Raw genomic sequence first — 56,873 nt, 5'->3', positions numbered from 1 at the left:
TCGTCTCGTTCGGGGTACTCATGGCGCTGAAGGTCGAAGAGCTGAAACCGGCGACTTCGAGGTTCACCCGGTTGATCAAGCGGGGGTAACGATTCCGGTACGGATGGCGACGACTCCCGCGTCGTATTCTGGGTAACCTTGGAGCGGGGAGCTAACGGGAGAGTGCGGGTGGACACGAGGCGGAGCGAACAGGCGGGGGGTGCGAACCACGTGGGCAAGGCCCAGGTCGGATCGCTGGCCCCCGGGCGTGTGGTCGGCGACGGCCGCTACCGCCTCCTCGCGCAGTTCGGCGTGGACGAGCGCGGTGACGCGCACCTTTGGCGTGCCCGTGACGGGCAGCTGAAGCGGGACGTCGCGCTGACCCTGCTGGTCGGCGACCCGGCCGACCCGGAAGCCGCGCGGCTCGCGCGGCGCACCCTCGAACGCGCGACCCACGCGTCCAAGTTCGGCCACGGCGGGGTCGCCCGCGTGCTCGACGTGCTCGCCCTCGGCAGCGGCATCACCTCCAGCGAAGGCCTGCTCGGTGTCGTCGTCGCGGAGTGGACCAAGGGCAGCGACCTGGTCGACCTCGTCGCGCAGCGGCCGGTGGCCCCGGCCGCGGCCGCGCGGATGGTGCAGGCGCTGGCCGAAGCCGTCGAACAGGCCCACCAGAACGGGCTCGTCCTCGGGCTCGACCACCCCCAGCGGCTGCGGCTGACACCGAACGGCGCGCTGAAGCTCGCGTTCCCCGGCCCGCTGCCGGAGGCGACGCTGCGCGACGACGTCAAGGCGCTCGGCGCGGTCCTCTACCTGCTGCTCACCGGCCGCTGGGCGCTGCCCGGCGGGCCGCCCGCGATCCAGCCGGCCCCGACCACGCCGCAGGGGCGCATCGTCCCGCCGCGCCAGCTCATCCCCACGGTGCCCGCCGACCTCTCGTCGCTGGCCGTCCGCACGATCGAGGACGGCGGCAACGGCGGCATCCGCACCAGCGCGGCCATCCTCCGGATGCTCGACCAGGTGGCCGAGGAAGAGGAGCGCACGCAGCTGATCAAGGCCGTCGGCGGGGAGGCCGCCGAAGCCGAAGGCACGGTCTGGACGACGAAGAAGCCGGTCAAGGACGTCGCACGGCGGCGCAAGCTCGCGCTCGGCGTCACCGTGCTGGTGGTCGCGACGGTCGTCATCCTCGCCTGGGGCGGGCTGATGCTGATCAACGTCTTCCAGGGCGACTCGAAGGCGAGCGGCCCGACGATCAACGTCGCGGCGCCGCCGGCCTCGAGCCAGCCGGCCGGGCAGCCGCCCGCGACGAGCCAGCCGGCCCCGCCGCCGTCGCCGGCCGTGGGGGCCGCGGTGAAGCCGCAGGCCGTCGCGGTCTACAACCCCGAGGGCAAGGGCGACAACACCGCGCGGGCGAAGTACGCCACCGACGACAAGCCCGAGACGCAGTGGCGGACCGAGCAGTACAAGCAGCAGTTCCCCGCCATCAAGCCGGGCGTCGGGCTCGTCGTCACCTTCAAGGACCCCATCACCCTCAGCCAGGTGAAGGTCGAGGGCGGCACGCCGGGCACCAAGGTCGAGATCCGCTCGGCGACCGAGAAGAACCCGGACTTCGCCGACACGAAGGTGGTCGGCAACGGCGACCTGAAGGACGGCGAGACGACGATCGCGCTGGCCCAGCCGGCGCAGGGTGAGTACTTCATCGTCTGGATCACCGCACTGGGTGGCGACGACGGGAAGTTCCAGACGGAAATCGCCGACCTGGCCTTCCTGCCTGCGGGGTGACGCGCCCGACAGGGTCAGTAGGCTCTTGCGGGTGACAGCTGCAGCTCCCACGGATGCGGATCTGATAGCGGCTCACGCCGCGGGGGACCCCCATGCGTTCAGCGAACTCGTCCAGCGACATCGCGACCGCATGTGGGCGGTCGCCCTGCGCACGGTCCGCGATCCGGAAGAGGCCGCGGACGCGTTGCAGGACGCGTTCATCTCGGCCTTCCGCGCCGCCGACAAGTTCCGCGCGGAGTCGCAGGTCACGACGTGGCTGCACCGGATCGTGGTGAACGCCTGCCTCGACCGGATCCGCCGCCGGCAGGCGCGCCCGACCGTGCCGCTGCCGGAAACCGGCTTCAACGAGCCCGCCACCCCGCGCGACTCGATGGCCGAGCGCGAGACCAGCCTGCTGGTGCGCGAGGCGCTCGACCAGCTGCCGGAAGACCAGCGCGCGCCGATCGTGCTCGTCGACGTCGAGGGCTACTCCGTCGCCGAGACCGCGAAGATGCTCGGCATCGCCGAAGGCACCGTGAAGAGCCGGTGCGCCCGGGGCCGCGGAAAACTCGCGAAGGTTCTCGGACACCTGCGGAACCCCGATGCGATTGCGAACGTCCCAACTCACGAAAGCAAACGGGCCGGGCGCCAGCCGGGTAGCGGGGAGGGACGATGACGGACGAAAGCCGGGGGATCGGGGGGACCGTCGGTCCGCCCTGGTCTGTCGACGTGCTCGCCGACCTCCACGCCGGCGTCCTGGACGACGCCCGGGCGGCGGAGCTGTGGCCGCTGGTCGACGCCGATCCCGAAGCGCGCGCCATCCTGGACGCCCTCGACGCCACGCAGGCCGACCTGGCCTCGCTCGCCGACGCGCCCGCCCCGCCGATGCCCGCCGAGTTCGCGGCCCGGCTGGACGCGGCACTGGCCGCCGAAGCAGCCGCCAAGTTTCCCGGGCAGCGCACGGCGCCGGCACCGCAGCAGGCCGGGAGCGGGGACGCCCAGGTGGTGGACCTCGCGGCGGCCCGGCGGCGCCGGAACAAGCGGCTCGGCTGGGCCGCCGGCGTCCTGACCGCGGCCGCGGCGGCGGTCGTCGCCGTGACGATCGCGATCCCGGGTACGTCGCAGCAGCCCGGCACCCCGAACGTCGCGGCCCCGCCGCCGTCCGGCCCGTCGGTCGGCAACGACGGCAGCGGCGCCCAGGCCCTGATCGGCAAGGCGGTCGGCGTCCGCGACTTCGGCCCGTTGCGGACCGAGGACAAGCTGGACGCGTGCATCGCGGCCGCCGGGCTCGACCCCAAGGTGCGCCCGGAGGGCATCCGCCCGGTGAACGTCGGCGGCAAGGCCGGCGTCATGATCATCCTGACCACCGGCAAGCTCGCCCAGTTCCGGCTCGTGGCCTTCGGCGCGGACTGCGGACCGGGCCATCCGGCCGTGCTGTTCGACAAGGTCGTCGGGGAGAAGTAGCGGCTGTCACCCCGGGAACACCGGCACCTACGATCGTGTTGAGCCTGGTACACGGGTCACTACGAGCGGAGGTCACGGGTGGCTGCCGAGGAAATCAGGAACCTGATCATCGTCGGGTCGGGTCCTGCCGGATACACCGCTGCCGTTTACGCGGCACGGGCCCAGCTGGAACCGCTGGTGTTCGAGGGCACGCAGTTCGGCGGCGCGCTGATGACGACGACCGAGGTCGAGAACTTCCCCGGGTTCCGCGACGGCATCATGGGTCCGGACCTGATGGAGGAGATGCGCAAGCAGGCCGAGCGCTTCGGCGCCGAGCTGCGCGCGGAGGACGTCGAGTCGCTGGAGCTGACCGGGGACGTCAAGTACGTCCACGCGAACGGCAAGCGCTACGCCGCCCGCGCGGTCATCCTCGCCATGGGTGCCGCGGCGCGGTACCTGAACGTGCCGGGTGAGCAGGAGCTGCTCGGGCGCGGTGTCTCGGCCTGTGCGACCTGTGACGGCTTCTTCTTCCGCGACCACGACATCGTGGTCGCCGGTGGTGGCGACTCGGCGATGGAGGAGGCGACCTTCCTGACGAAGTTCGCGAAGTCCGTCACGGTCGTGCACCGGCGCGACGAGTTCCGCGCGTCCAAGATCATGCTCGAGCGCGCCCGCGCGAACGAGAAGATCAAGTGGAAGCTGAACTCGCAGATCACCGGCGTGGTCGGCGACGGCAAGGTCGAAGGCCTGAAGCTGAAGGACACCAAGGACGGCTCGGAGTCGACGCTGGACGTGTCGGGCTTCTTCGTCGCGATCGGGCACGACCCCCGCAGCCAGCTGGTGCGCGGGCAGGTCGACCTGGACGAGGACGGCTACGTCGTCACCCAGGGCCGGACGTCGTTCACGAACCTCGACGGCGTCTTCGCGGCCGGCGACCTGGTGGACCGCACCTACCGGCAGGCGATCACCGCCGCGGGTTCCGGGTGCAGCGCCGCGATCGACGCGGAACGATGGCTCGCGGAGCACGGCGAGTCGGACGCCCACGAGGCGGCCGAGCTGGTCGGCGGCGGCTACGGCGCGGGCACCCACTGACTTTCCGGCTTTCGACCAACCTGAAGGAGAAACCATGTCCAACACCGTGAAGGTGACCGACGCGACGTTCGTCGATGAGGTCCTGACCAGCGAGAAGCCGGTTCTGGTCGACTTCTGGGCCACCTGGTGCGGGCCGTGCAAGATGGTCGCCCCGGTGCTCGAGGAGATCGCGGCCGAGAACGGCGAGAAGCTGACCATCGCCAAGATCGACATCGACGAGAACCCGAACACGCCGCGTGACTACCAGGTGATGTCGATCCCGACGCTGATCCTGTTCCAGGGCGGCAAGCCGGTGAAGCAGATCGTCGGGGCCAAGCCGAAGGCCGCGCTGCTGTCGGATCTCGCCGACGTCCTCTGAACCGAACCAGCCCGGCGGACCCGGGGCCTGCGGGAACCCTCCTGCGGACCCCGGGTCCGTCGCCGTTCGGGGTAATCCCGCCCATGTGGGTGAATCGAGCGTGACGGGGGCCACCGAGAGCCCACCACGATCGGGCTCTTGACCCACCTACCGGGCCTGCGCTGTCACCCAGAGTTGGCAGGGCACAATAGAGGACCTGGGTCCCTCCCAGCGAAGGTTTCTTGCCACGCACCGAGCCCCCGAATCGGTGCCCTAGGAAGAGCGAGGAGTGCATGCGGGTACTCCGCCGCGGTGACGCCGGTCCGGACGTCGCCGAGATCAGGTCCATCCTGGCCGGGATGGACCTGCTCCCGCCGGTCACCGGTACCGATGACTACGACACGTTCGACGTCGCCGTCGAGCACGCCGTGCGTGCCTTCCAGCAGCGCCGTGGGCTGATGACCGACGGCATCGTGGGTCCGGCGACCTTCCAGGCGCTCAAGGGCGCCAGCTACCACCTGGGCAGCCGCCCGCTGTCCTACATGATCGCGTCCCCGGTCCACGGAGACGACGTCTTCACGCTGCAGGAGCGGCTCACGGAGCTGGGCTTCGACGCCGGCCGCCCGGACGGCTACTTCGGCGCGGCGACCGAGCGCGCGCTCAAGACGTTCCAGCGCGACATGCGCCTGACGCCGGACGGCATGTGCGGCCCCGCGACCATCCGGGAGCTGCACCGCCTGTCCTCCCCGCGGGCCCGGGGCGGCCGCCCCGTGTTCCTGCGCGAGCAGGAGCAGGTGCGCCAGGCCGGCCCCCGCCTGCGCGGCAAGCGCATCGTGATCGACCCCGGCCACGGCGGCGACGACCTCGGCGTGGTCGCCGGCGGCCTGCGCGAGGCCGACATCGCGTGGGACCTGGCCCGCCGGCTCGAAGGCCGGATGAAGGCCACGGGCATGGAGGCGCTGATCTCCCGCGGCCCGAACCACAGCCCGACCGAGCTCGAGCGCGCCCAGTTCGCCAACGACGCGGGCGCCGACCTGTTCCTCTCGCTGCACAGCGACAAGAACCCTTCGCCGCGCGCGCAGGGCGTCGCGAGCTTCCACTTCGGCAACGGCAACGGCACGACGTCCACGGTGGGCGAGCTGCTGGCCGGCTTCATCCAGCGCGAGGTCGCGGCCCGCACGGGCCTGCAGGACAACCGCACCCACTACAAGTCGTGGGACATCTTCACCCGCACCCGCTGCCCGGCGGTCCGGGTCGAGATCGGCTACCTGACGAACCCGGACGACGCCCGCAAGCTCGGCGACCCGGCGTTCCGCGACATCGTCGCGGAAGGCATCCTGATCGCCGTCAAGCGCCTGTACCTGCTCGGCGAAGGCGACCAGCCGACGGGAACGTTCACGTTCGCCGACGTCCTGGCGCACGAGCTCGCCAAGGCCGAATAGGGCTGACCACAACCCCTAGCGGCTCACCTTCACCTGCCCCACCACCCCTGGGGACGCAGCCTGTGCGTCCCCAGGTTTTCGGGCAGTTCTCCACAGCTTGTCCACCGCTCCTATCAGCGCTCTGTGGATAACTCGGCACTTCTTCCACAGCTGTGCACACACGACGGAATCCGTCGTTTCAGGCCAGGTGGAGCTGCGGCGCAAACGTTTGCGGCCTAGTGGAGAGACGCAGCTCAGGCGCGGCCGAGACTGGGCTCGGCCGTGGTGATCGTCACCTGGCCGAGCAGCCGCTCGAGCGCCGCCTCGACGTCTTCCTTCCAGGTGATCGCGGAGCGCAGTTCCAGGCGCAGGCGCGGCCACTTCTGGTGCGGGCGGACGGTCTTGAAGCCGACGCTCTGCAGGAACGCCGCCGGCAGCACGCAGCTGTGGCCGCCGTCGGGGTCCGACTCTTCGGGACGCGCGTCGCCGAACGCCTCGATCGCGCGCACGCCGCGTTTCGTCAGGTCCTTGGCGACCGCCTGGACGAGCATCCGGCCGAGGCCGCCGCCGCGGAACTCCGGGAGCACCTGGAACGCCGTCAGCAGGACCGCATCCGCGCTCGGCGGGGACGTCGGGAAGGCCAGCGAGCGCGGGACGGCGTTCGGCGGTGCGTACAGCACGAACCCGACCGGCAACGTGTCGCTGTAGACGATGCGGCCGCAGGAACCCCACTCGAGCAGCACGCTCGAGACCCAGGCTTCCTTCTCGACCTCGGTGGCGCCGAACTCCTCGGCCTGGTTCTTCAGGTGCGGGGCCAGCTCCCAGTAAACGCACCTGCGGCAGCTCTTCGGCAGGTGCTCCAGGTTGTCCAGTGTGACGCCCACGACGCGACGTGACACCCGCGACCTCCCTGACCCCTGCGCTCCCGACGGCTGCCCGGTCGTCAAGCCGCGCGGTGGAGCAGCACGATCACGGGAGCCTGGGTCGAGGATAGGCCGATGTGACAAGCACCGAAAGGCCAGGGGTACCGGATGGGTGCACGGTTACACTCGACGGGATCTGTCGTGCCATTTACAAGCAGCCCTGTCAACCGAGCCCCGGGTGAATCGTCGATGACCGAGAACCGCCCCAGCAAGCCGCACAGCGGCCGCCAGAACCTCGACCCGCACCTCGAGCGGTACGCCGCGCGCACCGCCGGGATGACCGCCTCGGAGATCCGGGCGCTGTTCGCGGTGGCCAGCCGGCCCGAGGTGGTCTCGCTGGCCGGGGGCATGCCGAACCTGGCCGCGCTCCCGCTCGACACGCTCTCGGCGCAGGTGGCGGAGATCATCGCCGAAGACGGGCTCGTCGCCCTGCAGTACGGCTCGGCGCACGGCGTCCCGGTGCTGCGCGAGCAGATCTGCGAAATCATGGCGCTGGAAGGCATCAAGGCGCACCCGGACGACGTCGTGGTGACCGTCGGCTCCCAGATGGGCCTGGACATGGTCACGCGGCTGTTCTGCGACCCGGGTGACGTCGTGATCGCCGAAGGCCCGTCGTACGTCGGCGCGCTGGGCTCGTTCGCCGCCTACCAGGCGCAGGTCGTGCACGTGGCGATGGACGAGCACGGGCTGGTGCCGGAGCTCCTGCGCGAGGCGCTCGCGCAGACGGAAAAGGCCGGCCGCCGGGTCAAGTTCCTCTACACGATCCCGAACTTCCACAACCCGGCCGGCGTCACGCTGGCCGTCGAGCGTCGCGAAGAGATCCTCGAGATCTGCCGTGACCACAACGTCCTGGTCGTTGAAGACAACCCGTACGGGTTGCTCGGCTTCGACGGCCAGACCTACCCGGCGCTGCGCTCGACCGACCCCGACAACGTCGTGTACCTCGGCTCGTTCTCGAAGACGTTCGCCTCCGGCCTGCGCGTCGGCTGGGTGCTCGCGCCGCACGCCGTGCGCGAAAAGCTCGTCCTGGCCGCGGAGTCGGCGACGCTGTGCCCGCCGACGTTCAACCAGATGATCGTGTCGCGCTACCTGGCCACGCACGACTGGAAGGGCCAGATCAAGAAGTTCCGCGAGAACTACCGCGAGCGGCGCGACGCGATCCTCTCCGCGCTCGACCAGTACCTGCCCCCGGGCTGCTCCTGGACCAAGCCGGACGGCGGTTTCTACGTCTGGGTGACGGTGCCGGAAGGCGTCGACACGAAGGCGATGCTGCCGCGCGCGGTGACCGCGCGGGTGGCGTACGCGTCCGGAACCGGCTTCTACGCCGACGGGTTCGGCAGCCGCCAGATGCGGCTGTCCTACTGCTACCCGACGCCGGAGCGGATCCGTGAGGGCGTCCGGCGGCTGGCAGCCGTGCTGGAGTCCGAAATGGACCTGGCCCGCACCTTCGGTAACGTGGGCTCGCGCCAGATCCAGGGGCCGCAGAACCCGTCCCCGGACACGGTCTAGTTCTTACCTTCCTAAGGAGTTTCCACGGTGGTCGACCGTACCGTTGCCGTGCTCGCCGGCGGGCTTTCGCACGAACGCGACGTCTCGCTGAGGTCCGGCCGGCGGCTCTCCGCGGCGTTGAAGTCCGAGGGCCTCGGCATCGAGGAGTGGGACACCGACGCGGGGCTGCTGGAGCGCCTGCGCACCCAGCGGCCGGACGCGGTGGTCGTCGCCCTGCACGGCGGCGAGGGCGAGAACGGCTCGGTGCAGACGGTGCTGGAGATGCTGGAGGTGCCGTTCGTCGGCACCGGCTCCCAGGGCTGCCGCCGCGCGTGGGACAAGCCGACCGCGAAGGCACTCGTCGAGAACGCCGGGTTCGTAACGCCGGGCTGGGTGGTGCTGCCGCACAGCACGTTCCGCGAGCTCGGCGCCCAGGCGGTGCTCGACGCGATGGTCGAGCAGCTCGGCCTGCCGCTGATCCTCAAACCGGACCAGGGCGGCTCGGCGCTCGGCACCCAGGTCGTGCGCGAGGCGGCGGAACTGCCGGCGGCGATGGTCGGCTGCTTCGCGTACGGAGACACGGTGCTCGCCGAGCGGTTCGTGGACGGCGTCGAGGTGGCCGTGACGGTCATCGAGGGCGAGAACGGACCGGAGGCCCTCCCCGCGGTCGAGATCGTCCCGGAGAGCGGCGTGTACGACTACACGGCCCGCTACACCGCCGGCCTGACCGACTTCTTCACCCCGGCCCGGCTCGACGACGCCGCGGCCAAGGCGGCGGCCGAACTCGCCGTCGCCGCGCACCGCGTCCTCGGCCTCCGGGACATCTCGCGAACCGACGCGATCGTCGCGCCGGACGGCACGGTGCACTTCCTGGAAGTGAACCCGTCGCCGGGCCTCACCGAGACGTCGACGGTCCCGATGGCGATCGAGGCGGCGGGCAAGTCGCTCGGCACGGTCTTCGCCGAACTGATCGGGCGCGCGATCTCCCGCTGAGTCAGAGGTACGGACGGAAGTGGTCGGCCACCTGGCCGGCCACTTCTTCTGTTTTCCGGGAGCCGTCGACCTCCAGGACCCGGACGCCGAGCTCTCGCGCCCGCGCGACGGCGTCCTGCGCGAGCAGCCGATCCCGCGCGAGCCGGTTTCGCTGCGCGCGCTCCGGATCGCTGACCTTGTTCGTGACCGAGCCCGCCCGCGGCAGGGTGGCCGCCTGGTGCAGCCGGAACTCGTCGGTCGGCACCATGACGATCATCCGGCGCGGCGAGTCGAGCAGCGGCACGACCAGCTCCGGGCGCAGCCCCCAGCCTTCGGCGATCAGCGGCCGCAGCGAGTCGAGCGCGCGCAGGTCGTCGAGCGTCCACTCGAACCGCAGCGCGAAGATCTCGCGGGAGTCGGCCGCCATCTTCTCCGGCGTGCGACGGACCCAGTTCTCCTCCGGATCGCGCTCGACGGGTTCACCGCGTGCGAGCCGGCGATCGAAGTGGCCGCGCGCGTCGTGGTAGTCGTAGTGGTACGCCGTCAGCCCGTGCCGGACGGAGAGCAGCCGGGCGACCGTCGACTTCCCGGCCCACTGCCCACCCCCGATCCAGAGCGCGCGGCCGATGGTTCCGGTCGGATCCCACACGCTTCCCCCTCGTTGCTCAGCGTCGCGGCGAGGTTGGCTTTCCGCAATCATCACCGTGACGAAACACCCTGGGGTGATCCCTAATCGGTTTCCGGTGTCTGATTCGCCCCATTCGCGTCGATGATCGCGACGATGCGTTCGAGGTCGTCGACCGAGCCGAACTCGAGCGTGATCCGGCCCTTGCGGCGGCCGAGGTCCACCTTCACCCGGGTGTCGAACCGGTCCGAGAGGCGGTTCGCGAGCTCCTGCAACCCCGGCGCCTGGATCGGCTTGCGCGCCGCGGGCTTCGGCTTGGCCGGCTTCTCGCTCTTCTTGAGCGTGACGGCTTCCTCGGTCGCGCGGACCGACATGCCCTCCGCGATGATGCGCGCGGCGAGCTCTTCCTGGCTGTCGGCGTCCTCCAGCGACAGCAGCGCGCGGGCGTGGCCGGCGGACAGGACGCCCGCGGCCACCCGCCGCTGCACCGGCAGGGGAAGCTTGAGGAGCCGGATCGTGTTGGTGATGACCGGCCGGCTGCGGCCGATGCGGCTCGCCAGCTCTTCGTGCGTGACGGCGAACTCGTCGAGCAGCTGCTGGTACGCCGCCGCCTCTTCGAGCGGGTTCAGCTGGACGCGGTGGATGTTCTCCAGGAGCGCGTCGCGCAGCATCGACTCGTCGGCGGTCTGCCGGACGATCGCCGGGATCGCTTCGAGCTCCGCCTGCTGCGACGCGCGCAGCCGCCGCTCGCCCATGACGAGCTCGTACTCGTCTTCCCCGAGCTCGCGGACGACGATGGGCTGCATGAGCCCGAACTCGCGGATCGAGTGCTCGAGTTCGGAGAGCGCGTCCTCGTCGAAAACCTGACGGGGCTGCTTCGGGTTCGGCTTGATCGAGCCGACCGGGATCTCGCGGTAGACCGCGCCGGCGACCTCGCCGCCGTGCGTCTTCGCCTGACCGTTCGCCGCGAACCAGCCCTTGTCCTCGGCTGCCTTCTTCTCCGCCGCCGTCGCGTCGGCGGGCGCGGGCAGGGGGCCACCCCCGGTGGGCCCGGTCGGGATGAGGGCGGCGAGGCCGCGCCCCAGTCCTCCTCTGCGCTCGGTCATGTGGAACTACCCTTCTCCAACTGTGCGCCACGCTCGGCGATCTCCTTCGCCGCGTCGACGTAGCTCATCGCACCGCGTGAACCGGGATCGTAAGCGAGGACGGTCTGGCCGTACCCAGGCGCCTCGGACACCTTCACGCTGCGGGGGATGACCGTCTTGAGGACCGTGTCGCCGAAGTGGTTCCGCACCTCGTTCGTCACCTGGTCGGCCAGCTTGGTCCGGCCGTCGTACATGGTGAGGAGGATCGTCGAGACGCGGAGCTCGCGGTTGAGGTGCTGCTGCACGAGCTCGATGTTGCTCAGCAGCTGCCCGAGCCCTTCGAGCGCGTAGTACTCGCACTGGATCGGGATGAGCACCTCCTGCGCCGCGACCATCGCGTTGACCGTCAGGAGGCCGAGCGAGGGCGGGCAGTCGATGAAGACGTAGTCGACGCCGATCTCGTCGAGGATCTCCGAGGAGATGGCCTCCTTGAGCCGAGACTCGCGGGACGCCATCGAGACGAGCTCGATCTCGGCGCCGGCGAGGTCGATCGTCGCGGGAACGCAGAAGAGGTTGGGGGACTGCTCGGTCGGCTGGGCGGCGTCCGCGAGCGTCACCTCGCCGATGAGCACCTCGTAGATGGACGGCGTCCCGGACCGGTGGTCGACGTCGAGCGCGGTGCTCGCGTTCCCCTGCGGGTCGAGGTCGACGACGAGCGTCTTGAGCCCGTGGACGGCGAGGGCGGCGGCGAGGTTGACCGTGCTCGTGGTCTTGCCGACGCCACCCTTCTGGTTGGCGACGGTCATCACGCGACGCCGGCCGGGGCGGGGAAGCGTCCGCTCCGGGTGCAGCAGACGCGCGGCGCGGGTGGCTTCTTCAGCGATCGGGGTCCAGCCCACGTCGGGCGTGGTCTCCGTGGAGTCGGACGGCGGGGGATTCACCGGTCTCGACACCTCCTCCATATAGACGTCTGGTCGGTGGTCGAGTCGCGTCGTTTCACGTGGAACACCGCGGCTCGTTAACGCTTCCTGCTCCGCGCCTTCGGCTTGCTCGCCGTCGGGAGGCGACGGATCTTCACGACCGTGCTGGGGACCTCTAGTACTGCGGCACCGCATTCGACGATCAGCGGGTCGGCCCCGCCGGCCTTGCTGATGGCGGCGCCGTCCCGCTCGATCTCGTCCGCCGCGCTGGCACCCTTGAGGGCAACCAGGAAGCCGCCGGACCGGACGAGCGGCAGGCACCAGTCCGCGAGCCGGGCGAGCGGGGCGACCGCGCGAGCGGTGACGATGTCCGCGCCACCGAGCTGCTCACGCACAGGCCGCTCCTCCGCGCGTCCACGGACGATGGTGATCGGGAGTTCCAGTTTCTCGGCCACCTCGGCCAGCCAGTCCACCCGGCGGGCCATCGGTTCGAGCAAGACGATATCGAGGTCCGGCCGCGCGATCGCGAGCGGTACTCCCGGAAGCCCGGCACCCGACCCGACATCGACGACGCGGGCGCCCTCCGGGATCTGCTCACCGATGACGGCGGAGTTGAGGACGTGCCGCTCCCACAGCCGCTCGACCTCCCGCGGTCCGATCAGCCCGCGCTCGACTCCATGACGTTCCAGGAGTTCGACGTACCCGGCGGCCCGGTCCACGTGCTCACCGAACACCCGACCTGCCGCGGTCCGCACCGCCACCGCAGCCTGATCCAAGCTCACTCCGTCTACTCCTCGTCCGCGCGTTTCACGTGAAACGGCGCTCGTTCGATTGTCCCTGATGTCGAGTCGAATACGAGCCGACAGACCGCAGATGTGGACAACTCCACTCGGCCCGCGGCGGTCTGGGGATGGTTCCACGTGAAACGACGAGCCTAGGTGGTCGGGTCGGGAGGGAGCGCGTTCCACGTGAAACATCATCGATGTAATTCACCGGCTGGCATCGCCGACTCCGGCTGAGTCCGCTCCCGCTCGCCGACGAACCACCAACGCCGACCGGGAGTGCCGACCGTCTGCCTCGTCCGCCGATCCGCTCGGCCTGGCGCCGAGCCAAGCGATCCGCCGAAGCCGACTCGCTCATCGGCCACCGCGGCGCAACCACCCCGGCAGCCATCCTCCGGCGCGTTCCACGTGAAACCTCACCGCTGTAATTCGCTCACCCGCGCCAACCGGTCCTGGCCTCAGCCGAGCGGGCGACCCGCCGGGCATCGCGGTCGCAGATCCGACCGAAGCGAGCGCGCCGCGGCCACCCGCCTCGTCCACGAGCTGCGTTCCACGCGAGACCTCAGTGCTGCGATTCGCCCGGCCGCGGTTGAGCGTTCCGCAGCCGGATCCCGCTGAAGCCGAGCGAGCTCGCCGACACCGCGTCGACGAACGCCCACAGGTTCGGCAGCACCCGAAGCTCGATCCCCGCCTCCTCGTGCAACCCCAGGAGATCGCCGACCGGCTCCGGCGGCCCCAACGGCGAGACCGGGGAAGTGGCGACCATCGCGTGCGCGTGCGATCCGAACGGCCGGAACGACGACGCCGCGAACCGGTATGCGTACAGCCGCACAGACTGCAGCGCCGGGAGCCAGCCGTACTCGATCGCGTGGACCCGAGAACTCCCGAGCCACGACCGGTCCGTCGAAGTCGTCTCCGACACCGTCCAAGCCAGCACGCGCGGACACTGCCGCGGGAACCAGTAGTCGGGTGCCCGAGCCGCGTCGACCGCCCAGACGTACGCCTCCGGCTGCCGAGCCGTCGCGGCGACGTGCGGGGAGAAGCGGGTGATCGTCGGGTCCTCCGAGAAGTGGAGTACCTCACCGGGCAGAGGACGCATGCACACAAAAGAAGCGGCCCCACCTGACCGAGTCAAGTGGGGCCGCTTCGGAAGAACTGAACTCAGGACTCCGGGAAGATCACCACGCGGCGCTTCGGGTCTTCGCCCTCGCTCTCGCTCGTGACGCCGGCGACCGTCGCCACCGCGTCGTGCACGACCTTGCGCTCGAACGGGCTCATCGGCTGGAGCCGCACCCGCTCGCCGCTCTGCAGGACCGACTCCGCCGTCGAGCGGCCGAGCTCGCGCAGCTCCTCGCGGCGGTCCGCGCGCCAGCCCGCGATGTCCAGCATCAGCCGGCTCCGCGATCCCGTCTCCTGCTGGACCGCGAGCCGCGTCAGTTCCTGCAGCGCCTCGAGCACCGTGCCGCGGGGACCGACGAGCTTCTCGAGGTCCTCGCCGCCGTCGATGCTCACGATCGCGCGGCCCGCCTCGACGTCCAGGTCGATGTCGCCGTCGTAGTCCAGCAGATCGAGCAGCCGCTCGAGGTAGTCACCGGCGATGTCGCCCTCCTGCACGAGGACGTCGTCGCCACCCCCCGACTTCTGCTCGCCGGCCTCGTCGGCGGCCGGCTCCGGGGTCACGTCGTCCTGATCGGCGTCGATCGTGTCGATCGTCTCCGACATCATTCGTCTCCTCTCCGAACCGGTCGCGCCTCAGCGGCGCTTCCGGCCCGACTTCCTGGTCGAGTCTTTGAGAAGGCCCGGCACCCCGGTGCCGTTGTCCTTCGAGCCGTTCTGGCCGTTGGTCTCGGCGGGGGCCGGGTCCGCCACGGTCGCGCTGTCCGCCTTCGCGGCTGCGTCCGCTTTCGCCTTCGCGGCGGCCTCGGCCGGCGTGGTCTGGGCGAAGCCGTGGGCCGAACCCGCCTTCGTGACCTTCTTCTGCGAGCCACCCTGCGCGGACTGGTTCTTCTTCTGCTGGACCGGCTTCTGGCCGACCTTCGGCGCGGCCGGCTTCTGCCCCGGCTTCGGGCCGAGCGACGCGCGCTTCTCGATGGCTTCGGCCTTGCGAGCGGCCTCTTCCTTGTCGATCTTCGTGTAGACGAGGCGCTGCTGCATCAGGGTCCAGCCGTTGTTCGCCAGCCAGTAGAAGAGGAGGCCGAGCGGGAACAGCGCACCGAAGACGAGTACACCGAGCGGGAAGATGTACATCGTCAGCTTGTTCATGATCGCGGTCTGCGGGGTGGCCGACGCGGCGTTCTGGCGGGCCACCGAGTGCCGCGCGGTGAGGTGCGTGGCGATGGACGCGACGATCATCAGCGGCAGCGCCACCGGGAGCACGCCCCACTGGAAGCCGACGTTCGCGGCCCCGCCGCTGACGACACCGACACCGTTGTAGACGGCCTCGCCGAGGTTGACGCCGAAGAGCTTCGCGGAGACGTACGAGTGGACGTCGGCCTGGGAGAAGAAGTAGTTCTCGGTCTTCGGGCCACCACCGGGCGGCGGCATGGTGAACGCGCGGAGCACGTGGTTCAGGCCGATGAACACCGGGATCTGCAGCAGCATCGGCAAGCAGCTGCCGAGCGGGTTCACGCCGTGTTCGCGCTGGAGCTTCTGCATCTCCTGCGCCTGGCGCTGCCGGTCGTTGGCGTACTTCTTCTGGACCTTCTTCATCTCCGGCGCGAAGTCCTGCATCTTCTTCATCGACCGGACCTGGTTCACGAACGGCTTGAACATGATGCCGCGGACCGTGAACGTGAGGAAGATGATGCCGAGGATCCAGGAGATCGCCGTCGCTTCACCGAAGACGAACCCGAAGACCTTGTGCCAACACCAGAGGATGAAGGACACGGGGTAGTAGATGAAATCGAGCACTGCTGCTACTCCTCGATCGGTGTTTCAGGTCTGCGGTAGCGCCACGAGAACTTCTCGGGGACCGGGTCGCGGCCGGGCGGGGTCCACGGGCCGCAGCGCAGCAGCCGGCGCAGCGCGAGGTAGGAGCCGCCGCCGGCGCCGTGCCGGGTCAGGGCTTCGACTGCGTACGCGCTGCAGCTCGGGTAGAACCGGCAAGCCGGCGGGAGGAAGGGCGAGATCGCCTTGCGGTAGAGCTTGATGGGGAGCAACAGGACCCACGCGACGGGACCGGGCCGCGGAGGCGCGGGCTCGGCGGTGCCGTCATCGACGTGGTCGTGCTCGTGGGTGGCTCGCATGCCGGTCACACCGCTGATCCGTGGTCGGGGGCCGCGTCCGCGGGACGCGTCGGGCGCGGGGCATCCCCGGCCGGACGGCGCGACGGCGACAGTCCCAGACGGCGCAGTGCGGCGTCGAGATCGGCCCCGAGCTCCGCGCTGGACGCGGACGCGGACGGCGGCAATGCCCGTACGACCAACGCACTACCAGGGGGAAGGGTTCCGAGCCGGGCCGAAACGAGATGACGCAACCGGCGGGTGACGCGGTGGCGGACCACCGAGTTCCCGACGGCCTTGCTCACCACAAAACCCGCCCTGGCCGCCGACGTGACGTCGGCGGCCTCGGACGGGTCCGTGGTCAGTGCGTGGACGACGAGGCGACGCCTGCCTGCCCGGGACCCCCGACGGAGAACCATCCGGAAGTCCTCACTCCGCCGCAGACGTGCGGCAGCCGGCAGCACGGCGCGCCCCGACGTGCCGGATCAGGCGGACAGCGCGGCGCGGCCCTTGCGACGGCGGCCCGCCAGGATGGCCCGGCCGGCACGCGTACGCATGCGCAGGCGGAAGCCGTGCGTCTTCGCGCGACGGCGGTTGTTCGGCTGGAAGGTGCGCTTACCCTTGCTCACTGCTTCTCCTGTATGTCGCGTCGGGCGGGAAGAATCTCTTCCCCCCACCTGGCGTGTCGTGCGGGCGCACGGCAGTCTCTGGTGTCTCCTACCAACGTGTGGCCTCGTCACGACGAGCGACGACAACGTGGGCACGCGAATAGCACCCGTCGGATACGGGAGACCTTACGAGGGTACGCACCCCCGTCGGGCGTCCGGTAAGCACCCCCTTCGCCACGGTCCGCGACCGGGCGTGACGCCGAGATCATCGACGCCGCGGCACCGAATGGCCACCCGCCGTACACCGTGAAATGCTGGCGGCCCAGGATGCCTTGTGGCAGCGGGCGGGGCTTGTTAGCGTGCCTCTCTCGGGTCACCGGTCGAGGTGCACGAGTATCCGGGTGGTGGAGTGCCCACCGGCGTACGACGAGCCCGCAGGTGGCGTCGCCGCGGGTCGCCGTACATTAGTGCACAGCTGTGGACAACTATGTGGATATTCGCTGTGCCGATGCACACGCAGGCAGCGCAGGGGCCCCGGACCGCGTGACCAGGGGCGTCGGTCGTCCACGCCGACGAGGGGAGGGGAGCCGAACAGGTGTCGGAGCACCAGCACAATCTGGGCGTCATCTGGGAACAGGTGGTACGCGAACTGTCCGACGGGACCCTGTCCCCCCAGCAGCGCGCCTGGATGCGCGTGACCCGCCCGATCGGCCTGCTCGACGGCACCGCGCTCCTGGCGGCCCCCAGTGACTTCGCGAAGGAAGCGATCGAACGCGGCCTCCGCGGCGCGATCACCGACGCGCTTTCCCGGCGGCTCGGCCGCGCCATCTCGCTCGCGGTGAAGGTCGACAGCACCGAAGCCGTCGCGCCGGTCGCCGCTCCGCACTACGTGCCGTCACCCGGCCGAGTGGAAAACGGGGTCAGCCCGGAGCCGGCGCCCGTGCCGCGGCCGGGTCCCGGTCCGATGCTGCCGCCGCCGCGTCCCGAGCCCGCCCCGCCGATGCCCTCGCACCAGTCCGCCGCGCCGAAGCCCGACGACGGTGACGACACGGACGAAGAGGTCGACGAAGAGGGCGAAGCGCTCGCCGCCGTCCACGAGATCTGGCCGACGTTCTCCGGCCAGCCGATCGCCGGCCAGCCCTACACCGCGCCGGCGCAGCCGCAGACGTCGAAGACGAAGCTGAACGAGAAGTACACCTTCGACACCTTCGTCATCGGTGCGTCCAACCGCTTCGCGCACGCGGCCGCGGTCGCCGTCGCCGAAGCACCGGCCCGCGCGTACAACCCGCTCTTCATCTGGGGCGAGTCCGGGCTCGGCAAGACGCACCTGCTGCACGCGGTCGGCCACTACGCGCAACGGCTCTTCCCCGGCATGCGCGTCCGGTACGTCTCGACCGAAGAGTTCACGAACGACTTCATCAACTCGCTGCGCGACGACCGCAAGGTCGCGTTCCAGCGGCGCTACCGCGACATCGACATCCTGCTCGTCGACGACATCCAGTTCCTGGAAGGCAAAGAAGGCACGCAGGAAGAGTTCTTCCACACCTTCAACACCCTCCACAACGCGAACAAGCAGATCGTCGTCAGCTCCGACCGCCCGCCCAAGCGCCTCGAGACGCTGGAAGACCGGCTGCGGACGCGGTTCGAGTGGGGCCTGATCACCGACATCCAGCCGCCCGAGCTCGAGACGCGCATCGCGATCCTCCGCAAGAAGGCGGCGCAGGACAGGCTGGCGGTGCCGGGCGACGTCCTGGAGTTCATCGCCTCGCGCGTCGAGGCGAACATCCGGGAGCTCGAAGGCGCGCTCATCCGCGTCACCGCGTTCGCGTCGCTGAACCAGCAGCCGGTGGACGCCGCGCTGGCGGAGATCGTGCTGCGGGACCTCATCCCCGACTCGCACGCCCCGGAGATCACCGCGCCCACGATCATGGGCGTCATCTCCGAGTTCTTCGACGTCACGCTCGACGACCTGTGCGGCCCCGGCAAGACGAAGGCGCTCGCCACGTCCCGCCAGATCGCGATGTACCTCTGCCGCGAGCTGACCGACATGTCGCTGCCGAAGATCGGGCAGACGTTCGGCGGCCGCGACCACACGACCGTCATGCACGCGGACAAGAAGATCCGCAAGGAGATGGCCGAGCGCCGGCGGATCTACGACCAGGTGCAGGAGCTGACGTCGCGCATCAAGCAGCGCGCCCGCCAGTAGCACATCCCTTATCCCGCAACGACTTCGGGGCGTCCACGCACTGTGGACGCCCCTTTGTCGTCTTTGGACTGTCCGAAGCGGGCGAAGCAGCGAAGCGCGCGTACGCGCGCTTCGCAAACTCGCGGAAATTGTTTGTACACAAGGAACTTTCCCCATGGTGTGGGCAGTTTGCCCACAGTGCCAGCGGATCTCTGATCAGCGACGACGCGGATTTCGTCCACACCCCGCCCACAGGTGATCCACAGTGAATCCACACCCTTGTCCACGCTGATTCCACAGGTTGCCCACATTGTGTGCACAGGAGGGGCCGATCACTCGGAAGAGGGGTTCGGACCCCTCCGCGCACCCCCAGGCCCTGGGGACGGATCGCCGCACACCTGGGGACAACCATGGGGACAACTGGGGGCAACTGTGGACGAATCGGGGGTCGCCCGAAACCATCCACCGACGCCCCGATCTACCCACAGGACTGCCACCATGGTTCTCCACACGCCCGCGACCCCTCCGACCTGCGCAAAGGAGCTCCATCCACACAATCCACAACACTTACTACTGTTACTGCCTTTAGATCTCTTCTAAGAGAGAAAAAGATAAAAACAGGCGGCGGACGAATCTGGGGACAGCCGCGAGAACGTGTCGTCATGTCGACAAAGCGAAGAGCAGCCCGAGGTGACGCGGGCCGCCGCGACGGCCTAACGTGGATGCCTGCACCTGGTCCGTGCTCCGGCCGCTCTCGCCGAGGGCGGACCGGCCGGAGGGGGCAGCCGGTCACTGCCCCGCCAGAGCGAGGCCTGGCCCGAGCCGACAGGGGCTCGGTCGTCGAAAGGATGCGCGCATGAAGATCCGCGTCGAGCGTGACGGGCTCGCCGACGCCGTCGCGTGGGTGGCGAGAAGCCTCCCCTCCCGGCCTCCCGTGCCGGTGCTGGGCGGTGTGCTCCTCGACGCCGGTTCCGACGGCGACACCGACGCACTGACGGTCTCGGGCTTCGACTACGAGGTTTCGGCCACGGTCGGCGTCCCGGCGACGATCGCCGACGGCGGCCGCCTGCTGGTGTCCGGGCGCCTCCTCGCCGACATCACCAAGTCACTGCCCGCGCAGCCGGTCGAGATCTCCGTCGACGGCGCGCGCGCCACCATCACCTGCGGCAGCGCGCGGTTCTCCCTGCCGACCATGCCGGTCGAGGACTACCCGCAGCTGCCGTCCCAGCCCGCCTTCGCGGGCGAGCTCGCCGGCGACGCGTTCGGCCAGGCCGTCACCCAGGTCGTCGTCGCCGCGGGCAAGGACGACACGCTGCCGATGCTTACCGGCATGCGGCTCGAGATCTCCGGCAGCTCGCTGACCCTCGTCGCGACCGACCGCTTCCGGCTCGCCATGCGCGAGTTCACCTGGCAGCCGGCCGAGGGCCTGGCCGACGCCGCGGTGCTCGTCCCGGCGCGCACCCTCGCCGAAGCCGCCAAAACGCTCGGCGCGAGCGGCGCCACGATCCGCCTCGCCCTCGCCAGCGGCGAAGGCCTGCTCGGCCTGTCCGGTTCCGGGCGCTACACGACGACCCGCCTGCTCGACGCGGAGTTCCCGCCGTACCGCCAGCTGCTGCCCGCGTCGCACACGTCACGCGCGGTCATCGACGTGTCCGCTCTCACCGAGAGCATCAAGCGCGTTTCACTGGTGGCGGAGCGGGGGACTCAGGTACGACTGGAATTCGGGGACAACACGCTGCGGTTGTCCGCGGGTGGCGATGACGAGGGAAGCGCCGAAGAGGAGCTTCAGGTCGAGTACGAAGGTGAGCCGGTGACCATCGCGTTCAACCCGGGTTACCTCGTCGACGGCCTCGGCGCGCTCCACAGCGACCGGGCGGAGCTGACGTTCACCACGCCGAACCGGCCCGCGCTGATCAAGCCCGCCGATCCGGAGGGCAACGTCGTCCCCGGTTACCTCTACCTCCTGATGCCGGTCCGCCTCCCGGGCTGACCCGCTTTTCATTAGTACCTAAGGGGATCTCATGGTTCAGCTCGGTCTGATCGGCCTGGGCAAGATGGGCTTCAACATGCGTGAGCGGCTGCGCGCGGCCGGTCACGAGGTGGTCGGCTACGACCGCAACCCGGACGTCAGCGACACCACGTCGCTCGAAGACCTGGTGTCCAAACTGGACGGGCCGCGGATCGTCTGGATCATGGTCCCGGCCGGCGACCCGACCCGCCAGACCGTCACCGAGCTGAGCAACCTGCTCGCCGAGGGCGACATGGTGATCGACGGCGGCAACTCGAAATACACCGACGACAAGCTGAACGCCGATCTGCTCGCGGCGAAGAACATCGGCTACGTCGACTGCGGCGTGTCCGGTGGCGTGTGGGGCAAGGACAACGGCTACGGCCTGATGGTCGGCGGCACCGCGGCCGACGTCGAGAAGGCCATGCCGATCTTCGACGCGCTGCGCCCGGAAGGCCCGCGCGAGGAAGGCTTCTCGCACGCGGGCGACGTCGGCGCGGGTCACTACGCGAAGATGATCCACAACGGCATCGAGTACGGCATGATGCAGGCCTTCGCCGAAGGCTTCGAGCTGCTCGAGGCCGCGAAGGTCGTCAACGACGTGCCCTCGGTGATCAAGGGCTGGCAGCGCGGCACGGTCGTCCGGTCCTGGCTGCTCGACCTGCTCGTGCGCGCGCTCGACGAAGACCCGGAGCTGGACGACCTCGAGGGGTACGTCGAGGATTCCGGCGAAGGCCGCTGGACGCTGGAAGAGGCGATCAACAACGCGGTGCCGGCGCCGGTCATCTCGGCCGCGCTCTTCGCGCGGTTCGCTTCGCGCCAGGAGCACTCGGCCGCCATGCGCGCGGTCGCCGCGCTGCGCAACCAGTTCGGCGGGCACGCCGTGAAGAAGGTCGGCGGATAAGGAGTTCCGGGTGTATCTGCGCCACCTGCAGGTCACCGACTTCCGCTCCTGGCCCCAGGCCGATCTCGCCCTCGAACCCGGGCCGACCGTGCTGGTCGGCCAGAACGGTCGCGGCAAGACCAACCTGCTCGAAGCGATCGGGTACGTCGCGACGCTGGGCTCGCACCGCGTCGCGACGGACGCGCCGCTGATCCGGCACGGCTGCGAGCGCGCGCTGGTGCGGGTCGCGGTGGTCAACGAGGACCGCGAACTGACGGTCGAGCTCGAGATCACCGCCGGCCGTGCGAACCGCGCCCGGGTCAACCGCGGCGCGGTCGGCCGGCCGCGTGACGTGCTCGGGATCCTGCGCACGGTGCTGTTCTCGCCGGAGGACCTCGCGCTGGTCCGGGGTGACCCGGGCGAGCGACGCCGGTTCCTCGACGAGCTCCTGGTGCTGCGCGCGCCGCGGTACGCGGGGGTCCGGGCCGACTACGAGAAGGTGCTGAAGCAGCGCAACGCCCTGCTCAAGACGGCCGGGAAACGGCGTACGGGTCGCGAAGACCCGTACGCGCTGTCGACGCTGGAAGTCTGGGACGACCACCTCGCGGTGGCGGGCGCGGAGCTGCTCGCCGCGCGCCTGAACCTCGTCGCGGACCTCGGGCCGTACGCGGCTTCGGCGTACATGGGCGTCGCTCCGGACTCCCGGCCGGCGAAGATTACGTACCGGTCTTCGCTGGGCGCGGCCCTGCCGGAGACGTACGGCGTACCGGATGGCGAGCGGGCGCAACCCGAAGTCCTCAAGGACGTCCTCCTCAAGGCGCTCGGCGAAGCTCGGAAGGCGGAGCTCGAGCGCGGGATCAGCCTCGTCGGCCCGCACCGGGACGAGCTGGAGCTGATCCTCGGCGAGGCGCCGGCCAAGGGCTACGCGAGCCACGGCGAGTCGTGGTCCTTCGCGCTTGCCCTCCGGCTCGGCAGCTACGAGCTGCTGCGCGCGGAGGCGGGTGAGCCGGTGCTGCTGCTCGACGACGTGTTCGCCGAGCTGGACCGCAAGCGCCGCGCCCGGCTGGCCGAGGTGGCCGCGAGCGCCGAACAGGTGCTGGTGACCGCTGCGGTCGACGAAGACGTGCCCGGCGAGCTGGCCGGGTCCCGGTTCGTGGTGGCGGATGGTGAGATTTCGCGTGGCTGAACAGCCCGGACCGGGTTCGGCAAGATCAAGTCGCACACCCCGTGTGATCGCCGACACAGCAGTTACCCACCGATCTGGGGACAAACCTGTGGACAGTGTGGATAAACCCGTGCCCGAGTTATCGCCGCGCGTGACCAAACCGCCGAAACGGACGCTTGACGCCCCCCGCGCGGGGGTTAACCCACCCGGGAACGCGCCTTCGGGCACGCAGGGTGAAGACGGCGCTGCTCCGAACGGGACCACGGGCCGGGATCTCGCCCACGCCGCGCTCGAAGCGGCGAAGGCCAAGGCCAAGGAACGCGGCACGTCGCCGGGGTACCGGCGGCGCACCGTCGGCGGCGGGGGCCAGAACCCCCGGCGCCGGCGCTGGTCGGGACCTGGTGCGGACCCGCGCGACCCCCAGCCGCTCGGCCGGCTCGTCTCGCGGCTGGTCGCCGACCGCGGCTGGAACGAGAGCGTCACGACCGCCCGCGTCTTCGCCCAGTGGGGCCGGCTGGTCGGCGAAGACGTCGCCGAGCACGCGCAGCCGGTCGCGCTCAAGGACGGCGAGCTCACCGTCCGCGCCAGCTCCACGGCGTGGGCCACCCAGCTCCGGCTGCTGCAGGGAAAACTGCTGGCCAAGATCGCGGCGGGCGTCGGCAACGGCGTCGTCAAGCGCATGCGGATCCAGGGTCCGATGGCCCCGAGCTGGCGGAAAGGGCCTCGGCACGTGTCGGGCCGCGGCCCGCGTGACACGTACGGCTGACCCCGGTTGCGTGATGCTCGGTTGAATGCCCCGAGAACGCATCCAGACCTCCCGAGATACGTCAAGACTCGGCTCGGACCGATTTCGTCCGTCTGCGACGCGCTCAGGGGTGTCCTTGCCGCATGCCAGCGGACGCGGCCAAGTACACTGGAGGGGAGCGAGTGTCCGCTCGGGCGAGACGAGGAGAAACAACGCCGGTGACCGAGAACAAGCACGAGTACAACGCGTCGTCGATCACGGTGCTCGAAGGCCTCGAAGCGGTCCGCAAGCGCCCCGGCATGTACATCGGTTCCACCGGTGAACGCGGTCTGCACCACCTCGTCCAGGAAGTCGTCGACAACTCGGTCGACGAAGCCATGGCCGGGCACGCCACCAAGGTCGAGGTTACTCTCCTCGCCGACGGCGGGGTGCGCGTCGTCGACGACGGCCGCGGCATCCCGGTCGACATGCACCCCAAGGAGAACAAGCCGACCATCGAGGTCGTGCTCACCCAGCTGCACGCGGGCGGCAAGTTCGACAGCGACTCCTACGCGGTGTCCGGCGGCCTGCACGGCGTCGGCATCTCCGTGGTGAACGCGCTGTCGACGAAGCTGCTCGCCGAGGTCAAGTACGGCGGCCGGAGCTGGCGCCAGCTGTACACCGACCAGATCCCCGGCCCCCTCGAAGACCTCGGCCCGGCGACCGAGACCGGGACGACGATGACGTTCTGGGCCGACGGCGGCATCTTCGAGACCACGACGTTCAACTTCGAGACGATCTCGCGCCGCCTCCAGGAGATGGCGTTCCTCAACAAGGGGCTGACGCTGTCCCTGCGCGACGAGCGCGTCGCCGACGAGGATGCCGAAGCCGACGCCGAGGGCAAGGTCGCCCGCGTCAAGGAGAAGGTCTACTGCTACCCGGGCGGGCTCGAGGACTTCGTCAAGCACATCAACGGCAGCAAGGACCCGATCCACCCCAGCGTGATCTCCTTCGACGCGAAGGGCACCGGCCTCGAGGTCGAGGTCGCGATGCAGTGGAACACCGGCTTCACGCCGTCGGTCTACACGTTCGCCAACACGATCAACACGCACGAGGGCGGCACCCACGAAGAGGGCTTCCGCGCCGCGCTGACCCGTGTCGTCAACTCGTACGCGCGCGACAAGAAGCTGCTCAAGGAGAAGGACGCCAACCTGACCGGTGACGACGTGCGCGAGGGCCTCGCCGCGATCGTCTCGATCAAGCTGGGCGAGCCGCAGTTCGAGGGCCAGACCAAGACCAAGCTGGGCAACAGCGAGGCCAAGACGTTCGTGCAGCAGCAGTCGAACGAGTGGCTGGCCGACTGGTTCGAGCGCAACCCCACCGAGGCGAAGACGATCATCAACAAGTCGATCTCCTCGGCGCAGGCCCGGATGGCCGCGCGCAAGGCGCGTGACCTCGTCCGCCGCAAGGGCGCGCTGGAGATCGGCGGCCTGCCCGGCAAGCTGAAGGACTGCCGCTCGACCAACCCGGCGGAGTGCGAGCTCTACATCGTGGAGGGCGACTCCGCCGGCGGCTCGGCCAAGGAAGGCCGCGACTCGATGTACCAGGCGATCCTGCCGATCCGCGGCAAGATCATCAACGTCGAGAAGGCCCGCATCGACCGCGTCCTCAAGAACACCGAGGTCCAGTCGCTGATCACCGCGCTGGGCACCGGCATCCACGACGAGTTCGACCTGTCGAAGCTGCGCTACCACAAGATCGTGCTGATGGCCGACGCCGACGTCGACGGCCAGCACATCACCACGCTGCTGCTCACCCTGCTGTTCCGCTTCATGGCGCCGCTGATCGAGCACGGCCACGTCTTCCTGTCGCGGCCGCCGCTGTACAAGATCAAGTGGCCGCGGGCGGAGCCGGAGTACGCGTACTCCGACCGCGAGCGCGACGCCGTCATCCAGGCGGGTGTCGAGGCCGGCAAGCGCCTGCCGAAGGACGACGCGATCCAGCGCTACAAGGGTCTCGGCGAGATGAACGCCGAAGAGCTGTGGGAGACCACGATGGACCCGGCGAACCGGCTGCTGGGCCAGGTCACGATGGACGACGCCGCCCAGGCGGACGAGCTGTTCTCCGTCCTGATGGGCGAGGACGTCGAGGCCCGCCGGTCGTTCATCACGCGCAACGCCAAGGACGTGCGCTTCTTGGACGTGTAGGCGTTCCCCGCTCTTTGTCCCGCTAGGACTCTCCACTCGAGAAGGACCTCATGACGGAAACTCTGCCGCCGGCTCCGGAACACGACCGGATCGAGCCGGTCGACATCCAGCAGGAGATGCAGCGCTCCTACATCGACTACGCGATGAGCGTCATCGTGTCGCGGGCGCTGCCGGACGTGCGTGACGGCCTCAAGCCGGTCGCCCGCCGGATCCTGTACTCGATGTTCGACTCCGGTTTCCGGCCGGACCGCGGGTACAACAAGTGCTCCCGCGTCGTCGGCGACGTCATGGGCAACTACCACCCGCACGGTGACTCGGCGATCTACGACGCGCTGGTCCGGCTCGCCCAGCCGTGGTCGCTGCGGTACCCGCTGATCGACGGCCAGGGCAACTTCGGCTCGTCGGGCAACGACCCCGCGGCCGCCATGCGGTACACGGAGTCCCGGCTCGCGCCGCTGGCCATGCAGATGCTGGCCGACATCGAAGAAGACACCGTCGACTTCTCCGACAACTACGACGGCCGCACGCAGGAGCCGGACGTCCTGCCGTCGCGGTTCCCGAACCTGCTGGTCAACGGCGGTTCCGGGATCGCGGTCGGGATGGCGACCAACATCCCGCCGCACAACCTGCGCGAGGTCTCCGAGGGCGTCGTCTGGGCGCTGGAGAACCCCGAGGCGACCGACGACGAGCTCCTGGCCGCGCTGCTCGTGCGGGTCAAGGGCCCGGACTTCCCGACCAGGGCGATGATCCTCGGCACGTCCGGCATCGAGGACGCCTACCGCACCGGCCGCGGCTCGATCCGGATGCGCGCGGTCGTCGAGGTCGAAGAGGACGCGAAGGGCCGCACGATCCTGGTCGTGTCCGAGCTGCCGTACCAGGTCAACCCGGACAACCTGGTCGAGAACATCGCGAACCTGGTCCGCGACGGCAAGCTCACCGGCATCGCCGACATCGCCGACGAGTCCAACAGCCGGTCCGGCATGCGGATCGTCGTCACGATCAAGCGCGACGCGGTCGCGAAGGTCGTGCTGAACAACCTCTACAAGCACACCCAGCTGCAGCAGAACTTCGGCGTCAACATGCTGGCCCTGGTCGACGGCGTGCCGCGCACGCTGCGGCTCGACCAGATCATCCGGCACTACGTGAAGCACCAGGTCGAGGTCATCGTCCGGCGGACCAAGTACCGCCTGAAGAAGGCCGAGGAGCGGGCCCACATCCTGCGTGGGTACGTCAAGGCGCTCGACATGCTCGACGAGGTCATCGCGCTGATCCGGCGGTCGCCGTCCGCGGACGAGGCCCGGCCGGCCCTGATGGAGCTGCTGGACGTCGACGAGATCCAGGCCACCGCGATCCTCGACATGCAGCTGCGGCGCCTCGCCGCCCTGGAGCGCCAGCGGATCATCGACCAGCTGGCCGAGATCGAGCTGGAGATCGCCGACCTCAAGGACATCCTCGAGAAGCCGGAACGCCAGCGCGCGATCATCCGCGACGAGCTGATGGCGATCGTCGAGAAGTACGGCGACGACCGGCGCACCAAGATCATCGGGTTCAGCGGCGACGTCACCGACGAAGAGCTCATCGCGGTCGAGGACGTCGTCGTCACCATCACCCGCACGGGGTACGCCAAGCGAACGAAAACCGACCTGTACCGCTCGCAGAAGCGCGGCGGCAAGGGCGTGCAGGGCGCGACGTTGAAGCAGGACGACATCGTCCAGCACTTCTTCGTCTGCTCGACGCACGACTGGATGCTGTTCTTCACGAACAAGGGCCGCGTCTACCGGACCAAGGCGTACGAGCTGCCCGAGGCCAACCGCAACGCGCGCGGCCAGCACGTGGCGAACCTCATGGCGTTCCAGCCGGACGAGCAGATCGCCCAGGTCATCCAGATCAAGAACTACGAGGCCGCGCCGTACCTGGTGCTCGCCACCAGGCGCGGCCTGGTGAAGAAGACCAAGCTCACCGACTTCGACTCGAACCGCTCCGGCGGCCTCATCGCCATCAACCTGCGCGAGGGCGACGAGCTGGTCGGCGCGGTGCTGGCGGCGGCGGAGGACGACCTGCTCCTGGTGTCGGCCGAAGGCCAGTCGATCCGCTTCCACGCGACGGACGAGGCACTGCGGCCGATGGGCCGCCCGACCTCCGGCGTGATGGGCATGCGGTTCAACGACGGTGACGAGCTGCTCGGCATCAGCGTGGTCAAGGAAGGCAAGTTCCTGCTGGTCGCGACGGACGGCGGCTACTCCAAGCGCACCCCGATCGAGGACTACCCGGTGCAGGGCCGCGGCGGCAAGGGTGTGCTCACCATTCAGCACGACCGCAAACGTGGCAGGCTGGTGGGTGCGCTCATCGTCGACGCCGAGGACGAGCTCTACGCGATCACCTCGAGCGGCGGCGTGATCCGCACGCCGGCGGGCGACGTGCGCAAGGCAGGGCGGCAGACGAAGGGGGTCCGGCTGATGAATCTCGGCGAAGGCACCACTCTTCTCGCGGTCGCACGCAACGCGGACGAGCCCTCGGACGTCGCCAACGGTGACGACAACGCGGAAGCGGACGTCACGGCGGAAGACACGGTGGAAGCCGGGTCGGAAGCCGCGGCCGAGACGACAGAAGCGGACGAAGAAACGACGGCGCCGCCGGAGCAGTGAGACGGCGTCACCACGGCACGGGTAAGGACTGACTCTTCGTGACACCATCCGAGAATCCCGAGGCAGCGGGTTCGAACGGGACTCCGGCGAGCCCACCCTGGCAGCGGGTCGGCAAGGACGGCGACTCCGAGGCAACGGTGAAGCTGGCCACGGATGAGGCGCTCTACAAACCCGAGCCGGCGGCCGAGGAGACCCAGCCGGTCTCCCCGGAGCAGCGCACAGTGGTCACCGGCAGCGCGGCGCCTCGCCTGTTCGGCGGAAGTGGAGACACCCCGCCGAGCGGCGAGCCGTCCGCGGCGGCCGTCCCATCGGCGTCGTCCCAGCGAGCCCGCCCCAGCGCGTTGCGGCGCCCGGGCCGCGGCCCGCGCCGGGCGTCGCTGCAGGTGAAGCGGTTCGACCCGTGGTCAGTCCTGAAGCTGTCCCTGGTCCTGGGCGTCGCGATGTTCTTCGTCTGGCTGGTGGCGGTCGGCGTCCTGTACACGGTGCTGGACGGCATGGGCGTCTGGGACAAGCTGAACGGAACGTACTCGTCCCTAGTGGGCGGCGAGGGTGCCAACGCATCCTCGGAACCGCTGATCAGCGCGGGCCGCGTGTTCGGCATCGCGGCGATCCTGGGAGCGATCAACATCGTCCTGGTGTCGGCCTTGGCCACGGTCAGCGCGTTCATCTACAACGTGTCGGCCGACCTCGCGGGCGGCCTCGAGGTCACGCTGTCGGAACGGGAGTAACCCGGTTGCAGGGCCCCCTCGGGGGTCCTGTAAAGTTCTCCTCGTTCGAGGGCCTATAGCTCAGGCGGTTAGAGCGCTTCGCTGATAACGAAGAGGTCCCAGGTTCAAGTCCTGGTAGGCCCACGCAGGTCAAAGCCCGGTCCGCTACTAGCGGACCGGGCTTTTGCATGACCTGGGTGACTAAGTGGGTGACTGTCGCTCCGAGGAAGCCTCGGCCTCGTCGGTAGTTGTCGGCAACTCATGCACGTCCACGACGATGCCCGCAACGGTCGTACGGTCCGGCGAGTAACTGGTGAAGATGACGTTGGCGAATCGAGCTTTCTCAGCGAGTCGCCGATCGATCGTCGGGAGAGCACCGGTAAACGTCGCGCCTTCGAACGAGGCGTCGCCGGTGAAGGTCGCGCCTTCGAACGAGGCGTCGCCGGTGAAGGTCGCGTCGCCGAACGAGGCGCGGGTGAAGGTCGCGCCTTTGAAGGAGGAGGCGTCGCCGGTGAAGGTCGATTTGCTGAACGCGGCGAGGTGGGCGAAGGTCGCGCCGCGGAACCACGCGTCGCCGGTGAAGGTCGATTTCTGGAACCAAGCGTCGCCGGTGAAGGTCGTGTCGCCGAAGGCGGCGTCGCCGGTGAAGATCGCGTCGACGAACGAGGCCTCGTTGGCGAAGGTCGCGCCGCCGAACCAGGCGTCGCCCCTGAAGTTCGCGTCGCCGAACCAGGCGACGCGAATGAAGGTCGATTCGCCGAACCAAGCGTCGCCAGTGAAGGTCGTGTCGCCGAAGGCGGCGGCGCGGGCGAAGATCGTGTCACCGAAGGAGGCCTCGCCGGTAAAGGTCGCGTCGCCGAAGGAGGCCTCGCCGGCGAAGGTCGCGCCGTCGAACGAGGCCTCGCCGGCGAAGGTCGCGCCGCTGAAGCGGCCATTCCGCAGTTGGCAGTTCTGAAGAGTGAAGTCGATGAGGTGCGCGTTGGTGAGGTCGAGGTCGATGTCGTCCCAGAACTTCCGGCGGTTCTGCGGGACAAGGTGATCGGCGAGGATGCGTTGGCCAGCCAGTCGGACCTCGCGTTCCTGGATCTGTTCCTGATGTTCCACGCTGTCGGTCGCCGGTGCGGAGCTGGGTGGCGTGTAGGGCATGCGCAGGTAGGCACAGATGACGTTGACGATGCTCTGTCGCTGCCCCGGATTGTTGTGGGCGAGCCGTTCAAGAGCGTAGAGGCCGGCCAGACGCACCGGAGCCCCAGAGGAGCCGAGTTGGTCGGCGGCCTTGGTGTACAACTCGGTTACGTTTTTTTCCGTCGCGTCGCTCTCGCTGTGCCACTGCCGCCGCACCGCCAGCAGAAGCGCGAAGATGCCCGTAGTGCCGGCGCCGATGCCGAGCCCAGTCTTGATCGCGTCGACCCGCGCGGCGCCGGGATCCTTTGCCGCGGTGGCCTCACCCAGCAGCCAATTAGTCGCGACCCATGCCACGACGACCACGACGATCGCGGCAGTGGCGACGACCCACCAGCTCATGCCCGAGGCCCGTGTCCGCGGCGCATGCTGCCCACGCAGCCGCCATCCGGCGGCAGTCATACCTGCCCCAGCAGCAGCGAACATGGCTAGTGGCACGGCGTGCGGGCGTGCCCACCGGCCCAACGCCGGCCAGTCCACCCATCCGAACAGCACCGTCATGCCGGCCAGCAGCGCGGCCCCGCTGAGTACCAGCGTTCCACGCGCTGGCGCCCAGTCCAGTGCGGGCAGGCGAGGGAGCGTTGGCTTCCACTTCGTCACGCACGGTCAGTCGCTGCGGGGCGACCGGGTGCTACATCAGGGACTGGCCCGTCAGCGATCGACGGTGGCGGAGCCACGCAGGTCAGGGCCAGTTCGCGAAACCGCGAACCGGCCCCTAGGACCTGGTGGTCAGAGTGACTACGTCGCCGAATCCGGGAAGATCGCGTCCATCGCTTTCGCTCCGTCTTGGATCACCGGCCGCAACTGGTGTCGGTAAACCAGTTCGGTCACCTTCGTGTCCGAGTGCCCCACCAGCCGCGAGATCTCTTCGATGGTGAGCCCGCTGTCGGAAAGCAGCGACACGAAGCTGTGTCGCAACTCACGCGGTGTCCACTAATTCGGTTTGAGCCCTGCGAACTTCAAGATGCGCCGGAACCCGCGCCGGACGTTGGCTGCATCGAGCTGTGCCCCGACGTCCGACGCGAACACGATCCCGAGTTCTTGCCACCGGTCGCCGGCCGACTCGCGCTGACGCTTCTGTCGGAGCTTCTGGCGTTCCAGCGCGTCGACTGCCCGGCCGGGAAGCGCGAGCGACCGCCGCGACTTCTTGGTCTTCGTGTCCCCACCCGCCCGTACCGACCGCCACACGTTGACGTGCGGAGGAATCGGCGGCTCTGCCTCCAGCTTCCCGATCACGTCGACCTCGGGCCACGCGAGCGGGCGTGCTTCGCGGCACTTCAGAACGTCGAGCTTGCAGCGCGCGCCGGCGACCGGAAGAGGCACTTCGCCTGGCGGCCGCTGTGCCCGACACGGCGGGCGACGTTCCGGCCTTCTGGGAGGGCGGCCACCGGCTGCTCCTCGCTGCTTCGGCGGCCGACCTTCGCCACGACCGAGACGCGCTCAGCTGGCTCGCGGAGGCACGCGACCTGGCACCCGACTGGGTGCGCTATCAGCCTCTCGGTAAGACCACGATGCGTCGTCTCGTCGATCGAGCAACTCGACGCCGAGGCATGGAGTTCGCCGCGCTCGCCATCCATTACGGCGTGGTGGGCGAGTAAGGAAACTGCGCTCTCAGAGCGACCGTAGCTAGTGACTCTGAGCGCCCGAACGCGAGTTTGCGGACCAGCGCAAACCATAGGATAGCCCCGGAGTCAAATTTCGGAATCGATGCTTAATTTCTCCTGCTTCGTCTACCTTCGAGGGTTGGCCTTGAAATCCTGGGTCAGTAACATCGCGTTGAAATGCGCCCTCTAGGACGCGGGGATCTTCCGGAATTCGATCATTGAATCGGACACTTACCTCAAAGTAGTCGCACGGTGCTCTTGGTACGCAAATGTAGAATGACGGCTCATTCCGGCTTTCGAAGCGTAATGCGATCTGGTGGCGCTCGCCTCGATGAAGTGTATGCGGTAGTTCCAGTGTCATGCCAATGCGATCGCTAGATTCTATCCAGTGGTCGCGCAAAATTCCACCTTGGAATATGGTGACGGTGGAGTAGTCGGGTCTATCGACGTCTATTTGAGAGGAATTTGCGTAGCCGCTCAATGCAAGATCGACACTGGCGACCCCTTCGGAGTCGGCAACAATGGTACGCACTTCGAAGCATTCGGCTCTGGATCGGTTTAGAGTCATCCATGCTCGAAGTTCAGCGGTGTGCCAACCGCTCACCAGCGAACTGGTCGCCGATGAGGTCTGTGTGCTGACGCTGAGCTCTGCCAGGAGGTCGATAGCTTCGTCGACTCGTCTGCGAACTGTCCGAGGGTCTCGATCGACTCGCGCTGCCGCCCAGCGAACGCGATCCTGATACAGGGGTTGGCGCGCCTCCGTCTCGATTGCGAAAGCGGCCAATACTGCCAATCTGAGGTCGTCTGGAAGATGTGCCGCAAGTTCCGATAGTCGAGCCGATACCTTGGTTCGAATGACTTCTACCGCGTCATTCTCCGTGACTCCGGCAGCGGAGCGCAGGAAGGGTCCAACTCGACCTTCGATGCGCCCTGCTAACCCTCGTCCTTTTCGGAGAGACTTTAATTCGTAGACCAACTCGCTGCGACTAGACATTGTCACCTCCCGCAGTCAAGAGGTGGCTGAGTGCCTGGGGTGCCGCGCAGAGGGGCCCGGTTATCGTAGTGTGGTCCGGGAGTGTCTCGACTGTCCCTCTGCGCGGCATTAATCACGAAATCCAGCCGGGCTGCTTATGGGCAGAATTGTGAACGAGCCGACGCGCGACTAAACAAATTCCGGTCGAAGCCGCAATGGCCCCTTCGAGCGGGTAGCCACGCAAGATGAGAAACGTTGTAAATATCTGGATAGAAATGACGATGACAATCGTCTGCGACCTTCTACGAGGCCATTCCCGAGGAGTTGGACAGGCAGTGCATGGGTTTTGCTGCCGATGGAATCTCACTACTGTATGCCTTCCGCTCATGGTCCGGACGTGACCGCGGGGTGGCAGCCCCGAAGGTTGGTCAAGCCGATCGTACGCAGCGTGTGACCAAACGGAAGAGTCGTCACTCATAGTGAGGTATCACAGGAAGGCTTGAGGGGGTCGCTGGCTGCCACCAGGACCCCCTCGGCGAAGCCGTCCGGACCATGGGACAGATCGCTGACATCAACTCTCGCGCGCACCGGATCAAATCGGCAATGGACATTTGCGTGTCCACAATCCGCCCAGTGGGCTAAGAGTGGACAATCTTCGTGTCCAGTCTTGAGGTGAGGGTGCGGATGGCAACTACCTGCACGTCAGCGAGTCGACGCTGTGGTTTGGACCTTCAGTCCGCCCGGCTTGTATGAATGTACTCCTGCGATCTTGCGGAGTAGCAAGAGAAATGTCGTCGAGCGCAGGTGCTAAGAGCGTGGAGGTCGGCTCGGCTTAGGGAAAATAGGAACGCGGTCGAACCCGCCCGGAGACCACTTCATGAAAAGTCAACAGTGTTAAGTGTGATATATGTCACTCAGCTCGTTGGATGAGAACCCAGGTTGGTTACGGGTAGCAGTGTCGGATTCGTTACCTCGGCGGCTGTAGTCCGGGGGCTCCTGCGACGCATGCCACGTCACCGTGGCACTCGATCGTTACGATCTGTGTGGTCGTTCTTCGGGTCTGTAACGGGCAAGCCAGGTGGCGGCGATCTGGTGATCGTCACTTACTTGGAGGGCATCAGCATGAGCGGTCGTGCTGCCGACGAGGCAGGCCAGCCGGTTTCCGGTCAAATCGTCCGAGTGAACTCGCGCGCTGTGGTCGAAGCCGCGCGCCAGGACCTCGAAGCGTTCGAGAGTCTCATGCTCAACTCCATCGACAGGTTGGGGCTGCCCACCGAAGGCATCATCGTCGATGTCAGGGAACGGGAGAAGCTGCTCCGCAACGCGGAGGATGCCCTCGACAAACTCGACGATGAGCAGCGTGCCCGCGCCTCTTACATCTCCAAGATGATGATGGCCGCATCGGTTGGACTGTTCGACGCTGCCCTGACCTACCTCTGGGACGAGACGATCAGCGAGCTTCGGAAGCGGGTTGCCGCATTCGACGTCGAGTACTTTTTCGATCTCGCCGAGCCTGACCCCGCCAAGCGCAAGGGCCTGCGCACCCCTGAAGACTTGCCCAAGCTTGACGATTCCAAGCTGATGGAAGCTGCTGCCAAGATTCAACTGATCAGCAACATCGGCTATCGGCAGCTTGACCACATCCGGTACATGCGTAACTACGCCAGTTCGGCGCACCCGACCGACGTCTCGCTGACTGGGCTAAACCTCGTAGCGTGGCTGGAGACCTGCATCCGCGAGGTCATCACGTTGCCACATGCCACCGTCGTTGCTGAGATCGGTCGACTCCTTTACAACATCAAGACAAAGCGCATGTCCCAGAATGAACTGGACATTGCCGCAGCGTTCTTCGACAACCTTCCTCTGGAACAGGCCGACAATCTCGCCGCCGGCCTGTTCGGTATCTATAACCCACCCGACGCGAGTCCGGACACACAGGACAATGTTCGCAATCTGTGGCCCGATCTCTGGCCCTACGTCGGAGAAGACAAGCGCATCGACTTCGGCGTCAAGCTTGCGCGGTTCCGGGCTAACGGTGACACCGACCGGGCTACGCGCGCCCGGGAACTGCTCGATCTCGTCGACGGCACCGCCTACCTGGCGGACACCGAGCGCAAGGCGGAACTCTCCCAAGCACTCGATGACCTCATCGCCGCACACGAAGGCTGGGACAACTTCTCCAACGAACCTCCGGTCGCCCGCAGGTTGCAAGCCCTAGTGGGCAAGCATGGCCAGGTCCCGGACGGGTTCAGCACGACCTATGTCCGCCAGCTCATCTACGTTTTTCTTACTAACGGACACGGTAAGTCATGGGCGGCTGATCCCATATATAAGGAACTGATCGGCACGTTCGACTCTGCCCAGGCCGGAATCGCGCGGCGCACCTTCGCCGACAGCACGATCTCCAGTCGCCTCCAGCGCACCCTGGCTAGGGAGAAGTGGGCCGAGCTCCTCGACCTCATTGAGCCGAAGCTGACCGGCCGGCGCGACCGCACGCTACTCGACACTGTCCGGGCGTTCAGTGGTACTCCGGATCGACTCATCCTCGATAGTGAGGTCAAACGCCAACTGGGGGTGGTGAGGAAGCCACGGAGCGGAACGTCACGCAGGCCGGGTGCCAAGTCTTGAATCCGGCTGACTCCGTTCTCTGGATCGCGGCGTCTCCGCAGGCAGTGCGTTGGCTTGATGTGTTGTCGACCGGCGAGGCGCAAGGAACGAGTGACGAACTGAGTGACAATCGAGGGACTCGACGGTGGTCTCCAGCGGACGTCCATGGACGCTCAGCCGCCAGGTCAGCGGCCGTCTGAAGCTATGGGTGATCCGCGATCTTGCCCTGATAACGAAGAGGTCCCAGGTTCAAGTCCTGGTAGGCCCACGCAAGTCAAAGCCCGGTTCACCTTTCTGGTGAACCGGGCTTTTGCATGACCTGGGTGACTGTCAGTCTGACGAAACCTTCTCCTGGCTGGCCCACGACGCCAATAGGGCCAGACCGTCCGCGGTCGCCGTGCCGGCGGGGGCGGTGTAGACGTTCAGGAGCAGGCCGGGTTCGGCGGACAGTTCCATCGACTCGACGTCCAGGTCGAGCCGGCCCACCACCGGGTGGTGCACACGCTTGAGTCCGGACCGGTGGAGCCGGACGTCCTGAGATGCCCACCGCTGCCGAAACAGTTCGCTGCGGGTCGACAACTCACCGACCAGGGCGATCAGTTCCTCGTCGTGCGGATTGCGGCCGGCTTCCATGCGTAGCTTCGCGGCCACATCGCGGGCGATTCGGTCGTAGTCGACGAAGAACGTCTCTGCCGATTCGGGATCCAGGTACACGAACCGCGCGGTGTTCGCCGGCCGTCGCGGGTCGGCCAGTACCGGGGAATACAGCGCGCGGGCGAGGTGATTCGTGGCCAGCACGTCATAACGGCCGTTGCAAATCCACGCCGGTGCATCGGTCATGGCGTCGAGCACCCGCTGAAGCGCCGGACGCACCGTCACGGCGGGGCGCCGGCGGCGTGGACCGCCGGGCGACCGGGACTGCCGCGCAAGGTGGAACAGGTGATCGCGCTCGGCTTCGTCGAGGTGCAAGGCCGAGGCCACCGCGTCGAGCACCCCGTCGGAGGCGCCGGCGAGGCCGCCGCGCTCCATGCGCACGTAGTAGTCGACCGATACCCCGGCCAGGAGAGCCACCTCTTCGCGACGCAGACCTTTGACCCGGCGGTTGCCGCCGTAGGCGGGCAGGCCGGCCCGCTCGGGCGTGATCCGCGCGCGACGGGAGCTCAGGAACTCCTTGATCTCGGTGCGCAAGTCGATCGGGGTCACCTCGTCACCGTAGGCGCTGTCCGCAGCCGAAGGGAGGTTCTGCCGGTGCCCCCGAAGCCTAGGTACCTGTTGCGGTCGTGGCGATGCCGCCGTCCACCGGGATGATGGCGCCCGTGAGGTAGGAACTGGCCCGGCCGGCGAGGAACACGGCGATGCCCGCCATGTCGTCGTCGCGGCCGAGCCGGCGCAGAGGGGCCTTCGCCGCGATCGTGTCGCCGACGGCTTCGAGCGTGGACGCCATCATCCGCGACGGGAACGGTCCGGGGGCTACCGCGTTCACCGTGATGTGCTGGGGGCCCAGTTCCCTGGCCAGCACCCTGGTGAGCTGGTGGAGTCCGGCTTTGCTGCTGGCGTACGAATAGTTGGGCGACTCGGCGACGTGGACGGCGGCGATACTGCCGATGTTGATGACCCGCGCGGGATCGTCGGCGGTGCCCGCCCGGCGAAGCGCGGGGAGCAGCGCCTGCACCAGCCAGAACGGCGACTTGAGGTTGAGGTCGAGCACTGTGTCCCAGGCCTCGTCCGGGAACGTCTCCAGCGGCTCGCGCCACATCGCTCCCGCGTTGTTGACGAGGATGTCCAGGCGTTCCGAGCCGGCCTTGACGAGATCGGCGAGGCGCTGACACTCGTCGTGCTTGGACAGGTCGGCGGGGATTGCCTGGACGTCGCCGAATTCGGACAGCAGCTGCTGTGCCTCCGCGCACGCGTCCGCGTTGCGTGAGCTGATGACGACGCGAGCACCCGCCTGCAGAAGGCCGCGCGCGATCATCATCCCGATTCCTTTGGTGCCGCCAGTGACGAGTGCGTACTTCCCACTCAGATCGAAAAGGTCCGCGTGAGTGGTGAACTGATTTTGTCCCTTTGCCATACAGGCAGGTTCACAGGCATCTGGGACGTCCGGGAGATCCTGCTGATACAGGTACTGCGAGAGCCCCTGATCGGGCCGCGATTCAGTCCTGGGGAGTGAGCAGGACGATCGGGATTTCGCGGTCCGTCTTCTGCGCGTATTCGTCGTACAGCGGGAAGATCTTCGCCATCTGAGTCCAGAGCGGCCCGCGCTCGGCGGGGGTTGCGACGCGGGCGCGGGCCGTCAGGCGGCGGGTTCCCACCTGGACTCCGACGCTCGGGTTCGCCTGGAGGTTCTTGAACCACGCCGGATCCTCGTCCGCGCCGGCTTTCGACGCGACGACCACGAGGTCGTCGCCCGCCGTTCCGTAGATCAGGCAGGTGCGGCGCGGGACGCCCGTCTTGCGGCCGGTCGTCGCGAGGATGAGGGTGTACAAGCCGTTCGATTCGTGTCCCTCGGTGCCGCCCGAGTCCAGGTAGGTGCGGGTTTGCTCGGCCACCCAGTCCCACTGCGAGTCGGTGGCGCGGTCGAGGTCGTCGGCGATGGCCATGGTGGTGATCCTTCCGGAGAGGTTCAGGCGATCTTTTCGGCCAGCGCGACGATGAGGTCTTCGGGGCCGCGGACGTAGGCGATCCGGTAGCCGTTTTCGTACTTCACCAGGTCGCCCATCAGCTCACCGTGGGTGCGCAGCCGGGGCAGGAGTTCCTCGAGGTCGTCGACGGCGAACATGATGCGGCGGAAGCCGAAGGCGTTGACCGGCGCGTCCGGCTCGGCGGTGGCGGGCGACGCCGGCGTGTGGAACTTCATCAGCTCCAGCCGGCCGTGGCCGTCCGGGGTCCGGACCACGGCCAGGTCGCAGCGGACGCCCTCCAGCGCGACGAGGCGGTCCACGTCCGGTCCCTCGACCGTCGCCTTGCCCTCGAGCTCCAGACCGAGCTCGAGGAAGAACGCGATGACCGCCGCCATGTCGTCGACGACGACGCCGATGTTGTCCAGCCGCTGGATCGTCATGGTTTCTCCCCTGGTCACACGGCCTTCGTGGCCGCTCGTGCCCCTGGGACGGAGCCGGCCCGGCGTTCTCGACACCAAACCACAGATCGGTTTTCGAGCGGCTGCCGGATCAGTCGCGCGCCATTGGCCGACCGCGTGCGACGCGGCCGGCGGCGTCGGCGAGCTGTAAGCGGCGGTCGAGGGACCGACCCTGAGATGTCCCGGATACAGGTCAGCCCTGCCGGGAAGAGAATGTACCGGCAGGGCTGAGCAGTCACGGTCGACGCGCGCCACGGTCGCCTCTCGGCGATGAGGCGCATCGCGGCTCCAGCCGAACGGAACTCCGCGAAGGCGGTGGTTGAGGCCCGGGGGACACGGTGGGCACATCGACCACTGGGTACAACGGGACACCCCGCCCCCGTATTTCCCCGCGCATGTGACGTGCGTTACCGGCGAGATCATGGTTCCACGTGGAACCACCGCCCCCGACAGTGTCCCGCGCCGGTGCAGTAACATCGCGGGGTAAGGGAAGCAAGCTGAGAAGGGGGCTTCGGTGAAGAAGCTGCTGGCACTCGCGGTCATCGCGGGCGGCGTTTTGTTCGTCGTGAAGCGCAACAAGGCGGCCAAGGCCGAAGCCGACCTCTGGCGTGAGGCGACCGCGCCGGTCCCCTCGAACAACGGCACCACCCCGGCCAAGCCGGCGGGTGCGTCCCACAACTGAGTTTCCGGCGGGCGCGAGCCCGCCCCCGGGGCTGTAGCTCAATTGGTAGAGCACCGCCTTTGCAAGGCGGGGGTCAGGGGTTCGATTCCCCTCAGCTCCACAGACCACCCGGACACGCATGTCATCGGCCGCCGCGCTGGGATGTCGATATGCCGGAAAGACCGACACCCGACGAGATCGTCGCGGACCTCGGCGAGGGCTGGCGGTCCGGCAGCTTCCTCGCGGGGCTTGATCCGCAAGTTCGCGCGAATTTGCTCGCGGCCGGCGAGCTGGTGAGCTTTCCTGCCGGCAGTCGCTTGATCGTCGAGGGCTGGAACGACGACGACACCTTCTTGATCCTTCGTTCGTTCGCGAAGGTCACAGCGAGCCTCAGCGAGGGTGGCGAAGCCCTGCTCACTGTGCGCGTCGGCGGAGACGTCGTCGGAGAAATGGCCGCTCTGGACGGCAGTCCCCGTTCGGCGACCGTGACGGCCTGCGGACGGGTTCCGTTGAGTGCGGTCCGTATCGGCGCGGGTCTCTTCCGGGAGATCGTCGCCCGAGATGGTGCGTCCTCGCTTCGGCTGGGCGCCAGCATCAGTGCGAAGCTGCGAGCTGCGAATCGCAGTCGCGTCGACTACACGAGCTTGCCGCCGGTTCAGCGCATGGCGAAGTCTTTGCTGGAGCTGGCCGACGCGTGCGGCCGGAACACCGGAACCGGCGGAGTGATCATCCAGGCCAGCCTCACCCAGATCGAACTGGGAACCCTGATCGGAGTGAAGCGCGCGACGGCCGAACGTGCGGTTGCGCGATTGCGCAGCCGAGGCTTGATCGACACCGCCGGACGTCTTCCCATCGTTCGTGACCTCGCTGAGCTGCGGCGGTTCGCCGAACGGCCTCGCATGCCCTCAGATGAGGGATTGGTGGACTGAGCGAGAGTTTCGCTCGCATACTTTTCCTGCCCAGGACCCGCGATCGGTAGAGTTCCGCGGAATTGCACGTCGACGGCGTCCAGTGGTGTTGTCCAGGGGAGGAAACACTGTGGCTTCGCAAGCATGGATCAATTTCGCATGGCCGGGCAATACCGTGCTGGGCCGACTCGACCGGCGGGTCCGCGAGATCGTGCTCGAGGCGGGATCCGAACCGAGAACGACGAGCTCACGATACCTGGCGCGCCAGAACGAACCCGGCCTGCACGCATTCCTGCTGCTGCTCGGCACGGTGAAGGTGGTAGTTCACTCGACGTCGGGATTTTCCGGGCTGCTCGGAGTGCGCACGGCGGGAGATATCGTCGGCGAATTGAGTGTGCTGGACGGGACCAAGCGCTCGGCAAGCCTCATGACGTGCGGCCCGGTTTCAGTGATCGCGATCGAGGGCGGCAGGTTCCGGAGACTGATGGCCGAGCAACCACAGTTCTCTTTCGCGGTTACCCGCATGATCAGCGACCGGCTGCGTTGGGCCAACCGGCGGCGGGTCGACGCCGGCGCATACGGCCCGCTGATCAGGATCGTCCGGCTGCTGTACGAACTTGCTGTTTGCTACGGGATAAGGCAAGACAAAGGGTGGGATCTGGGCATTTCGGTTACCCAGGCGGAGATCGCTTCGCTGGCCGGCGTCGCGCAGCGCACGGCTGAACGGGACCTCCACGAGCTCGAACGGCGGAAGGTCATCACCCGGCACTACCGGCGGCTCAAGATCATTGATCTTGATCTGCTCCGAGAGATGGGAGATTGGGCGGAGAACCCGCCTCCGTGCGTATTCCTGTGACTCCGCGTGCCCAATGATGACCGCGGGTTTCGTTCAAGGAAGGTTCTGAGAATGGCACAGATGGGCGAAGTGAGTCGACGGCTCTGCCTCGCGGCGGATGCCCGCGGCTACGGCCGCGGAAATGATCTTCATCAGATATCCATTCAGCGGTATCTGCTCGAAGTCATGTGCGACGCCGCAGAATCCGTGGGGTTGGATCGGGTGCACTGGCACCGTCAGCAGGGTGGCGACTCCGAATTCGCCGTACTGCCCGCCGGGACTTCGGAGAAAGTGGTCGTCGACCAGTTCGTCCGGGAGCTGGCCGCTTGCTTGGCTCGCCACAACAGCATGTTGCGCGAGGAATTGCGGTTGCGGCTGCGCCTTGCGATCCACTTCGGCCGAGTCGTCCCCGCCGCCAACGGGCACGCGGGTCCGGCACTGGTCGAACTGGCCCGGATCCTCGATTCGTCCGAATTGCACGCTGTGCTCGACGCCAACCCGGCGGAGGACATCGCGGTCGCACTGTCGGACCGGGTGTACGAAGACACCATCCAGCCCGGTCACACCACCCATCGGGCCCAGGATTTTCGTCGCGTGACGATCGCCAAGAAGGAGTACACGGGTACGGCCTGGCTCTGGTCACCGCGCGAAGGTGGCCCGGGCCCCGGCGACGTCGCGGCGGACCCAGGGCCGCGGCCCGCTCCGTCCCCGGCTTCGGTGCACACGACGGTGAACGGCGCCGTGCACGGTCAGTCCGTCGTCTTCGGCATCCAGAACGGGTGACGGCGTTGACCACCGACACGACCACCGGAGAAGAGCAGGAAACGCCTGCACCCGACCCCCTTCCCGACGAACCCGAGTTCGGCGACAGCGACCGGATCGCCATCACCGCGAAACAGGTCGTCTACAACTCGATCTCGGGTGACATCCACGCCGGCGCAGCGGTCTTCGGCATCGGTTCCCAGGCACGCCGGGCGACCGGGACCATCACCCGCGACATGCTCCAGGCGGCGCTGCTGAACTTCGTGCGTCCGGACGGCCTGTCCCGCGCGGCGCGAGTTCTGCGACGCAGCCGTGTCGTCGTCTTGCACGGCAATGAAGGCGACGGCAAGTACACGGCGGCGCTGAAGCTGCTTTCCGAGGTCTGCGGTGAGGCCGCCGATTCGCGGCTGACTCTGACGAGCATTTCCCCCGCAACCACGCTCGCGCAGCTCGGCACCGGGATGACGTACCGCGAAGGTCACGGCTACCTGGTCGCCGACCTGGTGAATGACGGTTCGGCGGCACAGGTGCGTGAGCACGACCTGCGTGCGCTCGCGTCGGTGCTGTCCCGGGCCGGGGCCTACCTCGTCATCACCAGTACCGGGCCGGAGCTGCGCGAGCAGTCGTTGCCCGAATTCGTGACGGACCTGCCGGCGCCGGATCCGAGCGAGCTCTTCCTGCGTCTCCCCGGTACCGCCGAACTCGACGAGGATGTCCGGAAGGCGGCGTTGGACCAGGTCGTCCACCTGCGTCCGCGTGAGGTCGTGGCCCTCGCCGCCCACCTGCGGGACGATCCCGAGAACGCGCTGCGGGCGTTTCGCTCGGAGGCTCGGCAGCAGGTCACCGACTGGGTCGAGAAAACGTCGTTGCGACGCGAAATCTTCGAAGTCACGATCGCCGCGCTGTTCGGCGATCTTCCCGAGCCCGCTTTCGAGGACCTCGTCGCAGGGCTCTTGGCTGCCGGAGAGCCGGTGACGTCGGCTCCTCCGCCGCCGGAGCAGGAGTTGCGCCGGCGGAACCGGGAACATCCACTGCTGGTCGCGACCGGCCGTGAGGGAACGGGCGGAACCGGCAGGCGAATCGGTTTCCGGCTCCGCGAACACCGTGCCCTCGCGGTGGAAGCACTCTACGACGAGTTCGGTTACCAACTCTGGGATCCCGTTCGCCGGTGGCTGGTCGAAGTCAGTGAGCTGGACTTGACCGAACGCGGCGAAGGGGAACTGGCGGCCGGGCTTGCGCTCCTCGCTCGCCACGACTTCGCCGACGTCCGCAGGTCCTTTCTCGAGCCGTGGGCGACGGGCGGCGTCGGCGAGCGGAGCCTGGCCGCGCTGGTGCTCTGGTTCATGAGCGATGAGGACGGATTGGCGCCGCTGGCGCTCAGCACCGCGATGGGCTGGGGCGATCGCCAGGGCACGGCCAAGGCGTTGACGTCGGCGATCGCACTCGGCGGTCCACTCGGTCTCCGGTACCCGGCCGAAGCGATGCAACGCCTGTGCTTCCTGGCGCTGCGATCGAAGCGGATCGGTGACGCCGCCGGCGCGTCCCTCGCTTCACTGCTGGCGACCGCGGCGGAAGCCGGAGCGGCGGAGACGGGTGACGTCCTGGCCACCGTGGCCCGTGAGCTCGTGTCGGCGACGAACGGGAAGGTCCTCGCGGCGATCGTGCTGCCCGAGGTCGCGGTGACCGTTGCCGACCCGCTGACCGATGCGCCCGAAACTGCGGATGGAGACACCTATGAGAAGGGAGTGGGCATCCGGGTGCTCCGGGCAGCACGCCGGCTCGTCGTCACCTTGCTCGCGGCTCACCGCACGTCGGTCGCCGAGCCGGTAGCGACGGTCATCCTGCGCGAACAACCCGGCAATATCCCGCTCTTGGGCGCGTTGTGGGCGGACGTCCTCTGCAGCGCCCCACACCGCGCCGATGCCATCGCCGCACTTCGCCGCGCGCTCAAAGCCTTGGAAAACACCGACGACGTACAGAACGCGGTCGCCACGCTGGGCTCGACGATCCACGAGGCCATGCCCGCGGAGCACCGGCAGCTACGGAGCGACGAGCTCCGGCGTCTGCTTTCCGGCGGCGCGCAGGAAACCCACGTCACCACGCTGCTGCGCACTCTCGGCGGGCTGAAGCCGATTTCGCTGCCCCGATCCCGACGACCCCGAGGAGAACTTTGATGAGTTCCGAGGCACGCCCGTACCCCGTCCTGACCGAGCGCTCGCTCGCCCGTGCGCCCCGGAAGTTCCTGTTCCGGAGCAGGCAGATCGCGGAACTCCCCGAATCGGAGCCGGGCGCGGTCTACGTCTTCGAGCGTGGATCGGAGTACACCGCGCTCACCGATCGTCAGCACCTCGCGGGCAACGAAGACCTCGTGGTGAACGCCGTGTCGGTGAGTCTCGTAAGCATGCGCGGGTGCCAGATCTCGGTGCCGTTCCGGCTGCCGTCGTCGAGCGCGGCCGACGATTTCACCGTGATCGTCGAGTTCCACTGCCAGGTCGTCGACCCCGAGCACGTGGCCGAGCACGGGTGGACCGATCTCCGGACTCCGCTCCGCACGTACCTGAAGCAGAACGGCGCGCTGTCCGCGGTCGTCGGGGCATTTTCCCTGGACCAGATCACCCAGGTGCGCCAGGAGGTCAGCGCGCTGGTCGAGGCCTACTGCCGCCTCAGCCCGCCGGCGTTCACCGGGATGCGAATCGGGTTGTCGAGCGTGTCGGTCCAGACGCCCTCGTCGCTGGCCGACCACGAACGCAACCTGCGTGACCAAGGCTGGCGGCACACCATCGACGAGCGCGAGCAGGCAGCCGAAGACCGGACCGCCGCCCGGCTGAACGACTACTTCACCCGGGGGCCGGAAGCGTTGTCGGCGATCGCCGCGGCGAAGAACCAGCTGAACCTGGCAGAGGCCGCCGATCGCGCCCACACGGAGCGGGCGCAGAAGGAACAGAACCTGATCAAGCTGCTCGAGGTGCTGCCCGAGGGCGCGCTCGACACCATCGCCGTGGACGCCCACCGGTTGTACGAGGCGGTCCTCGACAGCGCACTGCCCGGCCGCCCGGTCCACGGTGACCTGGTCGCGAGCGAACCCCCGGCTCAGCTCGATGAAGGACGAAGCGCTGAGGAGAAAAACGGTGCCTGAGCCGAGGTTCCGCCTGCCGGAGGTGCCGGTCCTCGCCCGTCGGCTTCGGTCGCTCACCGGCGTCGACGAGAAGCTGCTGGACGAGGTGCCGAGCGAGCGGCCTCGGTACACCGCGATGGGCGGTGTCGTGCTCGGGACCGCGACCATCGCGACGTTCTCGATGCTGGTCGGGCTCAGCGAAGCACTGGGCAGCTTCTCCATCCTGCTCTTCGTCCCGGCCCTGATCTGGGGTGTGTTCATCCTGAACCTCGACCGCTGGCTCATCACCAGCGCGACGTCGACGGCGTGGGCCAAGCGAGCATCACTGCTCGTCCCGCGGTTGCTGGTCGCGGCCTGTTTCGGGGTCGTCATCGCGGAGCCACTCGTGCTGCGGGTGTTCGAGCCGGCGATCGAACAGCACATCCGCGACCAGCGAGACCAGCAGTTGCGTGATCTGACGAGCGTTCTGCTGCGCTGCAACCCGGAACCGGATGCCGATGCCGCGGCGCGTGCCGCCGCGGAGCAGGCGGAGTGCGCCGGCCACCGGATGAACCTGCTCGCGAACCACGCGACCGTGTCCCGTGAACTGGACGCCTTGCGGAACGAGGCCGAGGGGCTGCGCAAGAGCATCAAGGACGATACGGACGAGCAGGCCCGCCGTGACGCCGTCGCGAGCGGCGAGTGCGTCGGGACAGCGGGTCCGGGGCTGAGCGGGAAAGCAGGTCGTGGGCCGGAGTGCCTCGCGCGGGAAGGGGAGGCGCAGGACTTCCGGCGGACCCACCCGATCGCCGAGCGTGCGGCCCGTCTGGCCGGGTTGGAGAAGCAGATCACCGGGCTCGACTCGACGTTGACCGACGCGCAGAAGAACTACCGGGAGCTGCGCGAGGCCGAGGTCCAGCGCCAAGTCGCCGCGGAGGCGGCGCACCAGGGTGCGATCGGGCTGCTCGAACGGCTCCGAGCACTGGACGAGCTCACGTCGGCGAACGGATTCCTCGTCGCCGCCACTTGGTTCATCCGCGGGTTCCTGATCCTCGTCGACTGCCTGCCGGTGCTGGTCAAGCTGCTGGGCGGCACCACGCGGTACGAACAGCTGCTCGAGCTGCGGGTCACCAGCAAGTACAAGGTCTTCCAGCAGCGCGTCCGGACCGATGAGATCCGGGAGGTGTCCGCACTCGAGAACGAGCAGCACGAGCTCCGCAACCGTGCCGATACCCGCCGTGCGCGTTCGGACGCGGAGCGGCGGTCGGCCGCGGCGCAGATGCGGGCCGAACTGGACGATGAAGTCGTCCAGCTGGCCGCCCGGTTGAAACGCGCCAATGCCTTCGACGAGCCGCCGGCGGTGCCGCGACGTGAGGGAGTCAATGGGCGGCAACCCCACGCGATGACCTGAACAGGCCGGCCCGGAGCGTGCGTTCTCGCCGCTCCGGGCGGTCGTTCCTACTTCAGGAAGCTGATCACCGCGTCCCGGCCCGTGTGGCCTCGCTCGCGGTTCTGGATCGAGTGCGACTCGCCCGGCACGATCACCAGCTTTCCCTGGGGCGCAACGCCGGCCTCCTCCCGCGCCCACTCCAACGGCGTCGACAGGTCGCGGTCGCCGTTCAGCAGCAGCACCGGGACGTTCGGCAGCTTCGCCGCCGGGTTCGAGCCGACGCGCTCCGCCGGCCACGGCAGGCAGCCCTGGATGAATCCTTGGTGCGTCGCCACTTCCGTTGTGTACGGCCAAGTCGCCGACGCCGGCAGCGCACGCGCGGTCAACGACAACAACGGCTGCCGCGCGGACACCGGTGTCGCCGAGGTGCCCCACGGGAAGCGCTGGTCCGCGCACAGCGTCGCCGCGTGGAGGCCTGTGCTGTAGGCCGCCGGCGGGACGTCCTCGGTCGTGTAGCCCTCGACGAGCTGGTCGAGCCACTCCGGTGAGCCGCCGCGGGCCGCGTGCAGGGCGCCGATGATGTCGCCCGCGTCCGGGGAGCGGTACGTCGGATCGGAGAACTCGTAAGCGACGATCGCGTCGAAGATCTTCACGCCGTCGGCCGCACTGCGGTGGCGCACCACCCACGCGAGGTCGTCGGCCGGGTCGAAGCCGCAGGCCGGGGCCACCGAACACGCCAGCCGCAGCACGCGGGCTTCGGCCGTCAAGCCCGTCAGGTACAGCGTCGTGGCCGGTGTCGAGTGGTGCGGCAGCACGGAGTCGAGGACGACCTTGCTGACGTTGCCCGGGTGCGCGATCGCGTAGCGCGCCGCCGTGAACGAGCCGTACGAGACGCCGTCGACCACCATCTTCCGCACTCCCAGCGCCTGCCGGAGCTGGTCGAAGTCCGCGACGCTCTGGTCGGTCGAGTACAGCGGGGCCGTGTCGCCGAGGATGCGCGCGCATTCGGTGACCGCGTCGCGCGTCGGCGTCGCGATGTCCGAACTGCCCATCTGCGCCTGCAGACCCGGGCAGTTCAGCGCGCCCGCACCCGTCCCGCGCTGGTCCAGCATGACGAACCGGTAGTCCTTCGCGACCTCCGGCAACCTCTGCGTCGCGATCCGCGTGATCGTGCCGACGCCGCCCTGCCCGGGGCCGCCGGTGAGGAACAGCAGCACGCCCTTCGGCGCGGTCACGTTGTCGGACGTCGCGACCGGCAGGTCGAGCGTGCCCGGCCGGCGGCCGGTGTGGTCGAACGGCACGGTCAGCGTCGAGCACGTGAAGCCCGGCTGTCCCGGGCACGGATGCGGGTCCGTCAGCTTCGGCCGTCCCCCAGGACGCGCGTCGGCCGCGGCCACACCCCCGAGTGCGGCGGTCAGCGCCAGGACCAGCCCGGCGGTCAGCAGTTTCGAACGCATGATCCATCATCGCCACAACGACCCGGGTGCGGCATACCCCCGATCAGGGGCGGACGCAGGAAATCTTCGCCCGGACCGGACCCGCCGGGCTCGCTTCGCCGGCCGTATTGGGTGCGTTGTCGCGGCGGTTGCCGTCGGACTGCGTCACGCACAGGCGGCCGTCCGGGAGCAGCACCGGGCTCGTCGGGAACTCCAGCGGTCCGGCGTTGCGCAGCTTCGACGTCGCGTCGGCCGGGGTGCGGAAGTACTCGACGACGCGGCCGTCGCGGCGGGCCAGCACGATCGCGTTGCGCTCGTTCGCCGCCGTCCAGACGTTGCCCGCCCGGTCGAGGACGATCCCGTCGGCGCCTTCGAGGTAGGGGTGCTGGACCTCGAGGTCGTCCAGGCACAGCGTGTTCGCCGGGAACGCGACGTCGCAGCCGGTCGACGCGCGGGGGCGGCCGCCGCGGTCCATCGGCACGCGCCAGAGCGCACCCCGCGCCGTGTCCGCCACCAGCAGCGTGCCGTCCGCCGTGAACGCCAGGCCGTTGGCGACGATGTGCTGCGAGCCCGCGGTGTCCGCGGCGGTCCGGCCGGCGGGCGTGATCGTGACCGTGCCGGGCGGCAGGCCGCGCACGTCCCGGCCGACCCCGCCGGCGAGCACGTCGCTGACCATCGGCTGCACCCGGAACTGCTCGAGAGCGGCGCCGTCCGTGCCCGCCCGCCAGACCCGGCCCTGGCCGGTGCCGCCGTCGGAGATCCAGAGTGCGCCCGACCGGTCGAACGCCAGGCCGTTCGCGCCCGGGACGCCGCTCGTGAACACCGTCGCCGCCGGTGGGTTCGCCGCGTCCGGCACGAAGGACACCACGGTTTCGCCGTTCGCGACGTACAGCCGGCCGCGACGGTCGAACGCGAGCCCGGCGGGGTTGCACGGCGCCGGGATCGTGCCGACGACGGCTGCCGGGCCGCCGGTGGCCGCGACGCGGTAGACCGGGCAGGGATCGGCGCCGCGCGCCGGCGAGTAGAGGTTGCCGCGGCCGTCGGTGGTCAGGCCTTCGAGGCCGAGCGGCGACGCGAACACCGTCTCGAACACGGCGGGGTGCTGTGCCGAAGAGACTTCACCGGCGGAAGCGCCGGACAACAGCCCGGCGGTGAGCGCGGCAGTGGCGGTGAGGACGACGGTTCGGCGCATGCGGGGCCTCCGTTTTGTCGGATTTCCTGCCTACGCCGCCGCGCCCGGACCGTCAAGGCCAGAGGCGCTCGCGGACCCAGCTCCCGCCGGTCTTCCGGTACCGCAGCCGCACGTGCCGGCGGTCGTGGCTCGCCTGCCAGAACTCCACTTCGTCCGGGTCGACGAGGTAGCGCGTCCACGTTTCCGGGGCGGTGTCCGGGTTTTCCGCCACCCAGCGCTCCGCTTCCGCGGCCGCCGCGTCGAGATCGGCCGGGTCGCGCAGCACCTGCGACTGGTGCCCGATGAACGCCTCGACGCGCGACGCCGGCGGCCGCGCCAGGAAGTCCGCCGCCGACACCTCGGGCGCCGCGGGGGAGACCGGGCCGCGCAGCCGGACCTGCCGGCCCCGGCCGGGCCAGAAGAACGTCAGCGCGGCGCGCGGATCCTTGCGCAGCTGCAGGCCTTTCGGGCTTTCCGAGCTGGTGGCGACCGCCCAGCCGGCCGGGCCGACGTCTTTGAGGATGACCACCCGCGCGTCCGGCGCACCGTCTGCGTCCACTGTGGACAGTGTGACGGCGTGCGGCGCCAGCACGTGCTCGCCGGCCTCGGTCAGCCACTCGACGAAGAGCGACTGCGGGTCCGCGGGCGCCGTTTCCGGTGTGAACACGGGAAGTTCTTCGGGGAACGACCGCCAGCCACGCAACTCCACCATGTCAGTAACCGTACGGCGGGTGCCCCGGCGGCGGGTAGACGGGCGGCTGCGGACCGGCCTGCCCGGCGTACGGCGGGGGCGGCACCGGCGGCGCGGCCATCGGCGGCTGCTGCTGCCAGCCGGGCGGCGCCTGCTGGGCCGGCGGGAGCTGCGGTTGCTGCTGCGCCTGCTGCCACTGCACCTGCTGGTAGACCTCGGCGGGCTCCGGGAAGCAGTACGTCAGCTTGGCGTTGACCGATCCCTGCACCGCGGCGCCCCAGAACTTCCCGCCGACGAACGCGTACCGCTGCCCGGCCGAGACGTCGACCGCCACCATCCGCGTCTCGCCGCCGAACTGGTTGCCCGACTTCGCCGACGCGGCCTGCGCGGCGTCCGGGTACACGCGCTGGCCGACGAGGCCGGCGATGACGACCGACGCCGCCGTCCAGCCCATGGTGCCGACGAGGTTCGCGCGGGCGTGCTGGGTGGCGCGGCCGGTGAAGTCGTACAGCGCGGCGGCCGTGACCTCGGGGACCGCCGCGGCGATGACGCAGTAGTTCATCGTCGACAGCATCACCGACTCGGTGAACAGCCCGACGGGGCAGAGCGCGGGCCCGATCTGCACGGTGTTCAACTGGCCGCCGGAGCGCTGGATGCGCTCGGCCACCGCGCCGAGGTACTGCTCGGGGGTAAGCACGGCGCCATCGTCGCACGTCCGACCGTCTCGGCGGATTCAGCCAGCGGTTTTCACACATGCTTCATGGTTGACTGTGCGCGCTATGCGACGACTCGTACTTCTCGCACCCGCCGTGGTGCTGCTGGCCGGCTGCGGCCCTTCCATCGTGTCCGGTACCGCGGCCCCCAGCCCGCCGTCGGCGTCCGCCGGCGCGAACGCGGGATCGGAGCTGCCGCCGGATCCCCAGCCGGCCGCGACCGAGGACTGCCCGTACCTCGACAGCGAGTTCGTGGCCGACTCGAACGGCCAGCACGTGTCGAAGGTGCGCGTGTCGGCGGACAAGCCGCACCCGGCGTGCTTCTTCTACCGCCCGGACGGGAAGGTCCAGCTCACCGTCCGGGTGTACGTCGGGGACGCGAAGACGGCGACGGCGCTGGTCAACAAGGTGGCGCCGGTCGATTCGTCGAACCCGGCGAGCGATCCGGCCGGGTGGAAGGGCGGGTACGAGTCGACCGACGACGGGGCCGTCTACGCGGTCGCGAAGGGGACCGCGGCGGTCATCGCGACCACTAACCAAAAGCAGAGCGTGAAGGCACGCACAGTGGTCAAGAAGGCTATCGCTGCCCTGAAGCTCTAGGTAGCGGGCTCCACACGGGTGAGTGATGTTGATCTTGTATTACCCTGTGCGTCACGCGCAGGCTTCGTGGACTCGCGCACCGCAGCCATCGGGGGATCCCCACCCCCGGGGGCCGGGCACAAAATCTGCAACGACAAAGGACTAGATCGTGGCTGACACCCTCAAGGAAATCCTGCTCGACTCCAGCCGTCGCCCGGCTGTCGTGACCGACTTCGAGACCCTCGTCGACGCCGAGGTCTCGGACAAGGGCGGCGTCTCGGGTGCCGTCGTCAAGACCGGCTTCGCCGCGGTCAAGAAGATCAAGCCGGGCATCATCCCCTCGGCCGTCGACACGCTGCTGCCGGACTTCGCCACCGCGCTCGAGCCGTTCTACGGCGACTACCGCGCCAAGGGCGGCAACGACTTCGGTGCCTACCTGTCCAGCCGCTCGGACGAGGCTTCCGACGCGCTCCTGAGCGTCACCGACTCGCGCGCCGAGCGCAGCAGCCGGGACAGCATCAAGAAGGTCTACGGCAAGCTGCGCCCGAACGGCAAGAAGAACGTCGAGGAGGCGCTGCCCCGCCTCGGCGCGCTGATCGACAAGCACGCCGCCGCGGTCTGAGCGGACTCCAAGCACCACTGAAGAGGCCCCCGGGTGCACGCCCGGGGGCCTCTTCGTGCCGCGTTCAGTTCTTCTTTTCGGCAGGCGTCGCGGACGGCGCCTTGCCGTTCGCCTGCGGGCTCGGCTTCGCCGCTTCGGCGGGCTTCGGCGCGGGCGGGGTGGCCTTCGGCGGCGCGGGCGCGACCGGCGGCTCCTGCTTCGAGCGGAGGGCGTAGGCGGCACCGGCACCGACCACGACCAGGCCGAGCAGCCACGGCCACTTGCGACGGCTGCGCGTGCCCTTGGCCGCGGCCTTCGCCTCGACGACAGCGGCGTAGAAGTCCTTCTTCGCCGCCTTGAAGTCCTTCTTGCCGCGGCGCTTCGAGTCGCCGGCCGCCTTCGCGGCCTTGATGGCGGCCTTCTTCGCCTTGCGACCCGGCTTGCGCAGCTCGGAGAGCCGGGAAAGGGCCTCCTGGCGAGCGGCCTTCGAGCTCTTCTTGAGCTCCTTGCGGGTGAGCTCGGTCTTCTTCGCGAGCTGCTTCTGCGCGCGCCGGCCGTGCTTGACGCCCTCGGAGACGAGTTTGTCGGCGGTCTCGGCGGCCTGGGCTGTCGCCCGGGACATGGACTTCACCTCATCATTCGTTTTGACACTGCTCTGTTACCCGTAACCTATCGTGCCCCTTTTCGCCGCCGCTCGCTGCAGATGGCACGATGAAGCCGTGAAAGCGACGCTGCACACCAACCAGGGTGACATCAACCTGAACCTGCTTCCCGACCACGCGCCGAAGACGGTCGCGAACTTCGTCGGGCTGGCGGAGGGCACCAAGGAGTACACCCAGCCGAACGCGGCGGGCACGAACTCCGGCCCCTTCTACGACGGTTCGATCTTCCACCGGGTCATCGACGGCTTCATGCTGCAGGGCGGCGACCCGACCGGCACCGGCCGCGGCGGCCCCGGCTACAAGTTCGGCGACGAGTTCCACCCCGAGCTGCAGTTCAGCAAGCCGTACCTGCTGGCCATGGCCAACGCCGGGCCCGGCACCAACGGCTCGCAGTTCTTCATCACCGTCGCGCCGACCACCCACCTGAACTTCCGCCACACGATCTTCGGCGAGGTGGCCGACCAGGAGTCGCGCAACGTCGTCGACGCGATCGCTCGTACCTCGACGGGGCCCGCGGACCGTCCGCTGACCGACGTCGTCATCGAGAAGGTCACGATCGACCACGAGGGCTGAGCCGGTCAGGTTTCGGTAGGTTGGTCTCATCGTGAGCCAACCGCCGAACCCCGCCGTCGAACCCCAAGCCGCGCTGCCCGGGTGCTGGTGGCACCCGAACCGCCCGACCGGACTGAGCTGTTCCCGGTGCGGGCGTCCGGCGTGCCCGGACTGCCTCCGCGAAGCCCCCGTCGGCTTCCAGTGCACCGACTGCGTGCACAGCGGCACCCAGCAGCAACGCCGGCAGCACCGCGATTACCAGGAGGCCGGGTTCGGCCAGCGCACCGTCTTCGGCGCGCGGCTGTCCCAGTCGGTGCTCGTCACCCAGGTCATCCTCGCGGTGAACGTCCTGGTCTTCCTGATCACGGTCGTCCAGGCGGGCAGCCTCAACGACAACGAGCTGTCGTCGCTCTTCCAGCACGGCGCCCTCTACGGCGACGCGACGCTGGGCCACGGCGAGTGGTGGCGCGTCCTGACCAACGGGTTCCTGCACTACGGGCCCATCCACATCGCGGTCAACATGTTCTCGCTGTGGATGATGGGCCGGTCGCTGGAGCAGGTCACCGGCCGCGGCCGTTACCTCGCGCTCTACTTCGTCTCCATGCTCGGGGCCTCAGCGGCGGTGCTGCTGTTCGGCGACCCCAGCGGGTACCCGGGCACGGCCGGCGCGTCCGGTGCGCTGTTCGGCCTGATGGGCGCCTACGCGGTCACCGTGGTGAAACTGCGCCTCAACCCCACCGGCTTGATCATCACGCTCGCGCTGAACGCGTTCATCACCTTCGGCATCCCGGGCATCTCCATCTGGGCGCACGCCGGGGGGCTGGTGACCGGGGCGCTGCTCACCGTCGCGCTGCTCTACGCCCCGGAGGTCGGCCAGGCGCGCTGGCAGGCGATCGGCATCACGATCATCACCGTCGCGATCCTCGGCTTGATCGTCTACAAGGGCTCGCAGTTCCCGCCCGAAACCTGCCAGTTCGTTCAGCTGCCGTTCGGCCGGTACTACGTCTGCGCCTAGTTCCGCAGCGTGCTGAGCACGTCCAGGACGTCGCGGGGGTCTTCGCCGAGGTCGAGCCACCCGAAGATGTACAGCTCGTCTTCGTGCTCGATCTCGAGCGTGACGCCGTCGCGGCCCAGCCGGCGGGTGGTGCGCAGCCGCGTGCGGGTCTGCGCCCACGGCAGCCGGTGCGTGCCGCCCAGCGTCCGGGCCACCAGGCCCTCGCTGTCGGCGGCCAGCCGGGGCCGGACGAGCGTCGCATGGGCGGCGAACGCGCCGACGGCGACCGTTGCCAGCGCGAACAGCACCAGGCCGCCGCGGTCGCCGGTCAGCGCGTCGGCCACCACGCCGACCAGCAGCAGCGCGGTGACCGCCCACGCCGATACCACAAGGGCCCGACGCGGCGCCCACGAGGTGGGGTAGTTATCCACAGGGGTTATCCACACTGGGGATGAGTCACACCGGTGTAATTCGGCGTCAAGCCACCATTCGGAGTAATAATCAGCGCCAGCGCATGGTCATGAGGAGGCCCGCGATCATCAGCGCGAACCCGCCGGCGAAGTTCCAGTTCCCGAGGTCGGCCATCCAGGAGATCTTGTCCCCGGCGATGTAGTTCACCAGCAGCCAGATCAGGCCCAGGAGCATCAGCCCGAACATGGGGATCTTCCAGGCGAGACCGGTGGGACCGGCCGCCCGCACCTTCACCGGCGTGCGCCGGTCGGCAGGCGGGGTGTAAGCCGTCTTCTTGCGGACCTTGGACTTGGGCATCGTGTTCCTCGCGGTGCTGTTCGGGCTGGTCGGTGGCGATGACCCGCTCGGGGTGCGCAACCAGCGCCACGTGCACACGTTAACGTAAACGACCGCAGGAAAGCAGCGGCCGGGAGTGGTCGGATTTCCCGTACCGTGACGTCGGGGTCACCAAGGGTCGGACGCGGCTTGAGAGGAGCTTGCGTGACTACGCGCGAAGGACCGGATGACGACCGGCGCAGACACCCCGGGCAACGGCCCGTGCCCCAGCGCCGGAATCCCGCCACGCCCCCTCGCGGCCAGGTGCCGCCGCGCCCCCAGGGACCGCCGCCGCGGCGTCCGCAGGGACCGCCGCCGCGCCGCTACAGCAGCCCCGTCCCGCCGCCGGGCTCGGCCGAGGAGACGGTCGTGTTCGCCCCGGTCGGCAAGGGCGGCACCGCCACCAAGGAGAAGCCGCCCCCGGCGCCGCTGGGCAAGGGCGGCGTCGCGATCCGGACCGCCGGCGAAATCCTCATCACGCTGGGCCTGGTCGTCCTGCTGTTCATGGTCTACGAGCTGTACGTGACCGACCTGTTCTCGGCGGGCAAGCAGTCCGAGGCGAGCGACCAGCTCGACGGCGAGTGGGCGCACGACCGCACGCTGCACCCGGAGCTGATCGACGGCAAGGCGTTCGCCCGCATCCACATCCCGACGTTCGGCGTCGACTACAACTTCACGATCCAGGAGGGCACCGACGACGCCGCCCTGGAGGTCGGCCCCGGCCACTACAAGGGCACGTCGCTGCCCGGCGAGCCCGGCAACTTCGCCGTCGCCGGCCACCGTGTCGGCAAGGGCGCCCCGTTCAACGACCTGGACAACCTCTCCTCCTGTGACCAGATCGTGATCGAGACCTCGACCGACTTCTACATCTACAAGGTCCTGCCCTACGACGACGAGATCGAGGACTGGGCCGGCGGCAAGGGCGCCGACCCGAAGTGCAAGGGCGTCTCGACCCTGCGCGACCCGAACGCCGAGGACGGCGGCGCGTACGACGAGACCTTCGGCCGCAAGGTCGTGCTGCCGAGCCAGGGCACCGCGGTGAACCCGGTCCCGTACAAGGACGCGGAGACGCTGCCGAAGGCCCAGCAGGCCGCGCTGCTCACGCTCACCACGTGCCACCCGCAGTTCTCTGCCCAGCAGCGGCTCATCATCACGTCGGTGCTGACCCAGCAGGTGCCGAAGAACCAGGTCAAGGACTACGGCGACCTGCTCTCGAAGATCGGAGAAGCCTGATGTACGGGTGGCTCTGGCGAAAGTTCCCGGGCCCGTTCGCGGCGAAGCTGACGATCGCCGTGGTCCTCGCCCTGGGCGTGGTGGCGCTGCTGATGTTCGTGGTGTTCCCGTGGCTGGAGCCGCGGCTGTGGTTCAACGAGGTCGCGGTCAACTGAGCCGGAACCCGCCGGGCGTGCGGACCGTTGCCCCTCTCGGGAGAGGGGCTGCCGTGAAGACACGCCAGAAGGATCGGGACAACCCGCCGCCGGAGTCGGCCTGGAACGAGATCCGGCCGGGTCTGTGGATGGGCGGGCACGTCCGCGCGGGCGAGGAACCGGTCGTCGTCGGGCGCGAGTTCGACCTCGTGCTGAGCCTGTACCAGCGCGAGGGGCACGGCCCGCCGCCCGGCGTCGAACACCACTTCGCCGAGATGCCGGACGGGCCGTTGAGCGAGGCGCAGATCGCCGAGGTCGAGCGGTTCGCGCTGCTCGCCGCCGAGGCGGTGCGCGCTGGCCGGTCGACGCTCGTGCGCTGCCACGCCGGGCTCAACCGGTCGGGGCTGGTCGTCGTGCAGACGCTCGTCGAGCTGGGGCTCGGCGTGCCGGAGGCGATCGCGCTGGTCCGGCAGCGGCGGTCGCCGTGGGCGCTGCACAACGAGCTGTTCGTGCAGTACCTCGAGAGCGGGCTGCCGACCGCGCGCCTGCTGGTCGGGCTCGGCCCGTGAGGTTCGGGGTCTTCCTGGTCAGCGGCCGGTTTCCCGGTCAACGCGACTCCGACGTCCTCCGCCGGTCCGTCCGCGCCGCCGAGCTGGCCGAAGAAGCCGGCTTCGATGACGTCTGGTTCGCCGAGCACCACTTCATGCCCTACGGCGTGTGCCCGTCCGCCGTCACGTTGGCCGCGCACGTGCTCGGCCGGACGTCGCGGATTCGCGTCGGCACCGCCGTCAGCGTCCTGTCGACCACGCACCCGGTGGCGCTGGCCGAGCAGTGGGCGATGCTCGACGCCGTCTCCGGCGGCCGGCTGCGGCTCGGCGTCGGGCGTGGCGGCCCGTGGCAGGACCTCGAGGTCTTCGGCACCGGTCTGGACCGCTACGAGACGGGCTTCGAGGAGACCCTCGACGTCTTCCTGCAGGCCACCACCGGCCGGGCGCGTGCCCGGGGACGGCACTTCGCCTTCCGGGAGGTGCCCGTGGTGCCGGCTCCG

At 68.7% G+C, this 56,873-nt stretch carries 59 protein-coding genes and 2 tRNA genes (2 of these 61 running past the window's edge); 36 read left to right on the top strand and 25 right to left on the bottom strand.

Features of this window, described 5'->3' with window-relative positions; all coding sequences use genetic code 11:
• The 7 genes from murJ to AB0M83_RS18670 form a co-directional block, all read left to right on the top strand.
• Positions 1-89: the 3' end of a murein biosynthesis integral membrane protein MurJ gene (murJ, locus tag AB0M83_RS18700; protein WP_364518556.1), read on the top strand. The gene continues 1,630 nt to the left of window position 1, outside the view; only the last 89 of its 1,719 coding nucleotides appear in the window; the start codon falls outside the window, past its left edge; its stop codon occupies positions 87-89.
• A gap of 121 nt (positions 90-210) precedes the next feature.
• Complete coding sequence (locus AB0M83_RS18695; RefSeq protein ID WP_364518548.1) at positions 211-1,758, top strand: protein kinase family protein; 1,548 nt, start codon at positions 211-213, stop codon at positions 1,756-1,758.
• Positions 1,759-1,789: 31 nt separating this feature from the next.
• Positions 1,790-2,413 (top strand): RNA polymerase sigma factor SigM, encoded by a 624-nt coding sequence (sigM, locus tag AB0M83_RS18690; protein ID WP_086679039.1) that lies wholly within the window; start codon positions 1,790-1,792, stop codon positions 2,411-2,413.
• The gene (locus AB0M83_RS18685; RefSeq protein WP_364518546.1) at positions 2,410-3,201 is read left to right on the top strand and encodes a hypothetical protein; all 792 of its coding nucleotides are present in this window, start codon (positions 2,410-2,412) and stop codon (positions 3,199-3,201) included. The genes sigM and AB0M83_RS18685 overlap by 4 nt, the downstream gene beginning before the upstream one ends.
• 78 nt (positions 3,202-3,279) lie before the next feature.
• Positions 3,280-4,272 carry a thioredoxin-disulfide reductase gene (gene trxB / locus AB0M83_RS18680; RefSeq protein WP_364518544.1) on the top strand — a complete coding sequence of 331 codons (993 nt, stop codon included), beginning with the start codon at positions 3,280-3,282 and terminating at the stop codon, positions 4,270-4,272.
• A gap of 34 nt (positions 4,273-4,306) precedes the next feature.
• The gene (trxA, locus tag AB0M83_RS18675) at positions 4,307-4,630 is read left to right on the top strand and encodes a thioredoxin (RefSeq protein WP_020642536.1); all 324 of its coding nucleotides are present in this window, start codon (positions 4,307-4,309) and stop codon (positions 4,628-4,630) included.
• Positions 4,631-4,902: 272 nt separating this feature from the next.
• Positions 4,903-6,051 carry an N-acetylmuramoyl-L-alanine amidase gene (locus AB0M83_RS18670; RefSeq protein ID WP_285477675.1) on the top strand — a complete coding sequence of 383 codons (1,149 nt, stop codon included), beginning with the start codon at positions 4,903-4,905 and terminating at the stop codon, positions 6,049-6,051.
• 233 nt (positions 6,052-6,284) lie between these two features.
• Here AB0M83_RS18670 and AB0M83_RS18665 read toward each other — a convergent pair whose 3' ends face one another.
• Positions 6,285-6,929, bottom strand: a complete 645-nt coding sequence (locus tag AB0M83_RS18665; protein ID WP_284743442.1) for a GNAT family N-acetyltransferase — start codon at positions 6,927-6,929, stop codon at positions 6,285-6,287.
• Between the two features lie 213 nt (positions 6,930-7,142).
• On the opposite strand from AB0M83_RS18665, the gene AB0M83_RS18660 reads away from it, so the two are divergent.
• Entirely contained in the window at positions 7,143-8,462 is a 1,320-nt protein-coding gene (locus AB0M83_RS18660; RefSeq protein ID WP_364518541.1) for a PLP-dependent aminotransferase family protein, read from the top strand.
• A 27-nt stretch (positions 8,463-8,489) separates the two neighbouring features.
• On the top strand, positions 8,490-9,434 hold the full coding sequence (locus AB0M83_RS18655; protein WP_364518539.1) for a D-alanine--D-alanine ligase: 945 nt from the start codon (positions 8,490-8,492) through the stop codon (positions 9,432-9,434).
• Position 9,435: 1 nt separating this feature from the next.
• Here the strand turns inward: AB0M83_RS18655 and AB0M83_RS18650 are convergent, their stop codons facing one another.
• The 10 genes from AB0M83_RS18650 to rpmH all read right to left on the bottom strand — a co-directional run bounded on the left by AB0M83_RS18650 (position 9,436) and on the right by rpmH (position 16,675).
• The gene (locus tag AB0M83_RS18650; RefSeq protein ID WP_364518537.1) at positions 9,436-10,062 is read right to left on the bottom strand and encodes a hypothetical protein; all 627 of its coding nucleotides are present in this window, start codon (positions 10,060-10,062) and stop codon (positions 9,436-9,438) included.
• An 80-nt stretch (positions 10,063-10,142) separates the two neighbouring features.
• A complete protein-coding gene (locus tag AB0M83_RS18645; protein ID WP_364518535.1) occupies positions 10,143-11,144 on the bottom strand; it encodes a ParB/RepB/Spo0J family partition protein in 1,002 nt (333 codons plus the stop codon).
• Complete coding sequence (locus tag AB0M83_RS18640) at positions 11,141-12,085, bottom strand: ParA family protein (RefSeq protein WP_364518533.1); 945 nt, start codon at positions 12,083-12,085, stop codon at positions 11,141-11,143. The genes AB0M83_RS18645 and AB0M83_RS18640 overlap by 4 nt, the downstream gene beginning before the upstream one ends.
• A gap of 56 nt (positions 12,086-12,141) precedes the next feature.
• Positions 12,142-12,825, bottom strand: coding sequence for a 16S rRNA (guanine(527)-N(7))-methyltransferase RsmG (gene rsmG, locus AB0M83_RS18635; protein ID WP_364518531.1), 684 nt, complete (start codon positions 12,823-12,825; stop codon positions 12,142-12,144).
• A gap of 562 nt (positions 12,826-13,387) precedes the next feature.
• Positions 13,388-13,924 carry a DUF6886 family protein gene (locus AB0M83_RS18630; protein WP_364518529.1) on the bottom strand — a complete coding sequence of 179 codons (537 nt, stop codon included), beginning with the start codon at positions 13,922-13,924 and terminating at the stop codon, positions 13,388-13,390.
• A 62-nt stretch (positions 13,925-13,986) separates the two neighbouring features.
• Positions 13,987-14,547, bottom strand: coding sequence for a R3H domain-containing nucleic acid-binding protein (locus tag AB0M83_RS18625; RefSeq protein ID WP_364518527.1), 561 nt, complete (start codon positions 14,545-14,547; stop codon positions 13,987-13,989).
• Between the two features lie 30 nt (positions 14,548-14,577).
• A complete protein-coding gene (gene yidC / locus AB0M83_RS18620) occupies positions 14,578-15,735 on the bottom strand; it encodes a membrane protein insertase YidC (RefSeq protein WP_364518525.1) in 1,158 nt (385 codons plus the stop codon).
• A gap of 5 nt (positions 15,736-15,740) precedes the next feature.
• Positions 15,741-16,070, bottom strand: coding sequence for a membrane protein insertion efficiency factor YidD (gene yidD / locus AB0M83_RS18615; RefSeq protein ID WP_364518523.1), 330 nt, complete (start codon positions 16,068-16,070; stop codon positions 15,741-15,743).
• Between the two features lie 5 nt (positions 16,071-16,075).
• Positions 16,076-16,510, bottom strand: coding sequence for a ribonuclease P protein component (gene rnpA / locus AB0M83_RS18610; RefSeq protein ID WP_364518521.1), 435 nt, complete (start codon positions 16,508-16,510; stop codon positions 16,076-16,078).
• Positions 16,511-16,531: 21 nt separating this feature from the next.
• Positions 16,532-16,675, bottom strand: coding sequence for a 50S ribosomal protein L34 (gene rpmH / locus AB0M83_RS18605; RefSeq protein WP_003082934.1), 144 nt, complete (start codon positions 16,673-16,675; stop codon positions 16,532-16,534).
• A 574-nt stretch (positions 16,676-17,249) separates the two neighbouring features.
• On the opposite strand from rpmH, the gene dnaA reads away from it, so the two are divergent.
• The 9 genes from dnaA (at position 17,250) to AB0M83_RS18560 (ending at position 29,322) form a co-directional block, all read left to right on the top strand.
• Positions 17,250-18,860: a chromosomal replication initiator protein DnaA gene (dnaA, locus tag AB0M83_RS18600; protein ID WP_364518519.1), complete on the top strand. Its 1,611-nt coding sequence runs from the start codon at positions 17,250-17,252 to the stop codon at positions 18,858-18,860.
• 835 nt (positions 18,861-19,695) lie between these two features.
• Positions 19,696-20,829: a DNA polymerase III subunit beta gene (dnaN, locus tag AB0M83_RS18595; RefSeq protein WP_364518517.1), complete on the top strand. Its 1,134-nt coding sequence runs from the start codon at positions 19,696-19,698 to the stop codon at positions 20,827-20,829.
• Between the two features lie 31 nt (positions 20,830-20,860).
• Positions 20,861-21,751 carry a phosphogluconate dehydrogenase (NAD(+)-dependent, decarboxylating) gene (gnd, locus tag AB0M83_RS18590; protein WP_364518515.1) on the top strand — a complete coding sequence of 297 codons (891 nt, stop codon included), beginning with the start codon at positions 20,861-20,863 and terminating at the stop codon, positions 21,749-21,751.
• 10 nt (positions 21,752-21,761) lie between these two features.
• Entirely contained in the window at positions 21,762-22,916 is a 1,155-nt protein-coding gene (recF, locus tag AB0M83_RS18585) for a DNA replication/repair protein RecF (protein WP_364518513.1), read from the top strand.
• A 130-nt stretch (positions 22,917-23,046) separates the two neighbouring features.
• Entirely contained in the window at positions 23,047-23,661 is a 615-nt protein-coding gene (locus tag AB0M83_RS18580; RefSeq protein WP_364518554.1) for a DciA family protein, read from the top strand.
• A gap of 197 nt (positions 23,662-23,858) precedes the next feature.
• A complete protein-coding gene (gene gyrB, locus AB0M83_RS18575) occupies positions 23,859-25,826 on the top strand; it encodes a DNA topoisomerase (ATP-hydrolyzing) subunit B (RefSeq protein ID WP_364518511.1) in 1,968 nt (655 codons plus the stop codon).
• Positions 25,827-25,876: 50 nt separating this feature from the next.
• Positions 25,877-28,471, top strand: coding sequence for a DNA gyrase subunit A (gyrA, locus tag AB0M83_RS18570; RefSeq protein WP_364518509.1), 2,595 nt, complete (start codon positions 25,877-25,879; stop codon positions 28,469-28,471).
• Between the two features lie 38 nt (positions 28,472-28,509).
• Positions 28,510-29,199, top strand: coding sequence for a DUF3566 domain-containing protein (locus tag AB0M83_RS18565; RefSeq protein WP_284743424.1), 690 nt, complete (start codon positions 28,510-28,512; stop codon positions 29,197-29,199).
• 49 nt (positions 29,200-29,248) lie between these two features.
• Positions 29,249-29,322, top strand: a tRNA-Ile gene (locus tag AB0M83_RS18560).
• Between the two features lie 57 nt (positions 29,323-29,379).
• On the opposite strand, the gene AB0M83_RS18555 is transcribed toward AB0M83_RS18560, so the two are convergent.
• From AB0M83_RS18555 to AB0M83_RS18545, 3 genes are all read right to left on the bottom strand, one after another.
• Complete coding sequence (locus AB0M83_RS18555; protein ID WP_364518507.1) at positions 29,380-30,960, bottom strand: pentapeptide repeat-containing protein; 1,581 nt, start codon at positions 30,958-30,960, stop codon at positions 29,380-29,382.
• A 138-nt stretch (positions 30,961-31,098) separates the two neighbouring features.
• Positions 31,099-31,278: a hypothetical protein gene (locus tag AB0M83_RS18550; protein WP_364518505.1), complete on the bottom strand. Its 180-nt coding sequence runs from the start codon at positions 31,276-31,278 to the stop codon at positions 31,099-31,101.
• 15 nt (positions 31,279-31,293) lie between these two features.
• Positions 31,294-31,683, bottom strand: a complete 390-nt coding sequence (locus AB0M83_RS18545; RefSeq protein ID WP_364518503.1) for a hypothetical protein — start codon at positions 31,681-31,683, stop codon at positions 31,294-31,296.
• A gap of 17 nt (positions 31,684-31,700) precedes the next feature.
• Between AB0M83_RS18545 and AB0M83_RS18540 the strand changes: the two genes are divergently transcribed.
• Both AB0M83_RS18540 and AB0M83_RS18535 read left to right on the top strand, forming a co-directional pair.
• Positions 31,701-31,958 carry a hypothetical protein gene (locus AB0M83_RS18540; RefSeq protein ID WP_364518501.1) on the top strand — a complete coding sequence of 86 codons (258 nt, stop codon included), beginning with the start codon at positions 31,701-31,703 and terminating at the stop codon, positions 31,956-31,958.
• Between the two features lie 2,020 nt (positions 31,959-33,978).
• Positions 33,979-35,565: a hypothetical protein gene (locus AB0M83_RS18535; RefSeq protein ID WP_364518499.1), complete on the top strand. Its 1,587-nt coding sequence runs from the start codon at positions 33,979-33,981 to the stop codon at positions 35,563-35,565.
• 309 nt (positions 35,566-35,874) lie between these two features.
• On the opposite strand, the gene AB0M83_RS18530 is transcribed toward AB0M83_RS18535, so the two are convergent.
• The 4 genes from AB0M83_RS18530 to AB0M83_RS18515 all read right to left on the bottom strand — a co-directional run bounded on the left by AB0M83_RS18530 (position 35,875) and on the right by AB0M83_RS18515 (position 38,605).
• Complete coding sequence (locus AB0M83_RS18530; RefSeq protein WP_364518497.1) at positions 35,875-36,747, bottom strand: helix-turn-helix transcriptional regulator; 873 nt, start codon at positions 36,745-36,747, stop codon at positions 35,875-35,877.
• A 58-nt stretch (positions 36,748-36,805) separates the two neighbouring features.
• On the bottom strand, positions 36,806-37,615 hold the full coding sequence (locus AB0M83_RS18525) for an SDR family oxidoreductase (RefSeq protein ID WP_364518495.1): 810 nt from the start codon (positions 37,613-37,615) through the stop codon (positions 36,806-36,808).
• An 82-nt stretch (positions 37,616-37,697) separates the two neighbouring features.
• On the bottom strand, positions 37,698-38,144 hold the full coding sequence (locus AB0M83_RS18520; protein WP_364518494.1) for a nitroreductase family deazaflavin-dependent oxidoreductase: 447 nt from the start codon (positions 38,142-38,144) through the stop codon (positions 37,698-37,700).
• A gap of 23 nt (positions 38,145-38,167) precedes the next feature.
• Positions 38,168-38,605, bottom strand: a complete 438-nt coding sequence (locus AB0M83_RS18515) for a VOC family protein (RefSeq protein WP_364518492.1) — start codon at positions 38,603-38,605, stop codon at positions 38,168-38,170.
• A 532-nt stretch (positions 38,606-39,137) separates the two neighbouring features.
• On the opposite strand from AB0M83_RS18515, the gene AB0M83_RS18510 reads away from it, so the two are divergent.
• The 8 genes from AB0M83_RS18510 (at position 39,138) to AB0M83_RS18475 (ending at position 46,294) form a co-directional block, all read left to right on the top strand.
• Positions 39,138-39,305 carry a DLW-39 family protein gene (locus AB0M83_RS18510; RefSeq protein WP_086679331.1) on the top strand — a complete coding sequence of 56 codons (168 nt, stop codon included), beginning with the start codon at positions 39,138-39,140 and terminating at the stop codon, positions 39,303-39,305.
• A 27-nt stretch (positions 39,306-39,332) separates the two neighbouring features.
• Positions 39,333-39,405, top strand: a tRNA-Ala gene (locus AB0M83_RS18505).
• 49 nt (positions 39,406-39,454) lie between these two features.
• Positions 39,455-40,213, top strand: coding sequence for a Crp/Fnr family transcriptional regulator (locus AB0M83_RS18500; RefSeq protein WP_364518490.1), 759 nt, complete (start codon positions 39,455-39,457; stop codon positions 40,211-40,213).
• A gap of 109 nt (positions 40,214-40,322) precedes the next feature.
• Complete coding sequence (locus tag AB0M83_RS18495; RefSeq protein ID WP_364518488.1) at positions 40,323-41,048, top strand: Crp/Fnr family transcriptional regulator; 726 nt, start codon at positions 40,323-40,325, stop codon at positions 41,046-41,048.
• Positions 41,049-41,099: 51 nt separating this feature from the next.
• A complete protein-coding gene (locus tag AB0M83_RS18490) occupies positions 41,100-41,810 on the top strand; it encodes a hypothetical protein (protein ID WP_364518486.1) in 711 nt (236 codons plus the stop codon).
• 5 nt (positions 41,811-41,815) lie between these two features.
• Positions 41,816-43,963, top strand: coding sequence for a hypothetical protein (locus tag AB0M83_RS18485; protein ID WP_364518484.1), 2,148 nt, complete (start codon positions 41,816-41,818; stop codon positions 43,961-43,963).
• Positions 43,963-44,925 (top strand): hypothetical protein, encoded by a 963-nt coding sequence (locus tag AB0M83_RS18480; RefSeq protein ID WP_364518482.1) that lies wholly within the window; start codon positions 43,963-43,965, stop codon positions 44,923-44,925. Before AB0M83_RS18485 ends, AB0M83_RS18480 begins: the two co-directional genes overlap by 1 nt.
• The gene (locus AB0M83_RS18475; RefSeq protein ID WP_364518480.1) at positions 44,918-46,294 is read left to right on the top strand and encodes a DUF4407 domain-containing protein; all 1,377 of its coding nucleotides are present in this window, start codon (positions 44,918-44,920) and stop codon (positions 46,292-46,294) included. The genes AB0M83_RS18480 and AB0M83_RS18475 overlap by 8 nt, the downstream gene beginning before the upstream one ends.
• Positions 46,295-46,341: 47 nt before the next feature.
• Here AB0M83_RS18475 and AB0M83_RS18470 read toward each other — a convergent pair whose 3' ends face one another.
• From AB0M83_RS18470 to AB0M83_RS18455, 4 genes are read right to left on the bottom strand one after another with little or no spacing between them, the layout of a single operon-like run.
• Positions 46,342-47,730 (bottom strand): alpha/beta hydrolase, encoded by a 1,389-nt coding sequence (locus tag AB0M83_RS18470; RefSeq protein ID WP_364518478.1) that lies wholly within the window; start codon positions 47,728-47,730, stop codon positions 46,342-46,344.
• Positions 47,731-47,773: 43 nt separating this feature from the next.
• Complete coding sequence (locus AB0M83_RS18465; RefSeq protein ID WP_364518476.1) at positions 47,774-48,901, bottom strand: SMP-30/gluconolactonase/LRE family protein; 1,128 nt, start codon at positions 48,899-48,901, stop codon at positions 47,774-47,776.
• A gap of 52 nt (positions 48,902-48,953) precedes the next feature.
• On the bottom strand, positions 48,954-49,592 hold the full coding sequence (locus AB0M83_RS18460) for a pyridoxal 5'-phosphate synthase (RefSeq protein ID WP_364518474.1): 639 nt from the start codon (positions 49,590-49,592) through the stop codon (positions 48,954-48,956).
• A 1-nt stretch (position 49,593) separates the two neighbouring features.
• Positions 49,594-50,268, bottom strand: a complete 675-nt coding sequence (locus AB0M83_RS18455; protein WP_364518472.1) for a hypothetical protein — start codon at positions 50,266-50,268, stop codon at positions 49,594-49,596.
• Positions 50,269-50,350: 82 nt separating this feature from the next.
• Here AB0M83_RS18455 and AB0M83_RS18450 point away from each other — a divergent pair, with 82 nt between their 5' ends.
• A complete protein-coding gene (locus tag AB0M83_RS18450) occupies positions 50,351-50,884 on the top strand; it encodes a DUF2020 domain-containing protein (RefSeq protein WP_364518470.1) in 534 nt (177 codons plus the stop codon).
• Between the two features lie 148 nt (positions 50,885-51,032).
• On the top strand, positions 51,033-51,485 hold the full coding sequence (locus tag AB0M83_RS18445; protein WP_364518469.1) for a hypothetical protein: 453 nt from the start codon (positions 51,033-51,035) through the stop codon (positions 51,483-51,485).
• Positions 51,486-51,549: 64 nt separating this feature from the next.
• Here the strand turns inward: AB0M83_RS18445 and AB0M83_RS18440 are convergent, their stop codons facing one another.
• Positions 51,550-52,086, bottom strand: a complete 537-nt coding sequence (locus AB0M83_RS18440) for a hypothetical protein (protein WP_364518467.1) — start codon at positions 52,084-52,086, stop codon at positions 51,550-51,552.
• A gap of 97 nt (positions 52,087-52,183) precedes the next feature.
• On the opposite strand from AB0M83_RS18440, the gene AB0M83_RS18435 reads away from it, so the two are divergent.
• Both AB0M83_RS18435 and AB0M83_RS18430 read left to right on the top strand, forming a co-directional pair.
• Positions 52,184-52,699, top strand: coding sequence for a peptidylprolyl isomerase (locus tag AB0M83_RS18435; protein ID WP_364518465.1), 516 nt, complete (start codon positions 52,184-52,186; stop codon positions 52,697-52,699).
• A 31-nt stretch (positions 52,700-52,730) separates the two neighbouring features.
• Positions 52,731-53,693 (top strand): rhomboid family intramembrane serine protease, encoded by a 963-nt coding sequence (locus tag AB0M83_RS18430; protein ID WP_364518463.1) that lies wholly within the window; start codon positions 52,731-52,733, stop codon positions 53,691-53,693.
• On the opposite strand, the gene AB0M83_RS18425 is transcribed toward AB0M83_RS18430, so the two are convergent.
• Together AB0M83_RS18425 and crgA are read right to left on the bottom strand one after the other, a co-directional pair.
• Positions 53,690-54,103, bottom strand: a complete 414-nt coding sequence (locus tag AB0M83_RS18425) for a PH domain-containing protein (protein ID WP_364518461.1) — start codon at positions 54,101-54,103, stop codon at positions 53,690-53,692. The genes AB0M83_RS18430 and AB0M83_RS18425 overlap by 4 nt on opposite strands.
• Positions 54,104-54,173: 70 nt before the next feature.
• A complete protein-coding gene (crgA, locus tag AB0M83_RS18420; protein WP_348952508.1) occupies positions 54,174-54,440 on the bottom strand; it encodes a cell division protein CrgA in 267 nt (88 codons plus the stop codon).
• A 387-nt stretch (positions 54,441-54,827) separates the two neighbouring features.
• Here crgA and AB0M83_RS18415 point away from each other — a divergent pair, with 387 nt between their 5' ends.
• The 4 genes in view from AB0M83_RS18415 to AB0M83_RS18400 are tightly spaced (at most 53 nt apart) and all read left to right on the top strand, a layout consistent with a single transcriptional unit that may run on beyond the window.
• Positions 54,828-55,691, top strand: a complete 864-nt coding sequence (locus tag AB0M83_RS18415; protein ID WP_364518459.1) for a class E sortase — start codon at positions 54,828-54,830, stop codon at positions 55,689-55,691.
• The gene (locus tag AB0M83_RS18410) at positions 55,691-55,846 is read left to right on the top strand and encodes a hypothetical protein (protein WP_364518457.1); all 156 of its coding nucleotides are present in this window, start codon (positions 55,691-55,693) and stop codon (positions 55,844-55,846) included. Before AB0M83_RS18415 ends, AB0M83_RS18410 begins: the two co-directional genes overlap by 1 nt.
• Before the next feature lie 53 nt (positions 55,847-55,899).
• On the top strand, positions 55,900-56,394 hold the full coding sequence (locus tag AB0M83_RS18405) for a protein phosphatase (protein ID WP_364518455.1): 495 nt from the start codon (positions 55,900-55,902) through the stop codon (positions 56,392-56,394).
• Positions 56,391-56,873: the start of an LLM class flavin-dependent oxidoreductase gene (locus AB0M83_RS18400; RefSeq protein WP_364518453.1), read on the top strand. The gene runs 507 nt beyond the window's last position; 483 of the gene's 990 nt are visible here — the first part of the coding sequence; the start codon lies at positions 56,391-56,393; its stop codon lies off the right edge, out of view. Before AB0M83_RS18405 ends, AB0M83_RS18400 begins: the two co-directional genes overlap by 4 nt.

This window comes from Amycolatopsis sp. NPDC051106, assembly GCF_040682775.1.
Lineage (GTDB): Bacteria > Actinomycetota > Actinomycetes > Mycobacteriales > Pseudonocardiaceae > Amycolatopsis.
This window is presented reverse-complemented; position numbering and strand designations above follow the sequence as displayed.

Excerpts from the sequence above, each read along its gene's own strand:
- AB0M83_RS18500 (WP_364518490.1), top strand. The coding sequence starts at position 39,455 with ATGCCGGAAAGACCGACACCCGACGAGATCGTCGCGGACCTCGGCGAG.
- gnd (WP_364518515.1), top strand. The coding sequence starts at position 20,861 with ATGGTTCAGCTCGGTCTGATCGGCCTGGGCAAGATGGGCTTCAACATG.
- AB0M83_RS18515 (WP_364518492.1), bottom strand. The coding sequence starts at position 38,605 with ATGACGATCCAGCGGCTGGACAACATCGGCGTCGTCGTCGACGACATG.
- AB0M83_RS18660 (WP_364518541.1), top strand. The coding sequence starts at position 7,143 with ATGACCGAGAACCGCCCCAGCAAGCCGCACAGCGGCCGCCAGAACCTC.
- AB0M83_RS18440 (WP_364518467.1), bottom strand. The coding sequence starts at position 52,086 with ATGTCCCGGGCGACAGCCCAGGCCGCCGAGACCGCCGACAAACTCGTC.
- AB0M83_RS18460 (WP_364518474.1), bottom strand. The coding sequence starts at position 49,592 with ATGGTGGAGTTGCGTGGCTGGCGGTCGTTCCCCGAAGAACTTCCCGTG.
- AB0M83_RS18640 (WP_364518533.1), bottom strand. The coding sequence starts at position 12,085 with ATGGAGGAGGTGTCGAGACCGGTGAATCCCCCGCCGTCCGACTCCACG.
- AB0M83_RS18480 (WP_364518482.1), top strand. The coding sequence starts at position 43,963 with ATGAGTTCCGAGGCACGCCCGTACCCCGTCCTGACCGAGCGCTCGCTC.
- AB0M83_RS18450 (WP_364518470.1), top strand. The coding sequence starts at position 50,351 with ATGCGACGACTCGTACTTCTCGCACCCGCCGTGGTGCTGCTGGCCGGC.
- AB0M83_RS18625 (WP_364518527.1), bottom strand. The coding sequence starts at position 14,547 with ATGTCGGAGACGATCGACACGATCGACGCCGATCAGGACGACGTGACC.
- yidD (WP_364518523.1), bottom strand. The coding sequence starts at position 16,070 with ATGCGAGCCACCCACGAGCACGACCACGTCGATGACGGCACCGCCGAG.
- AB0M83_RS18630 (WP_364518529.1), bottom strand. The coding sequence starts at position 13,924 with ATGCGTCCTCTGCCCGGTGAGGTACTCCACTTCTCGGAGGACCCGACG.
- crgA (WP_348952508.1), bottom strand. The coding sequence starts at position 54,440 with ATGCCCAAGTCCAAGGTCCGCAAGAAGACGGCTTACACCCCGCCTGCC.
- AB0M83_RS18670 (WP_285477675.1), top strand. The coding sequence starts at position 4,903 with ATGCGGGTACTCCGCCGCGGTGACGCCGGTCCGGACGTCGCCGAGATC.
- gyrA (WP_364518509.1), top strand. The coding sequence starts at position 25,877 with ATGACGGAAACTCTGCCGCCGGCTCCGGAACACGACCGGATCGAGCCG.
- AB0M83_RS18520 (WP_364518494.1), bottom strand. The coding sequence starts at position 38,144 with ATGGCCATCGCCGACGACCTCGACCGCGCCACCGACTCGCAGTGGGAC.
- trxA (WP_020642536.1), top strand. The coding sequence starts at position 4,307 with ATGTCCAACACCGTGAAGGTGACCGACGCGACGTTCGTCGATGAGGTC.
- AB0M83_RS18645 (WP_364518535.1), bottom strand. The coding sequence starts at position 11,144 with ATGACCGAGCGCAGAGGAGGACTGGGGCGCGGCCTCGCCGCCCTCATC.
- AB0M83_RS18470 (WP_364518478.1), bottom strand. The coding sequence starts at position 47,730 with ATGCGTTCGAAACTGCTGACCGCCGGGCTGGTCCTGGCGCTGACCGCC.
- dnaN (WP_364518517.1), top strand. The coding sequence starts at position 19,696 with ATGAAGATCCGCGTCGAGCGTGACGGGCTCGCCGACGCCGTCGCGTGG.
- AB0M83_RS18685 (WP_364518546.1), top strand. The coding sequence starts at position 2,410 with ATGACGGACGAAAGCCGGGGGATCGGGGGGACCGTCGGTCCGCCCTGG.
- AB0M83_RS18525 (WP_364518495.1), bottom strand. The coding sequence starts at position 37,615 with ATGGCAAAGGGACAAAATCAGTTCACCACTCACGCGGACCTTTTCGAT.
- AB0M83_RS18465 (WP_364518476.1), bottom strand. The coding sequence starts at position 48,901 with ATGCGCCGAACCGTCGTCCTCACCGCCACTGCCGCGCTCACCGCCGGG.
- AB0M83_RS18490 (WP_364518486.1), top strand. The coding sequence starts at position 41,100 with ATGGCACAGATGGGCGAAGTGAGTCGACGGCTCTGCCTCGCGGCGGAT.
- AB0M83_RS18410 (WP_364518457.1), top strand. The coding sequence starts at position 55,691 with ATGTACGGGTGGCTCTGGCGAAAGTTCCCGGGCCCGTTCGCGGCGAAG.